The organism is Isoptericola hypogeus, assembly GCF_039531145.1.
Taxonomy (GTDB): Bacteria; Actinomycetota; Actinomycetes; order Actinomycetales; family Cellulomonadaceae; genus Isoptericola; species Isoptericola hypogeus.
Genome location: NZ_BAAAPM010000003.1, coordinates 1,159,135 through 1,209,805, shown reverse-complemented (window position 1 = coordinate 1,209,805; position 50,671 = coordinate 1,159,135). Strand labels below are relative to the sequence as shown.

47 protein-coding genes are annotated in these 50,671 nt (G+C 73.7%); 19 read left to right on the top strand and 28 right to left on the bottom strand.

The features are described from left to right. Positions 1-698, bottom strand: a 698-nt coding sequence (locus tag ABD254_RS07715) for an IclR family transcriptional regulator (RefSeq protein WP_344247236.1), incomplete at its 3' end; no start/stop codon positions are given. Positions 699-856: 158 nt separating this feature from the next. Here ABD254_RS07715 and ABD254_RS07710 point away from each other — a divergent pair. The 3 genes from ABD254_RS07710 to ABD254_RS07700 all read left to right on the top strand — a co-directional run bounded on the left by ABD254_RS07710 (position 857) and on the right by ABD254_RS07700 (position 4,063). Next, entirely contained in the window at positions 857-2,758 is a 1,902-nt protein-coding gene (locus ABD254_RS07710; RefSeq protein WP_344247234.1) for an FAD-dependent monooxygenase, read from the top strand. A 27-nt stretch (positions 2,759-2,785) separates the two neighbouring features. Continuing rightward, complete coding sequence (locus ABD254_RS07705) at positions 2,786-3,385, top strand: gamma carbonic anhydrase family protein (protein WP_344247232.1); 600 nt, start codon at positions 2,786-2,788, stop codon at positions 3,383-3,385. An 87-nt stretch (positions 3,386-3,472) separates the two neighbouring features. Beyond that, a complete protein-coding gene (locus tag ABD254_RS07700) occupies positions 3,473-4,063 on the top strand; it encodes a dihydrofolate reductase family protein (protein WP_344247230.1) in 591 nt (196 codons plus the stop codon). 47 nt (positions 4,064-4,110) lie between these two features. On the opposite strand, the gene ABD254_RS07695 is transcribed toward ABD254_RS07700, so the two are convergent. The 6 genes from ABD254_RS07695 to ABD254_RS07670 form a co-directional block, all read right to left on the bottom strand. Continuing rightward, a complete protein-coding gene (locus ABD254_RS07695; RefSeq protein WP_344247228.1) occupies positions 4,111-4,827 on the bottom strand; it encodes a PAS and ANTAR domain-containing protein in 717 nt (238 codons plus the stop codon). Positions 4,828-4,975: 148 nt separating this feature from the next. Continuing rightward, a complete protein-coding gene (locus tag ABD254_RS07690) occupies positions 4,976-6,886 on the bottom strand; it encodes a DUF222 domain-containing protein (protein ID WP_344247226.1) in 1,911 nt (636 codons plus the stop codon). Positions 6,887-7,231: 345 nt separating this feature from the next. After that, the gene (locus tag ABD254_RS07685; protein WP_344247224.1) at positions 7,232-7,459 is read right to left on the bottom strand and encodes an SRPBCC family protein; all 228 of its coding nucleotides are present in this window, start codon (positions 7,457-7,459) and stop codon (positions 7,232-7,234) included. 58 nt (positions 7,460-7,517) lie between these two features. Further along, the gene (locus ABD254_RS07680; protein WP_344247222.1) at positions 7,518-9,182 is read right to left on the bottom strand and encodes a thiamine pyrophosphate-binding protein; all 1,665 of its coding nucleotides are present in this window, start codon (positions 9,180-9,182) and stop codon (positions 7,518-7,520) included. A gap of 198 nt (positions 9,183-9,380) precedes the next feature. Next, positions 9,381-9,605 (bottom strand): hypothetical protein, encoded by a 225-nt coding sequence (locus ABD254_RS07675; protein WP_344247220.1) that lies wholly within the window; start codon positions 9,603-9,605, stop codon positions 9,381-9,383. Positions 9,606-9,681: 76 nt separating this feature from the next. Beyond that, the gene (locus tag ABD254_RS07670) at positions 9,682-11,295 is read right to left on the bottom strand and encodes an amidohydrolase (protein WP_344247218.1); all 1,614 of its coding nucleotides are present in this window, start codon (positions 11,293-11,295) and stop codon (positions 9,682-9,684) included. Positions 11,296-11,470: 175 nt separating this feature from the next. Between ABD254_RS07670 and ABD254_RS07665 the strand changes: the two genes are divergently transcribed. The 4 genes from ABD254_RS07665 to ABD254_RS07650 all read left to right on the top strand — a co-directional run bounded on the left by ABD254_RS07665 (position 11,471) and on the right by ABD254_RS07650 (position 14,692). Next, positions 11,471-12,679, top strand: a complete 1,209-nt coding sequence (locus tag ABD254_RS07665) for an MFS transporter (RefSeq protein WP_344247216.1) — start codon at positions 11,471-11,473, stop codon at positions 12,677-12,679. A gap of 113 nt (positions 12,680-12,792) precedes the next feature. Then, the gene (locus tag ABD254_RS07660; RefSeq protein ID WP_344247214.1) at positions 12,793-13,539 is read left to right on the top strand and encodes a GntR family transcriptional regulator; all 747 of its coding nucleotides are present in this window, start codon (positions 12,793-12,795) and stop codon (positions 13,537-13,539) included. Then, on the top strand, positions 13,536-14,381 hold the full coding sequence (locus tag ABD254_RS07655) for a sulfite exporter TauE/SafE family protein (protein ID WP_344247212.1): 846 nt from the start codon (positions 13,536-13,538) through the stop codon (positions 14,379-14,381). The genes ABD254_RS07660 and ABD254_RS07655 overlap by 4 nt, the downstream gene beginning before the upstream one ends. Then, a complete protein-coding gene (locus tag ABD254_RS07650; RefSeq protein ID WP_344247210.1) occupies positions 14,378-14,692 on the top strand; it encodes a hypothetical protein in 315 nt (104 codons plus the stop codon). The genes ABD254_RS07655 and ABD254_RS07650 overlap by 4 nt, the downstream gene beginning before the upstream one ends. 37 nt (positions 14,693-14,729) lie before the next feature. Here the strand turns inward: ABD254_RS07650 and ABD254_RS07645 are convergent, their stop codons facing one another. The 7 genes from ABD254_RS07645 to ABD254_RS07615 all read right to left on the bottom strand — a co-directional run bounded on the left by ABD254_RS07645 (position 14,730) and on the right by ABD254_RS07615 (position 21,625). Then, a complete protein-coding gene (locus ABD254_RS07645; protein ID WP_344247208.1) occupies positions 14,730-15,137 on the bottom strand; it encodes a nuclear transport factor 2 family protein in 408 nt (135 codons plus the stop codon). Beyond that, positions 15,134-15,550 (bottom strand): VOC family protein, encoded by a 417-nt coding sequence (locus ABD254_RS07640; protein ID WP_344247206.1) that lies wholly within the window; start codon positions 15,548-15,550, stop codon positions 15,134-15,136. The genes ABD254_RS07645 and ABD254_RS07640 overlap by 4 nt, the downstream gene beginning before the upstream one ends. Next, on the bottom strand, positions 15,547-16,329 hold the full coding sequence (locus ABD254_RS07635; RefSeq protein WP_344247204.1) for a MerR family transcriptional regulator: 783 nt from the start codon (positions 16,327-16,329) through the stop codon (positions 15,547-15,549). Before ABD254_RS07635 ends, ABD254_RS07640 begins: the two co-directional genes overlap by 4 nt. A 23-nt stretch (positions 16,330-16,352) precedes the next feature. Then, entirely contained in the window at positions 16,353-18,053 is a 1,701-nt protein-coding gene (locus tag ABD254_RS07630; protein WP_344247202.1) for an amidohydrolase, read from the bottom strand. After that, a complete protein-coding gene (locus ABD254_RS07625) occupies positions 18,050-18,865 on the bottom strand; it encodes a MoaF C-terminal domain-containing protein (protein WP_344247200.1) in 816 nt (271 codons plus the stop codon). Before ABD254_RS07625 ends, ABD254_RS07630 begins: the two co-directional genes overlap by 4 nt. A 76-nt stretch (positions 18,866-18,941) precedes the next feature. Beyond that, on the bottom strand, positions 18,942-19,541 hold the full coding sequence (locus tag ABD254_RS07620) for a hypothetical protein (RefSeq protein WP_344247198.1): 600 nt from the start codon (positions 19,539-19,541) through the stop codon (positions 18,942-18,944). Beyond that, positions 19,538-21,625 carry a primary-amine oxidase gene (locus tag ABD254_RS07615; protein WP_344247196.1) on the bottom strand — a complete coding sequence of 696 codons (2,088 nt, stop codon included), beginning with the start codon at positions 21,623-21,625 and terminating at the stop codon, positions 19,538-19,540. The genes ABD254_RS07620 and ABD254_RS07615 overlap by 4 nt, the downstream gene beginning before the upstream one ends. Positions 21,626-21,847: 222 nt before the next feature. Between ABD254_RS07615 and ABD254_RS07610 the strand changes: the two genes are divergently transcribed. Both ABD254_RS07610 and ABD254_RS07605 read left to right on the top strand, forming a co-directional pair. Beyond that, positions 21,848-23,416 carry an APC family permease gene (locus tag ABD254_RS07610; protein ID WP_344247194.1) on the top strand — a complete coding sequence of 523 codons (1,569 nt, stop codon included), beginning with the start codon at positions 21,848-21,850 and terminating at the stop codon, positions 23,414-23,416. Continuing rightward, on the top strand, positions 23,413-24,570 hold the full coding sequence (locus tag ABD254_RS07605; RefSeq protein ID WP_344247192.1) for an MBL fold metallo-hydrolase: 1,158 nt from the start codon (positions 23,413-23,415) through the stop codon (positions 24,568-24,570). Before ABD254_RS07610 ends, ABD254_RS07605 begins: the two co-directional genes overlap by 4 nt. Positions 24,571-24,688: 118 nt before the next feature. Here the strand turns inward: ABD254_RS07605 and ABD254_RS07600 are convergent, their stop codons facing one another. Beyond that, positions 24,689-25,636, bottom strand: coding sequence for an AraC-like ligand-binding domain-containing protein (locus ABD254_RS07600; RefSeq protein ID WP_425553680.1), 948 nt, complete (start codon positions 25,634-25,636; stop codon positions 24,689-24,691). Between the two features lie 116 nt (positions 25,637-25,752). Beyond that, the gene (locus ABD254_RS07595; protein WP_344247188.1) at positions 25,753-27,084 is read right to left on the bottom strand and encodes an alpha-L-fucosidase; all 1,332 of its coding nucleotides are present in this window, start codon (positions 27,082-27,084) and stop codon (positions 25,753-25,755) included. A gap of 132 nt (positions 27,085-27,216) precedes the next feature. Between ABD254_RS07595 and ABD254_RS07590 the strand changes: the two genes are divergently transcribed. The 5 genes from ABD254_RS07590 (at position 27,217) to ABD254_RS07570 (ending at position 31,327) form a co-directional block, all read left to right on the top strand. Next, positions 27,217-28,113 (top strand): amidohydrolase family protein, encoded by an 897-nt coding sequence (locus ABD254_RS07590; RefSeq protein WP_344247186.1) that lies wholly within the window; start codon positions 27,217-27,219, stop codon positions 28,111-28,113. Then, positions 28,110-28,889, top strand: a complete 780-nt coding sequence (locus tag ABD254_RS07585; RefSeq protein WP_344247184.1) for an SDR family NAD(P)-dependent oxidoreductase — start codon at positions 28,110-28,112, stop codon at positions 28,887-28,889. The genes ABD254_RS07590 and ABD254_RS07585 overlap by 4 nt, the downstream gene beginning before the upstream one ends. Continuing rightward, positions 28,886-29,890, top strand: coding sequence for an aldo/keto reductase (locus tag ABD254_RS07580; RefSeq protein ID WP_425553679.1), 1,005 nt, complete (start codon positions 28,886-28,888; stop codon positions 29,888-29,890). The genes ABD254_RS07585 and ABD254_RS07580 overlap by 4 nt, the downstream gene beginning before the upstream one ends. Before the next feature lie 134 nt (positions 29,891-30,024). Beyond that, positions 30,025-30,876: a fumarylacetoacetate hydrolase family protein gene (locus ABD254_RS07575; RefSeq protein ID WP_344247182.1), complete on the top strand. Its 852-nt coding sequence runs from the start codon at positions 30,025-30,027 to the stop codon at positions 30,874-30,876. A 1-nt stretch (position 30,877) separates the two neighbouring features. Next, the gene (locus tag ABD254_RS07570; RefSeq protein ID WP_344247180.1) at positions 30,878-31,327 is read left to right on the top strand and encodes an RbsD/FucU family protein; all 450 of its coding nucleotides are present in this window, start codon (positions 30,878-30,880) and stop codon (positions 31,325-31,327) included. Positions 31,328-31,331: 4 nt separating this feature from the next. On the opposite strand, the gene ABD254_RS07565 is transcribed toward ABD254_RS07570, so the two are convergent. After that, a complete protein-coding gene (locus tag ABD254_RS07565; protein ID WP_344247178.1) occupies positions 31,332-32,042 on the bottom strand; it encodes a FadR/GntR family transcriptional regulator in 711 nt (236 codons plus the stop codon). Positions 32,043-32,134: 92 nt separating this feature from the next. Here ABD254_RS07565 and ABD254_RS07560 point away from each other — a divergent pair, with 92 nt between their 5' ends. Continuing rightward, positions 32,135-32,503, top strand: coding sequence for a nuclear transport factor 2 family protein (locus ABD254_RS07560; RefSeq protein WP_344247176.1), 369 nt, complete (start codon positions 32,135-32,137; stop codon positions 32,501-32,503). Here ABD254_RS07560 and ABD254_RS07555 read toward each other — a convergent pair. The 3 genes from ABD254_RS07555 to ABD254_RS07545 all read right to left on the bottom strand — a co-directional run bounded on the left by ABD254_RS07555 (position 32,493) and on the right by ABD254_RS07545 (position 38,618). Next, positions 32,493-33,857 (bottom strand): enolase C-terminal domain-like protein, encoded by a 1,365-nt coding sequence (locus ABD254_RS07555; protein WP_344247174.1) that lies wholly within the window; start codon positions 33,855-33,857, stop codon positions 32,493-32,495. The two genes, ABD254_RS07560 and ABD254_RS07555, sit on opposite strands and share 11 nt — an antisense overlap. Before the next feature lie 155 nt (positions 33,858-34,012). Further along, a complete protein-coding gene (locus tag ABD254_RS07550) occupies positions 34,013-34,684 on the bottom strand; it encodes a maleylpyruvate isomerase N-terminal domain-containing protein (RefSeq protein WP_344247172.1) in 672 nt (223 codons plus the stop codon). Between the two features lie 85 nt (positions 34,685-34,769). After that, positions 34,770-38,618: an Ig-like domain-containing protein gene (locus tag ABD254_RS07545; RefSeq protein WP_344247170.1), complete on the bottom strand. Its 3,849-nt coding sequence runs from the start codon at positions 38,616-38,618 to the stop codon at positions 34,770-34,772. Positions 38,619-38,786: 168 nt separating this feature from the next. Between ABD254_RS07545 and ABD254_RS07540 the strand changes: the two genes are divergently transcribed. Both ABD254_RS07540 and ABD254_RS07535 read left to right on the top strand, forming a co-directional pair. After that, positions 38,787-39,452 carry an SGNH/GDSL hydrolase family protein gene (locus ABD254_RS07540; RefSeq protein WP_344247168.1) on the top strand — a complete coding sequence of 222 codons (666 nt, stop codon included), beginning with the start codon at positions 38,787-38,789 and terminating at the stop codon, positions 39,450-39,452. Beyond that, entirely contained in the window at positions 39,449-40,126 is a 678-nt protein-coding gene (locus ABD254_RS07535; protein WP_344247166.1) for a GntR family transcriptional regulator, read from the top strand. Before ABD254_RS07540 ends, ABD254_RS07535 begins: the two co-directional genes overlap by 4 nt. Positions 40,127-40,148: 22 nt before the next feature. Here the strand turns inward: ABD254_RS07535 and ABD254_RS07530 are convergent, their stop codons facing one another. After that, entirely contained in the window at positions 40,149-41,261 is a 1,113-nt protein-coding gene (locus ABD254_RS07530; RefSeq protein ID WP_344247164.1) for a GNAT family N-acetyltransferase, read from the bottom strand. Positions 41,262-41,383: 122 nt separating this feature from the next. Between ABD254_RS07530 and ABD254_RS07525 the strand changes: the two genes are divergently transcribed. Then, positions 41,384-42,085 (top strand): helix-turn-helix transcriptional regulator, encoded by a 702-nt coding sequence (locus ABD254_RS07525; RefSeq protein ID WP_344247162.1) that lies wholly within the window; start codon positions 41,384-41,386, stop codon positions 42,083-42,085. A gap of 116 nt (positions 42,086-42,201) precedes the next feature. Beyond that, positions 42,202-42,606 (top strand): VOC family protein, encoded by a 405-nt coding sequence (locus tag ABD254_RS07520; RefSeq protein WP_344247160.1) that lies wholly within the window; start codon positions 42,202-42,204, stop codon positions 42,604-42,606. 20 nt (positions 42,607-42,626) lie between these two features. Here the strand turns inward: ABD254_RS07520 and ABD254_RS07515 are convergent, their stop codons facing one another. The 7 genes from ABD254_RS07515 to ABD254_RS07485 all read right to left on the bottom strand — a co-directional run. Further along, positions 42,627-43,508, bottom strand: a complete 882-nt coding sequence (locus tag ABD254_RS07515) for an amidohydrolase family protein (protein WP_344247158.1) — start codon at positions 43,506-43,508, stop codon at positions 42,627-42,629. A gap of 111 nt (positions 43,509-43,619) precedes the next feature. Next, positions 43,620-44,615 carry an aldo/keto reductase gene (locus ABD254_RS07510; RefSeq protein WP_344247156.1) on the bottom strand — a complete coding sequence of 332 codons (996 nt, stop codon included), beginning with the start codon at positions 44,613-44,615 and terminating at the stop codon, positions 43,620-43,622. Continuing rightward, the gene (locus ABD254_RS07505; RefSeq protein ID WP_344247154.1) at positions 44,585-45,433 is read right to left on the bottom strand and encodes an RraA family protein; all 849 of its coding nucleotides are present in this window, start codon (positions 45,431-45,433) and stop codon (positions 44,585-44,587) included. Before ABD254_RS07505 ends, ABD254_RS07510 begins: the two co-directional genes overlap by 31 nt. Next, positions 45,430-47,487, bottom strand: a complete 2,058-nt coding sequence (locus ABD254_RS07500; RefSeq protein ID WP_344247152.1) for a DUF8034 domain-containing protein — start codon at positions 47,485-47,487, stop codon at positions 45,430-45,432. The genes ABD254_RS07505 and ABD254_RS07500 overlap by 4 nt, the downstream gene beginning before the upstream one ends. Positions 47,488-47,492: 5 nt before the next feature. Continuing rightward, positions 47,493-48,461 (bottom strand): carbohydrate ABC transporter permease, encoded by a 969-nt coding sequence (locus tag ABD254_RS07495; protein WP_344247150.1) that lies wholly within the window; start codon positions 48,459-48,461, stop codon positions 47,493-47,495. Then, entirely contained in the window at positions 48,461-49,384 is a 924-nt protein-coding gene (locus ABD254_RS07490) for a carbohydrate ABC transporter permease (RefSeq protein WP_344247148.1), read from the bottom strand. The genes ABD254_RS07495 and ABD254_RS07490 overlap by 1 nt, the downstream gene beginning before the upstream one ends. Before the next feature lie 93 nt (positions 49,385-49,477). Next, positions 49,478-50,671, bottom strand: a 1,194-nt coding sequence (locus ABD254_RS07485) for an ABC transporter substrate-binding protein (RefSeq protein ID WP_344247146.1), incomplete at its 5' end; no start/stop codon positions are given.

The window sequence follows — 50,671 nt, the reverse complement described above, 5'->3', positions numbered from 1 at the left end:
GCGTCCCGGACGGCGCGCCCGGAGCGTGCGAGTCGCGCCGCGACCTGCTCTGGCTCGAGCGGGCTCGCGACGTGCACCACGGCGATGGCCGCGGGGCCGCGGCCGCGCAGGGCGAGCGGCACGGCGACGGACTCCAGGCTCGGGATGACCTCGTCGTGGCTCGTGGCGTAGCCCCGGCGCGCGGCGTCGGCCACGGCCGCGCGGAGCGCGTCTGGGGCGTCGGCGGGCCACTCGGCCTCCGGCAGCAGCGTGAGGATCGCCTTGCCCGGTGCGCCGGCGGTGACGGGGTGCCGGGCCCCAGGGCGCTGCGCGACCGGCGCGACCGCGTGCCGCGGCTCGACGCTGACGAGCGTCACGCACTCGTCGTGGTCGAGCACCGCGAGGAAGCAGGTCATGCCCAGCTCGTTCGCGACGGCGGTCAGCTCGGGGAGCGCCTCGGCCTGCAGGTCGTGGGCGACCCCGGCGGCGAGCGCCGCCATCCGCGCGCCGAGCACGACGCGGCCGTTCGGGTCCCGCACGACGAGGCCGTGGTGCTCGAGGGTGCGCAGGAGCCGGTACGCGATCGAGCGGTGGACGCCCAGGCGTGCGGCGACGTCGTCGATGGTGGGAGCCTCGCGGGCGTCGGCGAGGATCTCGAGGATCTGAATGCCGCGGCTGAGCGTCTGGGACGCGGCCGGTGCGCGAGCCGGTTCGGTCATCGTCGTCCTCCTGGCCCGAGCGTTGAGCGGCACGGTGTTCCCGGTTAGAGTGCATTCAATAGTAGAACGCTGCGTTCGAATATAGAACGCAGCGCCTGAAGTGGCAAGGCCTCGACGCGGGTGTCGAGGGAGCACATCGACGACGATGAGGAGAACCCGTGCAGTTCCACCACCACGGCTACGTGTCCGGCGACCCGCGGGTCCAGGCCGCCGCGGGCACCGGTCTGGACCGGCCCCACGAGCTGCCCGACGTCGTCGACGTGCTCGTCGTGGGCTCCGGCCCGGCGGGCATGCTGCTGGCCGCCCAGCTGTCGCAGTACCCGGACGTCACGACGCGCGTCGTCGAGCGTCGCGACGGGCGGCTCGTGCTCGGCCAGGCCGACGGCATCCAGCCGCGCAGCGTCGAGACGTTCCAGGCGTTCGGGTTCGCGGAGCGCATCACCGCCGAGGCGTACAACATCGGCTGGATGAACTTCTGGGGCCCGGACCCGGAGAACCCCAAGGACATCGTCCGCACCTCGCGCACCGAGGACTACGGCCTCAAGATCAGCGAGTTCCCGCACCTCATCGTGAACCAGGCGCGCGTGCTCGACTACTTCGCCGAGGCCGCGGCGCACGGGCCGGGCCGGGTCGTGCCCGACTACGGCGTCGAGTTCGTGGGGCTCACCGTGCACGACGGTGACGACGCCGGCGAGTATCCCGTCGAGGTGCGGGTCCGCCACGTTGCCGGCGACCTCGCGGGCACCGAACGCACCGTGCGGGCGAAGTACGTGGCCGGGTGCGACGGCGCCCGCAGCGCCGTGCGCGAGTCGATCGGGCGCAAGCACGTCGGCGAGTTCGCGGCGCACGCCTGGGGCGTGATGGACGTGCTCGTCAACACCGACTTCCCGGACTGGCGCACCAAGTGCGCGATCAACTCGGAGGCGGGGAACATCCTGCACATCCCGCGCGAGGGCGGGTACCTCAGCCGCATGTACGTCGACCTGGGCGAGGTCGCCGCCGACGACCACCACCAGGTGCGCCGGACGCCGATCGAGGAGATCGTCCGCCGCGCCAACGAGATCCTCACGCCCTACACGCTCGACGTGAAGGAGGTCGCCTGGCACAGCGTGTACGAGGTCGGCCACCGCGTGACCGACAAGTTCGACGACGTGCCCGACGGCGAGGAGCACCGCACCCCGCGCGTCTTCCTCACCGGCGACGCCTGCCACACCCACAGCGCCAAGGCGGGGCAGGGGATGAACGTGTCGATGCAGGACGGGTTCAACCTCGGCTGGAAGCTCGGGTCCGTCCTGAGCGGCATCGCCCCCGAGTCGCTCCTGGCCACCTACTCGGCCGAGCGGCAGCCCGTGGCGCAGCAGCTCATCGACTTCGACCGGGAGTGGTCGAGCCTCATGGCGCGCAAGCCCGAGGAGATCTCGGACCCGCAGGAGCTCGCCGACCACTACCTCGCGACGTCGGAGTTCCCCTCCGGGTTCATGACGCAGTACGGGCCGTCGTCGATCGTGGCGGGTTCCGCCCGCCAGGAGCTCGCGGCCGGCTTCCCCGTCGGCAAGCGGTTCAAGTCCGTCGAGGTGACGCGCGTGTGCGACGGCAACGCCGTGCACCTGGGGCACCACGCCAAGGCCGACGGCCGGTGGAGGGTCTACGCGTTCGCGGACGCGCCCGCACCGGGTGCGGACTCCGCGCTCGCCCGCTGGGCGGAGTGGCTCGGGTCGCCGGGATCGCCGGTGGCCCGGTTCACCCCGGCGGGGGCGGACGTCGACGCCGTGTTCGACGTGAAGGTCGTCTACCAGCAGTCGTTCCAGGACGTGGACCTGGGCGCCGTCCCGGGGGTGTTCCTCCCGAAGACGGGCCCCCTCGGGCTCACGGACTGGGAGAAGGTGTACGCGGCCGGGCCCACGGTGTGGACCGCCGCGGACATCTTCGCGGAGCGTGAGCTGTCGCGCGACGGCGTGGTCGTCGTCGTGCGCCCGGACCAGTACGTGGCGCACGTCCTGCCGCTCGGTGCCACCGACGAGCTCGCCGAGTTCTTCGCGGGGGTGTTCGTCGGCCACTGAGCGCTCCCGATTGGTACGGTCCGAGTCATGCTCGTCCGCCATCGAGGTGCCGCACCGACCGTCGACCCGTCCGCCTGGGTCGCGTCGACGGCGGTGCTCGTCGGCGACGTGCAGGTGGCAGCGGGGGCGCGGATCCTGCACGGTGCCGTCCTGACGGCGGAGGACGGCGCCGTCGTCGTCGGGCGGGACAGCGTGATCATGGAGCAGGCGCTCGTGCGCGGCCGCAGCGGACACGCCGCGCGGGTCGGCGCCGCCGTGATGGTGGGGCCGCACGCCCACGTCAACGGCAGCGTCATCGAGGACGAGGCGTTCGTCGCGACCGGTGCGGCGCTGTTTCCCGGGAGCCGCGTCGGGGCCGGCGCGGAGGCGCGCATCCACGGCGTGGTGCACGTCAACACCGTGGTCCCGCCCGGCGCGGTCGTGCCGATCGGGTGGGTCGCGGTGGGCGACCCGGCCCGGATCCTGCCGCCCGACCGCCACGACGAGATCTGGGCCCTGCAGCGCGAGCTCGACTTCCCCGGCACCGTCTACGGGGTGGAGCGGGGCACGCCCGCCCGCGAGACGATGCGACGCCAGTCGGAGTTCTACGGCTCCCACCGGGACGACGAGCAGGTTTACGGCGGTTGAGCCACCGCCGTGCACGTGGCGTCGCCCCCTGGGGATACTGAGGACGCGGAGGCGTCGTCGACGACGCCCACCTGGGAGGGACCCGCGATGGCTGACCTGATGATCGACTACATCACCTCGCTGGACGGATTCGGCTCCGCCGAGGGGTGGCCCGGGCTGTGGGGCATGGGCGGTCCGGACTACTTCGCGTTCCTCGCGGAGGACGGTCGGGAGGAGTACACGACCCTGCTGGGCGCCACCACCTACCGACTCTTCGCGGGCTTCGCCGAGACCGGCGAGGAAGAGATGGCCGAGGTCACGGCGCGGCCGAAGGTCGTGTTCTCGTCGACGCTCCGCGAGCCGTTGGCGTGGGCGAACACGACTCTGGTCGCAGGTGATGCCGTCGAGGCCGTGCGCGAGATGAAGCAGGGCGACGACACCCCGCTTCGCACGATCGGCAGCCCCAGCCTTGCTCGGGCGCTGCTCGTCGCGGGCCTCGTGGACCGGGTGCGCGTGGTCGTCTTCCCGGTCGTCAACGGCGCCACTGGCGGCGACCGTCTGTACGACGGCTGGCCCGACGTCCGGCTGGAGCTCCTCCACAGCCGAACCCTCGACGGGGCCCTGACCCTGCTCGAGTTCGCCCCGACCGTGCTCGACGGGCCGCCGGGGACGGCGGCAGGGTCCGTCGGCGGGGTCTGACGGCGGGGTCTGCCGGCACGGTCAGCCGGCACGGTCAGCCGGCAAGGTCAGCCGGCAAGGTCAGCCGGCCGCGGGGCCTCGGCGGCCGCCTCGTCGTCCGCTGGCGCCGGGGCGGGGGCGTCGAGGAACGCCGTCAGCTCTTCGGGGGACGGGAACATGGTCATGCCCGGGCGGGCGAACCACTCGACGAGCCACGTGGCGAGCTCGCGCACCGGCACGTTGGAGAGGTTCGACGCGACGCGCAGCCGGTCGAACGCGTCGTCCGGCTCGAGCGCAAGCCCGACCATGAGCACGCCCTTCGCCTGCTCGATCGCGGCACGGCGCTCCGCGGACGCCTGGATGGAGACGGTCGCCTCGCGCTGGGCGAGCTCTCGGTTGGCGTCGGTGACGTCGATGAAGTAGCCGAAGAGCTCGGTGACCTCGCCGGTCTCGGGGTCCTTGCGGCCCTGACCCGTGACGGCGAGGGTGCGGATCTCGCCGTGCCCGTCGACGATGCGGTGCACCGAGCTGAAGGGCTGACCCGTCGCCGCGGCCTGCTTGAGCACGCTGTCGACCCGTGCCCGGTCGTCGGGGTGCTTGTGGGAGAGCATCAGCTCGGTCGTGGGGACGATCTCGCCCGGTGCGAACCCGTGCATCGTGAAGATCTCGTCGGACCAGGCCCACTCACCGTTGGCCAGGTCGAGGCGGTACCGGCCGACGGGCGGCCGGCTGCCCGGCGCGAGAGCTGCCTCGAGAGCCTCTTCCGAGACCTGGGTCTTGTCCACTTGGGCTCCCCTCGTCAACACCGCGTGGCCCTACTGTGCACCCGCGCGCCGGGCGCGCGCCAGGGCAGGACCGGCACGGGAGGGGGTGGGCGAGCCGCAGCTGCACGGCCCCGGCGCTGGTTCGACCACGGGCCGGTCGCCCCAGGCGTCAGAACGGTGGTGCACCGGCGTCGTTCGCGTCGTTCGCGCCGTCCGCGATCGGCGTCGGCTCCGGGCCGGCGTCTGCGGGCTTCGCCGCAGGTTCGGAGGGTCGGGTCGCCGCAGGTGGGCCGGGTCGGGTCGCGGGTTCGGCGGGTCGGGTCGCGGGCTCGAACGCGGACGCGTTCCCCCGGGTCTCGGCGGCGGCCTTCGCGGCCGTCGTGGCGCTCGGATTCTCGGAGGCCGGCTCGCTGATCAAGGACCGTGCCTCGGCGGTCCATTCGTCGAGGAGTCCGAGGGTGTGGACGGCGCTGCCGGGGGTGGTGAGGTAGGTACGCCCGCGGGGTGAGGTCCAGGCCAGGACGCCGTGGTCGAGCTGTTCGACCGCCCACCGGGACTCGTGCTTCAGGGTGTGATGTCTGCGGCACAGGTGGGCCAGGTTCTGCGCGTCGGTGGGGCCGCCGTCGACCCAGGCGAGGGTGTGGTCGACGTCGCAGCTGCGTGCGGGGATGCGGCAGCCGGGGAAGCGGCAGGTGACGTCGCGCTGGGTGAGGAAGGCGCGCAGGTCGGCGGGCACGACGTAGCTACGCCGGTCCACGGTGAGCATGGCCCCGGTGACGGGGTCGGTGAGGATGCGCCGCAGCGTCGGGGCGTGGGCGGCGAGCTGTCTGGCGGTCTCCGGGTCGAGGGGGATGGCGCCGTCCAGGATCGCGGAGTCCTCGCTGGTGCCGGTCAGGGTGGTGATCGGCACGGTCACGTGCACGACGGGGCGCACGCTGCGCGCGAGCGTGGCCAGCGGGTCCGGTGGCGCGCACGAGGGCGTGTTGTCCGGCAGCCCGGAGGTCAGCGCGTCCTTCGAGGAGTCGGGGATCGGCGACGCGGTCGGTGCGGTGTTCTCGCCGGATTGCATCCCGCCCGGTGACGGCGTTTGCGCCGCGCCCGGCGGCGACGGTGGTGTCGCGCCCGCCGTACCCAGGGGTTCCGTGCCGGGTGGCGCCCCGGATGCTGCGCCTGGTGAGGTGTCCGGTGAGCTGCCCGCCGTCGACTGTGCCTCCACGCGAGCGGCATTGGCCGCCGCGGCGCCTGCAGAGTCGTCGTCGGCGCACTCGCCGATGTCGGCGCGCTCGAATGTGTCGGCGGCGTGTTGCGAAGCACTTGCCTCGGTGCTGCCGGTGCTGCCGCCTGTGTCGTCGAGCAGGAGCGCGGTCAGGGTGGCGGCGCGTAGCTGCCCGATGCCGCGGGGGTCGCCGCCGGTCTTGGCGCGGGTGGCGGTGCGGGTGAGGCGGTCGTGCACGGCGTGCGCGACGGGTGCGGGCAGGTGCGCGGTGAGCCAGGACATGCCGTCCTTGCCGTCGTCGACCCACACGTCGGCCTTCAGCTTGGCGGCCTCGTGCCGGACCTCGGCGGGCACGGGGTGCAGCAGGTCGCGGGCCGCGCGGGCCAGGGCGCCGAACTTCGCCGCGGTCACCTCCGGGGCGCGGTGCAGCACGACCGCTTCGATCTCGGCCACGGCGTGGGCGGGCAGGTCGGCCACGGCCTCGACCAGGACGGCCGCGTGCCGGTAGCTGATCCGCCCGGTGCACAACGCGTCGAGGGTGGCCCTGGCGCGCCGGGTCAGGACCTGCGCGTCGGACAGCAGGGTGGAGGCCGAGGCCTCGCCGATCCCCAGCGCGCACGCGACCTCTGCCGCCAACGCCCGGTGAGCGACGGACGAACGCCGTATCGCCGGCGCGGTCGCGACCCGCGGGACCTCCAGGTCGAGCATCGTCTCCGGGGCGGTCTCGGTCGCGGCGAGCACCTCGGCCAGCGCCACGGTGCGGCGTCCCAGGGCGGCGTTCGCGGCCGTCTGCTCGTCCGCTGCCCGGCCCAGCGCAGCATCCAGCACCAGTTGTGCTGCTGCGGTGCCCGGCGTCCGTGCCATGCGACAAGTCAACCAGGAGCCACCGACAAAAACTCGAACAGGTGTGCGAAGAATGGCGTGCCTTGTGGACGGCCGCCGCGGGCGACCCGGCTGATCGAATCGGCCTCCGCAACAGAGCCGCGGCGACGCTCGAGGGGCACGCGCCGTACCCGCGTCGGTCGAGGTCAGCGAATCTTCGGGGCCGAGCTCGGCGAGGCGCCGGAGGACGGTGTCGCGCCACCTCGGGCCCATCCGCTCGCATGCATCGCGCGGACGTGTGTCGTCGAGGTCGAATCCGGAGTGCTCGAGCAGGAGCCGGGCCCGTGGCCCTCGGCGACCAGTCTCCAGGTCAGGGTCCAGTCGCCGTCAAACGTGTACGCGAACCGGTCGTGCGGGAGGACTCCGCCACCCTGCACGGATCGAGCCGAAGCCGGGCATCTCCAGGTGGAACCCGTGGCCGAGGTCTTCGGCGACATCGCTCTCCGCCCACCACTGCGCGTGCAGCTCGGGCTCGGTGAGGGCGCGCCAGACCGTGGCGGGCGGGGCGTCGAGGACCTGGTCGACGGTGACGGCGCCGGTGCGGCAGCAGGTCATGAAGGGTCTTCCCCGTGCTCGAGGACGTCGCGCGGAGGTCGTTGCTGGTCGAGCGCACCTACCGGCTGAGGTTCACCCGCAGGATCTCCTCCTGGTAGGGGGCGACGACGGTGGGCGAGACGCGGCAGTCGAGCATGAGGAACCGGCGCTGGTCGACGGGCTCGGAGGTCCACGACGCGAGGCGGTCGAGGTCCGCGAGCGAGCGCACGACGACGCCCTCCGCGCCGACGGCGGCGGCGAGCGCCGCGAAGTCCGTCTCGGGGATGCGCATCGGCTCCTCGGCCAGTCCCTGCCGCCCGTACACGTGCACCTCGGCGCCGTAGACGGCGTCGTTCCACACGACCGCGACGCCGCGGCCGCCGGCGGTGCGCACGGCGGTCTCGAGGTCGGCGAGCGCCATGAGCCCGCCCCCGTCGCCGGTGGTGAGCACGACGGCGTCCTCGGGTCGCGCGGCCGCGGCGCCGGCGACGCTGGGGAAGCCGAGCCCGATGGACTGGTAGGCCGTGCCGACCATCATCATCCGGTCGGGCGACGCGACGGGCCAGTACATGTTGGCCCAGCCGATGAAGTGGCCGCCGTCGGAGACGACGACCCGGTCGTCGGGCAGCAGCGCCCCGAGGCGGTGCGCCACCGTGCGGGGGTCCAGACGTCCGTCGCTCGCGAGCCCGTCCGCGGGGCCGGTCTCGTAGGCGCGGGCGGCGGCGACGTCCACCGACTCGCGCCAGCCGGACGGCGCCGCTCCGAGGCCGCGCAGCTCCTCCAGGAGCGCGCGCGCCACGAGAGCGGCGTCGCCGCGGACGAACCCGCCGACGTGCCGGTGCGTCGCGGCAGGGGCGACGTCGACCTGGACGACGCGGGTGCCGGGGGAGAACAGGTCGCCGAAGCGCATCGTGAACTGGTTGAGCGACGCGCCCAGCACGACGGCCACGTTCGCCTCGCGCACCAGCGCCATCGCGCCCTCGGCGCCGAAGCCGCCCGCGACGCCGAGGTCGTACCGGCCGTCGGGGAAGACGCCGCGGCCGAGCGCGGTCGTGGCGGTCAGCGCCCCGGTCGCGGCGGCGAGCTCGCCGAGCGTCTCGCCCGCGCCGGCAAGCCAGGCCCCGCGCCCCGCGAGCAGCAACGGGCGCTGGGCGCCGGCGAGTGCACGGGCGAGGTCGCTGATCGCGGCCGCGTCGAACGGCCCCGCGGGGGCCAGCGGCCCGGGCAGCGCCGGCTCGGGGGCATCGGGGACCGGGCCGGCCTCGAGGGCGGCGACGTCGTAGGGGATCGCGAGCACCACCGGCACGCGGTAGGTCAGCGAGTGCTCGATCGCGATGACGGTGGTCGCGGCGGCGTCCGCGCGGCCGACGGTATACGTGCGGGCGCCCACGGCGGCGGCCAGCGCGATCTGGTCCACGTCCCAAGGCCGCGGGCCCGACGTCGGCTCGTCGCCGGCCAGCAGCACCAGCGGCACGCGCGCCTGGGCGGCCTCCGCGAGAGCGGTCAGCGTGTTGGTGAAACCGGCGCCGTAGGTGACGGTGGCGGCGGCGATGCGGCCGGACGCGCGGTAGTAGGCGTCGGCGGCCACCACGCCGCCCGCCTCGTGCCGGACGGCGGTGAAGTGCGTCGACGTGGAGCGCTCGACGTCGTCGAGGAACCAGGCGTTGCCGTTGCCCATGACGCCGAAGACGTGGTCGACGTGCTGGGCGAGGGTGCGGGCGACGTGCGCGGACACGGTGGGCACGGGGGCCTCCAGGGGAACAGTGACGGATGAGTGGTGCGGTCCGTATGTGTCCCGTGCGGGCCGGGTGGTGGTGGCGATGAGCCAGGTCCGCCGCGCGCCCCTTTTTCGAGCGCAGGCGGCACGTGTCCGCCTCGACGTTCGGGAGTATAGCCACGGCCGGGCGCGTGGGGAGGCCCCGCCCGACGACGCCGGCCGAGGTCAGCGCAGCAGCGCCATCGTGCACATGTCGAGCCCGGCGGCCATGGCGGGGCCGGTACGGTCGCGGCCGACCTGCGTCATGGGTCCGGTCACCGGCGTCGTGCGGGGCTCCGCCGCCGCGGCGGGGAGCAGCAGCGTGCCCGCGGCGCCCGCCCCGAGGAGGGTCAGGACGGCACGGCGCGACATCGTGTCGTGCGAAGGCATCGTCTCCGGACGGTGCTCCATCGGGTCCTCCGTCGCTCGGGGCTGCGACCTCCACGCTAGGCAGGTGCCACCCGGACCGCATCCGGTCCGTCCGCCGTCACGACGCCTCGTGCACCGTCACCCCCCGCTTGAACGTCCGCAGCACCTCGATCTGCCGGATCTCGTCGACGGGGACCTCCAGGGGGTTCGCGCTGAGCACGGCGAGGTCGGCCAGCTTGCCGACCTCGATCGAGCCGCGGTCGTGCTCGAGCCCGTACTGGTAGGCGGCGTCGACCGTCAGGGCGCGCAGACCCTGGAGGGGCGTCACGCGCTCGTCGGCGCCGAGCACCACGCCGTCCGCCGTGGTGCGGGACACCGAGCTCCACAGGAGCAGCAGCGGGTTGATCGGGGTGACCGGGTAGTCCGAGTGGTTGGACGGGCGCAGCCCCGCGTCGATCGCCGACCTCATCGGGGAGATGCCGGACGCCCGCTCCAGGCCCAGGTTGCGCAGGTGGGTGTCGCCGAACATCAGGGTGTGCACGGTGAACATCGACGGCTCGAACCCGGCCTGCGCGTAGCCGTCGAGCTGGTCGCGGCGCATCACCTGCGAGTGGATCGGGACGGTGCGGCGGTGCGGGCGGGCGCCCGCTGCCACGGCGGCGTGGTGGGCGGCGAGCAGCTGGTCCACGGCGGCGTCGCCGTTGACGTGCGCGTAGACCTGGACCCGGTTCCGGTAGGCGAGCTCGACGAGCCGGTTCGTCGTGGCCGGGGTCATGGTGGCGAGACCGCGCCAGTCCTCCTCGCCGTTGGGCCCGCCCGTGAGGTACGGCTCGGTGAGGAACGCGGTCTTGCCCTGCGGGGAGCCGTCGAGGATGAGCTTCACGCCCTGCAGGGTGTGGCCGCCGACCGTCGTGTCGACGAGGCCGGAGGCGATGGCCACCTCGAGCTCGTCGAACAGCACGAGGGAGCGCACGTCCACCGGCAGCGGCGACGCCGCCGCGTGGGCGCGCATCTGCTGCACCTCCTCCCACGACGCGGCGCCGTCCTGCACCGTCGTCGTGCCCCACCGGGCGTACTCCGCGAGCATCGCGTCGAACTCGTCCGGCCGGAAGGCCAGCAGGTCGAACACCAGCGGCGTCCACGCCTGCTCCCACAGCACGCCGTTGGGGACGTCGGTGCCGGGATAGCGCCCGATGGTCCCGCCCTCCGGGTCGGGGACGCCCGGCAGGTAGCCGAGGTCCTCGAGGATCCGCGTGCACGCCACGCCCCCGTGCCCCGACACGTGCGCCACCATCGCCCGATGGTCGGGGAACTCGCGGTCCAGGACGTCGGCCGTCAGCTGACCGCCGTCGTCCATGTCGTCCGGGAACCAGCCCCAGGCGACCAGCCGCTCTCCCGGTGCGGGATCGTTCGCCGCCAGGTTCTCGTGCATCGCCGCGAGGAGGTCCGCGACCGTCCGCACGTCCCCCGCCGGCGGCGCGTGCACCGCGGCGTGCCGGAACAGGGAGCCGCCGGTTCCCGAGTGGCTGTGGCCGTCCACGAACCCGGGCACGAGCGTGGTGCCGCGGAGGTCCACGACGGCCGTCCCCGGGTCGGGCCGCGCCGCCAGGTCGGTCGACGAGCCGACGGCGGCGATGACGCCGTCGCGCACGATGACGGTGTCGGCGACGGTGTCGGCGGCGTCGAGGGTGAGGACCGTCGCGTTGGTCAGGATCAGGTCGGGCCGGGGCATCGGGCGCTCCTCTTCTCGGGGCGGTGGCTGGACCCAGGCTGGCACCGGCTCGCTCTTGCCGCGACGGGACGGGCCGAGGGGTCGTCCCTCCGGGTCAAGCAGCGTGCGTCGTGGGTCAAGCCGCCGCACGCGGCCGTCGTCGAGGCTGAGACGCAGCCCACCCCGAGGAGACGACGTGACGACGCCAAGCGCACCCCCGACCACGGAGTTCGCCGCGGGCGACCCGCTGCACGAGCTCAGCGGGCGGATCTACCTGTTCATCGGCGTCTTCTCCGCCGTGCTGTACACCGTGCTGCTCGTGGCCCCCGTCATCGCCGGTCCGCTGATCGACAAGTACCAGATCGATCCCGCCCAGACGGGGCTGCTGTTCTCGGCGGAGCTCGGCGCGTTCAGCCTCGCGACCGTCCCGGCGTTCCTGTGGCTCACGCGCGTGCGGCTCACGGTGTCCGTCACCGTGTGCACGGTGGTCGCCGCGGCCGGGCAGCTCGTCTCGGGCTTCGTCGACGACTTCGGGGTGCTGCTCGCGGTGCGCGTCGTGACGTCGCTGGCGGCGGGATCGATCACCGTGGTGCTGCTGTCGCTGAGCCCGCGGACCCGCAACCCGGGCCGGGCGTTCGGCATCTTCGTGGTCGCGCAGCTCGCCATGGGCGCGCTCATCCTGGCGCTCTTCCCCGTCCTGTACGCGGGCGCCGACGTCGCGGCGATCTACTGGACGCTCGCCGCCCTCACCGCGCTCTGCCTCGTCTTCGTGCCGCTGCTGCGCGGCGTGTCGCTGCGCCCGGCGCCGGGACGGACGGCGGAGGTGGCGCGCGTCGCCACGGGCACCGCCGGCCGCTTCGCCGCCGGGCTCGTGGCGATCCTGCTCTTCTACCTGGCCCTCAGCGGGGTGTGGTCGTTCATGGGCCAGATCTCGGCCGCCGCGGGGAACGCCGAGGGGCCGACGAGCGTCGTGCTGTCGGTCGCGACCGCGGCCGGCATCGTCTCCGCGCTCGTCGCGACCGCGCTGGGCGAGAGCCGGTACCGGGCGCTGTTCCAGGTGCTCGGCCTCGCCGGCATGGCGGTGTCCGTGCTCCTGCTGCTGGGCGCGCCCGCGCTGCTGCGTTTCGCGGTCGCGGCGGTCCTGTTCAAGTTCGCCTGGACGTTCGTGCTGCCGTACCTGTTGTCGAGCGTCTCGAAGCTCGGCGGCCCGCAGGCGATGAACACGACCAACCTCATGATCGGCGGTGGCTTCGCGCTCGGACCGATCCTCGGCGGCTGGATGACCCAGGCGACCGGCGGCTTCGGGCTGATGCTCGTCGTCTCCGTCGGGTGCCTGCTCGCGGCGCTCGTCTGCGCCCTCGTGCTCAACGGCGGGCGTCTCGTGGAGCACGCTCCCGGAACCTGACCGTACGGCGCGCCGTCCTCTGCCCCCGGGGGGCGCCTCGTCGCCCCGTTGCGGCACGAGGGCGATCGACGCCCCGGGTCGATTGTTATAACGACATGATCTATGGTCGGTCGATGGTTCCCGCACCCGGCACTCCGCTCTACGCGCAGGTCGAGAACGCCCTGGTCGACCGCATCGGTGTCGACCTGCACCCGGGCGACCGGTTGCCCACGGAGGACGAGCTGATCGAGCAGTTCGGGGTCAGCCGGATCACGGTGCGCCGGGCGATCCAGAACCTCGCCTCGCGACGGCTGGTCGTGACGAAGCAGGGTCGGGGAACCTACGTCGCGACACCGAGGATCAGCCAGCCCCTCACAGAGCTGACCGGCTTCGTCGAGGACATGGAGCGTCAAGGACTCCACGCCCGGGCGCGGGTCCTCGTCGTCGAGGAAAGTCCGGCGTCGCGCGAGGTGCGGGAGGCGTTGAGCCTCCCCCTCGGCGCCACGGTGACCCACATCGACCGGGTCCGCCTGGCGGCCGGTGTCCCGGTCTCCTTCGACCGTACCTACCTCCCCCCGGATCTCGGGCGGCTGGTCGCGCAGGACGATCTCGAGAACGAGCCGATCTTCTCGCTGCTGGAGCACCGGCACGACACCCCGCTGGTCGAGGCGTCCTACGCGCTGCAGGCGAGCACCGCGGACCCAGCCGTCGCCCGCGCCCTCGACGTCCCCGAGGGCAGCGCCGTGCTCAGGATCGAGCGCACGTCGTACACGACCGGCGGACGGCCGGTGGACTACGAGATCCTGCACTATCGCGGTGACCCGATCACCTTCACCACGCGGCTCCCACGTGCCGCTGCCGAGCCCGGGAGCGAGAGGTGACGCTCGATCAGTTCGCGGTCCTGTGTGCGGGCGCTCTCGCGGCGGGTGCGCTGGGCAGCGCCCTGGGGATGGCCGGGGGCATCTTCGTGGTGCCGCTGCTGACCCTGTACGCGCACGTGCCCTTCCCGGCCGCCGTCGCAGTCGGCCTGGTGTCGGTGATCGCGTGCTCCTGCGCCAGCGCCCCGCGGTTCCTCACGGCAGGACTGACCAACCTCCGGCTCGCGGTCGTGCTGGAAGCGGCCACGGCCCTCGGTGCCGTGGTCGGAGTCCTCATGATCGGGACGGTCCCGGAAGGCTTTCTGTACGGGACCTTCGCGGTCGTCCTGCTGGTGTCGGCGGTCCAGATGATCACGGGCCGACGCCACCGGTCGTCGCCGTCGGTCGGCCGCTCGAGCAGCAACCTCGCCCTGGGTGGCTCCTATGCCGACTCCCATGGATCGACCGTGGTCTACGAGGTGTCGCGCCTACCGCTCGGGATGACGTTCATGTTCGGTGCCGGCACGCTCTCCGCGCTCCTGGGCATCGGGAGCGGAGTTCTCAAGATCCCCGCGATGGATGCGGCCATGCGGCTACCGATCAAGGTGTCGTCCGCGACCGCCAACCTCATGATCGGTGTCACCGCCTGTGGTGCCGCGGCTGCGTACCTCGTCTCCGGCACGCTCGACCTCGTGCTCGCCGCGCCCGTCGTCCTGGGCTCCGTGGCCGGCTCGATCCTGGGTGCGCGCATCCTCGTGCGAGCTGCGGGACCAGGGCTTCGCGTCGTGTTCGCCGTGGTGCTGCTCGCCCTGGCCGTGCCCATGACGATGAACGCCTTCGGAACGACCTGGACGGTGTCCTCATGAACGACCGTGCGACCCGGAGCCCGGGTCGGGACGAGGCCCTCGCCCGCCGGATCGCAGTCCTCATGCGAGTGGGGACGGCCACGGGGACGGGGCTCCTCGTCGCCGGCGTCGCCTGCCTCGGGGCCGGCGCGCACCGACCGTCCGCCGTCTCGCTCGTCGCGGGGTGCAGCGTCCTCGTCCTGCTCCCTCTCGTCCGCCTGGTGATGATGCTCGACGACTTCGCCCGGCGGGCAGACACACGCTTCGTCGTGCTCACCGCGGTCGTGATCGGCCTCGTCGTCGCCGGAGCGGCGGTCGGCGTCGCCGCGTAGCGGGCCGTGTCAACCGCTGACGGACGTCGTGCGGGAGTCAGGGCGAGGCCACCGGTGTGATGTGGCTCAGCACGCACAGCCAGCGGCCGTCGCGTCGCACGAACATGCTCGTCGTCCATTCGTCGGCGTCGAACCGGCGACCCTCGTAGTGGGCGGTGTTGGTCGCCCGCGTCGTGAGGACGGCGACGTCGCCGTAGACCCGGACCCGGGGCTCGCCGACGCGGTCCATCGCCGAATGGGTGAGCCCGCCGGACGCGACGTAGGTCAGGAACTGCTCCTTGGTGGCGATGCCCGACTCCGAGACGATCACCCAGTCGTCCGCCATGAAGCTGCCGATCTGCCCGGCATCGTTCGAGACGATCGCGCGGGTCCATTCTTGGTCGACCGCGACCAGTTCGGCGTGGACCGGATCTCGGGAGCCGGTCGTCGTGGCGGCGTCGCTCATCGAACTCTCCTCGCTCGCGCTGGGTCGGCACCCTCCTGAGCACCGATGAACCACCGGTGGCCGAACGGATCGCGAAAGACGGCGACCCGGCCCGCGTGCACATCGTCCTCCGGACCGCGGTCGAGACGCACGCCGGCGGCGGTCACCCGTGTCGCGACCTCGTCGACGTCGTCCACGGTCAGGTGCAGCGACACCGCGGCACCACGGTCGGTGCCGGGCGGCTCCACGCCGATCTCGGGGAACGGGTCGGCCATCATCCAGCGGGCCCCGGCCACCTCGAGCTCGACGTGCCCGACCCTGCCGTCGGGCATCACGATCGGCTCGTGGACGACCTCGGCCCCCAGCGCCTCGCGGTACCACTCGACCGCCCGGCGTGCGTCGCCGACGCACAGGTGCGGTGTCAGCTCGCTCATCGGTCCACTCCGTCCGTCTCCAGCGGTTCCATGAACGACCACAGCCCGCCCTCGCCGTCGCGGGCCGCGTACTCACGCACGCCGTAGGGCATCTCGGTCGGTCCGTAGGCGATCTCGCCGCCGGCCGCTCGCACCCGGCGACAGTGGGCCTCCACGTCGTCGACGTGCACCGCCATGCAGTGGGTGGTGCGGCCGACCGTGGCCGGCGAGGCGAGCCTGAAGCGGTCGCTCTCACGATGAAGCCAGATCAGCCCGTCGCCCGCGTACACCTCGCCGTGCACGACGGTGCCGTCGTCGTCCCGCGTCAGCTCTCCCGGCGCGAAGCCGAAGACCTCCACCAGATGGCGCTGGGCGGCCGCAATGTCGCGATAGATCAGGAGCGTGAGGCGACGGGTGACCGCCGCCTCGGCGTCGCCGAGTCCGGACAGGACGCCGACCAGCTCGACGTCGGTCGGCTCCCCACCGCCCATCAGCCGCTCCTCCACGGTGCGGACCCGCTCGCGCTGCCTGGTCAGGTCGGCGAGCCGGCGATCGATGTCGGCGAGGTGCCTGGTGGTCAGCGTGAGCAGGTCGGCGCTGTCGGGGTCGAGCTCGGCCACCGGCGTTCCGAGCTCGCGCAGCACCCGGATCCGGTAGAGCCGGTCGACGTGCGCGGCGTCGTAGCGGCGTCGCCCGCCCGCGTCGCGGCGCGGGGCCAGCAGCCCGAGCTCCTCGTAGTAGCGCAGCGTCCGCTCGGTGAGCCCAGTACGGGAGGCCACCTCGCCGATCGTCCTGTCCATGTGGATCACGCTAGGACCTCACGTCACGTGAGGTGCAAGGGGTCGACCGGGAGCGTGCCGCGGTCGAAGACCTGGCGCCCGGCGAACCAGGTCTCGACGACCGTGGTCCGCACGACGTCCTCCACACCGACGGCGAACGGGTCCTGGTCGAGGAGGACGAAGTCGGCGGACTTGCCGGCGCGCAGCGACCCGGTCTCGTCGCCGATGCCCATGGCCTCCGCACCGGCGACGGTGAACGCCGCCATCGCCTCGTCGAGGCTCAGCGCCTGCTCCGGCCAGAGGGTTCCGGGGAAGCGTCCGTACGGGTCCGACCGAGTCACCAGCCCCTGGATGCCCTCCCAGGCGTTCGGCGACTCGGAGACCGGCCAGTCCGACCCGCCGGCCACGAGCGCGCCGGTGTCGAGCAGGGCCCGGTTCGGCTGCATGCGCCCGGCCCGGTCGGCGGGCAGCACCGTGGAGATCGCGTCGGGGATGACCCCCGGGAACCACAGGAACGGCGAGATGTCGGCAGACACGCCCAGCTTGGCGAAGCGCGCCAGGTCGTCGGGGTCCACGAACTGACCGTGGGCGATCTGGAAGCGCGGGGAGGTGAAGCCCTCGCCGCGCAGCCGCTCGACCGTGTCGAGGACGAGCCGGACCGACGCGTCCCCCGAGCAGTGGATCTTGGCCGACAGGCCGTGCTCCGAGGTGCGGCGCAGCCACCCGTACAGCTCGTCGGCGTCGAGCGCGGTGGCGCCGCAGTGGTCGGCGCCGTGCTCGCCGTCCGGCAGGTACGGCTCCAGGAAGGCGCCGGTGCGCGCCGGCGGGACGCCGTCGAGGAAGATCTTCACGAAGTCAGGCCGATGGTGCCGGGTGCGGTACGGCTCGCCGCCCCACACGAGCGCGTCGCCGACGGCGTCGAACCCGAAGATCGGGTCGTTGACCGTCAGGGACGAGACCACCCAGGCGTCCAGCTCGCCGGCCTCGTCGAGCGAGCGCAGCGCGGCGACGATCTCGTGGGACGCCGCGGCGTCCTGGAACGCCGTCACGCCGTAGCTGCTGAGGATCTCGATGCCGCGCCGCGACGCCCGCCGGTGCTCGGCGGGGCCGAGCGGGTTGCTGCGGGCCTGCGCCGCCTCGGCAGCGAGCCCGGCCGACTCCAGCAGCACGCCCGTGGGAGCACCGCTGACAGGATCGAGCTCGATGACGCCGCCCGGGCCGGGGTCGCTGTCGGCGGTGATGCCCGCGAGCTCGAGGGCCCGGGTGCTCGCCCACCGGTTGTGCCGGGAGTCCTCCATGAGCAGCACCGGCCGACCGCCGGCGGCCTGGTCGAGCTTCAGCCGCACCGACTCCGACGAGATCTCCGTGCGCCGGTTGCTGCCCCAGGCCCCGCCCACGACCCACGCGTCCTCCGGCAGGCCGGCGGCGTGGGCGGCGACGGCGTCCAGGATCTCCGGGACGCTCGCCCCCGCGGGCAGCGTGAGCTCGAACAGGTCGGTGCGGCCCGCGAACGCGTGGTGGTTGTGGACGTCGACCAGGCCCGGCATGACGAACGCCCCGCCCGCGTCGTGGATCTCGGTGCCGTCGCCGGCACACGCGCGGGCCTCGGCCGCGCTGCCGACGGCGAGCAGCCGCCCGTCCCGCACCGCGAACGCCTCCGCCCAGGGGGCGGACGGCTCGGCGGTCCAGACCCGGGCGTTCTCGACGACGAGGTCCGCGGGACGGGGGTCGCGGTCGCCCGTCACGCCCGCACCTGCGCGCCGGCGTCCGCGTGGTCGGTCGTGTTGAGGATCTCCGCCCGCGCGCCCACCGGGAAGTTGACGAAGGACGTGGTGTCGAAACCGTCGTTGCCGAAGATCTTGCCGTCGGTCTTCATCCGCTCCAGGTCGACGAGGATCAGCCCGAGCGTCGGCACGATCTTCTCCCGCCACACGAAGAGCGTGAGGCGGTCCCGCAGGCCGACGTGGTGGCAGCGGTCGGTGTCCGCCAGCCCCTTCTCCACCCCCTGCAGGCAGTGCCAGGTGTACAGGTCCGGGGTGAGGTAGACGTGCTCGTAGGCCTCGTTCGGCGAGTACGTGTACCTGGTGCGGAGCCCGACCAGCTCGGTGGTCGGCGCGTGCAGCGGCGCCGTCGACCCCGCGACGCGGCCGTGCCGGACGCGTGCCGTGACGCCGGTCGGCTCCTCGCCGCGCTGCACCCGCGCGTAGGCGGACTCGGCGCGCACGGCGTCGGACGGCAGCGCGCCCTCGACCACGGTCACGAGCCCGGCGTCCGTGTCGAGCACGGCCGTCGTCGACGTCGTGACCCCGGCCGCCTCGACGACGCCGTCGATCAGGTAGACACCGCTGCGGACGGACGTCACGCGCGCGGGGATCCCGGGCGTCTCGACGGCACCCGAGAACCGGGCGACGCCGTCCGCGAGGCTCAGCGTGGTGCGCGCGCCGTCGAGCTCGAGGTCGAACGACGAGCCGTCGAGGTCACGGGTGGGCTCGAGGATGTTCGCGTCGGCCGCGAAGCCGTCGCCGAGCGCGCCGACGGAGATGAACGATTCGGACATGGGTCCTCGATTCCTGGTCTGGGTCTGGTCGGACTGGTTCGGGGTCGAGAGCGGGTCACCGGGCCGGCCGGCGGGGTCAGAGCAACGCCGCCCCGGCCATCGCGGCCACCGCGCCGGCCCCGGCGAGGGCCTCGACGCGGTCGACGCGGCGTCGGCGAGGGGTCAGCGTGACGCCGCACCCGGCGGCGACGTGGACGGCGGCCGCGACCACCGCGACGGCGGTGAGCGCGCCGCCGTGGTGGTGCGCCCCGGCGCCCACCGCGGGCATCGCGCCCGGCGTCGTGGCGTGCTGCGCCATCGCCGCCGTCAGCGCCGCCATCACCGGCAGGCACGTGACGTGCAGCAGGTGCAGCGGCGCCGGGTCGGCCCCGCCGTCGCCGGCGGCTCCCTCGGCCGAGGCGCGCGGGCCTTCGGGGGCGTCGCGCCGGCCGGCCCACGCCGCCGCGATCCCGGCCGCCAGGAGGGCGCCGGTCCACGCCAGGGGCGTCCACGCGCGGATCGTGCCGGTCGCCATGCCGGCCGCCATGTCGGACATCGCCGCGAGCATGACGACCCCCGTCAGCCCGGCCACTACCCGCGCCCTCCCGCGCAGCCGGCGCAGGCTGCACACCACGGCGGCGGCCCCGAGCGCGAGGGCGGCCCAGTGGAGAGCCGGCGAGGACGCGAGCACGGTCACGACCCGCAGCCGCACCCGCAGCCCGTGCCCGCGGCTCCGCCCGCGGCTCCGCCCGCGCCCGCGTCGCCGGCAGATGCTCCGCCGGCGCCCACGGCCCCGTCGGCGGAGGTCTCGCAGTGGCCCACCCCGCCGTCGGGCAGGTCCAGGGCGGGGTTGCGGTCGCAGAAGCCGTACGGCTTGAGAGTGAAGCCCGAGTAGTCGACGGGCATGATCGGCCAGTCCTCGGGGCGGGGCACGTGCGTCGGGCCGAACACGTGCCAGAGCACGAGGTCGGTGCCGTCGAGGTCGCGGTCGGCGGCGGTCCAGGCGGGCAGCCCGGCGCCGCCGGCGTGCGCGTTCGGGTAGGGGCCGGCGGGGAAGCGCTCGTCGGGGTCGAACGTCGTCGCCCACAGGTGCTTCGTCGCGAACGTCGCCCGGGCGTGCACGGTCGAGTCCGGCTGCGCCATCAGCACCGGGCCGCCCTGCGGCACCAGGTGGTAGGCGGTGGGCTTGCCGACGTGGTTGCGCCGGTGCGCGCTGGCGATCTCCCACACGCGCCCGGACGCGGGGGAGGCGAGGCGGGCCGCCTCGGTCTCCCGGGCGAGCTGCCGGCTGCGCCACGTGAACGCGTTGCCGTACGGGTTGTCCTCGCCGGTGGGGATACCGACCACGTCGACCTCGTGCAGCGTGTTGTCCTCGCCGTCGACGGCCATGTCGAGCCGGGCGCAGAACAGGTGCTGGTGCACGGGGGTGAAGACTCCGGGCGCGATCTCGGGGGCGTGCGGGTTCTCGGTTCCCGGGACGCCGGCGCCGGCGAAGACGATGCCGGTGGCCTTGGCCTCGACCTGGATCGTGCCGTCGAGGTACAGGTACCAGAAGAACCCGTAGTCGTAGTTGCCGATGGTGGCGAAGTAGCTGATGACCAGGCGCCGGCTGCGCCGGACCTCCGCCTTCCCGGCGAGGTCGGTGTGCTTCCACAGGACGCCGTAGTCCTCCTCGTGCATGCACACGACCTGGGGGATCTTCACGGGGTGGCCCTGGTCGTCGGCGACGAAGCCGTCGAAGTAGTGGATGACGCCGAGACAGTCGCAGCCGAGCGCGAGCGAGTTGGCGTTCTTGCCGAGCAGGTACTCGCCGGCGTCGAAGTAGCTGATCCAGAAGCGCGTCGACGTCGTGTCGCCGTAGGGCACCACCATCTCGGGCACGCTGCCGCGGTACAGCACCGGACGCTCCTCGGCGTCCTCGCCCTGTCCGTCGCGGAACGTCACGGTGTTCAGCACCAGGCCCTCGCGAGCGTTAAAGCCCACGCGGAAGCGCCAGTTCTCCCACGTCACCTCCGACCCGTCGACGGCGAAGCTCGGCCCGTCGGGCTGAGTGATCTCGATGGGCTTGAGCGACGTGCGGGCCGGCCCCTGCGCGGCGAGCGAGTAGTCGCCGGACGCCATAGGCACGGGCACGTCGCCGTCGTCCTCGACCCGGATCACGCGGCACTCGGTCAGGTCGATGTGCACGACGAGGCCCTCGACGGGATGCGCCCACGGGCTGTCGTCCGGGTGCGTGCGCAGGAAGGTGAGCGACCGGATGACGCGGCGGCCCACCTCGTCCTCGCGGCCGAAGAACCCGGGCGCGAGCGGTGCGCAGAACGCGTCCTCGACGTACGCCTCGAGCCCGCGGCGGCGCATCGCCGCCCGCCACCCGGGCGACGCCTTCGCGATCTCGGCCGCGGCGTCGTACTCCTCGAAGAGGTACTGGGGCTGCCCGAACGGGGTCACGTCGTTCCCGAGCTCGGCGTGGCTCTCGACGCGCCGGTCGGTGACCGACACGACCGCCTCGCTCGCCCGGCCGGTGGCCCGGTCCAGGAGCGTGACGGCGACCCGGCGGTGCGGGGCGGTGCCGGGCCGCCACGCGGCGACCTCGTCCTTCGACGGCTCGACCGGGAGCAGCTGCGGCACGCGGACGTCGCCGACGAGCAGCCCCGCGGCGACGAGCACCTCGCGCGCGACGGCGATCTCGTCGCTCGTCAGCGGGTCGAGGGGGTGGACGGCGTCGACGGGCGTCGTCACACGGGCGCCGTGCGTGTGCGTGGTGTCGGGGAGGTGCGTCATCGGGATCCTCTGTCGAGCGGTCGGTCCGGCCAGTATCGGCGGCCGCCACCGCCGCGGTCATGACCGTGGGCGCTCGGCGGTTGACCGAGGACGAAGAGGTGCACCAGGTGTGCCCCCGTGGTCAACCGGCGTGCGCGCTCGGGACAGAGACGGGCGACGAGAGCCCCCAGAATCGGGCTCGTCCGCTGCGACGGCCGCCGCCGTCCGTCCGAAGGAGGAACGTTGACCACCACCCAGAAGGTCGCGACCAGACCAATGCCCGACGAACCCGCGCAGGCCGCGGGGCCGCGCGGCGAGCGACGCCTCGGCGTGATCGCCGTCGCGTTCATGATCGTCGCCGCGTCCGCGCCGCTGACCGTGGTCGCCGGCGGCGTGACGTCGACGTTCTCGGTCACGCACGTGGTCGGCGTCCCGGTGGCGTACGTGCTGCTCGCGGTCGCGCTGGCCGTCTTCGCCGTCGGGTACGCGGCCATGAGCCGGCACATCACCAACGCGGGCGCGTTCTACGCGTACGTCGCGCAGGGCATCGGACGGTCGGTCGGCGTCGGCGCCTCGCTGGTCGCCCTGGTCGCCTACAACATGATGCAGATCGGCATCTGGGGCATGTTCGGCTTCCAGGTGTCGACGTTGATCGCGGAGAAGACCGGGGCGTCCGTGCCGTGGTGGGCGGGCGTGCTGGTCGGGATCGCGGTCGTCGGCTGGATGGGCGTGCACCGTGTCGACCTGTCGGCGACCGTGCTCGGGGTGCTCGTCGCCCTCGAGTTCCTCGTCGTGATCGTGTTCGACGTCGTCGCGTTCGCCCACCCCGCCGAGGGGTTCTCGACGGCGCCGGTCGAGCCCGCGAGCCTCTTCGTCCCGGGGATCGGCGCCGTCTTCGCGTTCGGCATCGCCGCCTTCATGGGGTTCGAGTCCGCCGCGATCTACGGCGAGGAGTCGAAGGACCCGCGGCGCACCATCCCGCGGGCCACGTTCCTCGCCGTCGGCGTGATCGGCGTCTTCTACGCGATCTCCGCGTGGGCGCTCGCACTCGCCGTGGGCGTCGACAAGATCCTCGACCCGGCCGGCATCGCGCCCGAGGAGGCCGGGCCGCCCCTCTTCTTCGGCTTCGTCGCCGAGCACCTGGGCACCCTGTGGGTGGACCTCATGTCCGTCCTGTTCATCACCAGCCTCTTCGCGGCCCTCGTCAGCTTCCACAACGCCGTCGCCCGCTACCTGTTCTCGCTCGGCCGCGAAGGGGTGCTGCCCGGCCGGCTCGCCGGCGTGCGCGCCGGGCACGGCGCCCCGTGGGTCGGGTCCGTCACGCAGACGGTCCTCGCGCTGGTGGTCGTCGGGGCCTTCGCCGTCGGCGAGTCGGGGTGGGACCCCGCCCGCGGGCCGTACCCGGTGATCACGCTCTTCACGTGGCTGACGAACGCCGGGGCGCTCGGGCTCGTGCTGCTCATGGCGGTCGTGTCCCTGGCCGTCGTGGGCTACTTCCGCCGGGACGCGCGCGGCGTCGGGCTCGGCGCCCGCGTCGTCGCGCCGGTGCTGGCCGCACTCGCGCTCGTGGCCGTGCTCGTCATGATCCTGGCGAACTTCACCGTCCTGCTCGGCCAGGAGAGCGCCGACGCGACGACGTACGTCCTGCCCGCCCTGCTCCTGCTGCCCGGGCTCGCCGGCATCGCCTGGGGGCTGCGCACCCGCCGGGCGCGGCCGGCGGTCTACGCCGGCATCGGGCACGGTGGCGAAGAGGCCCCGCCGGCGGGCGCCACCCCTGAGCACACCGACACGACGACCGGAGGCACACGATGAACCAGCACCTGACCGACGGCCCCGACGACACGACCGCCGCGGGCGTGTCGCGGCGCCACCTCCTGAAGGCCGGGACGATCGGGACGGTGGGCGCCGCCGTCTGGGGGAGCGCCGCGGCGCCCGCGGCGGCGTCGACCGCGAGCGTGGTCGGTCGGCGCCCCGGGTCGCGCGGCGTGGAGCTCGTCGCGCTCGGGACGGCGGCGGGACCGCCGCTCGAGTCCGGCCACGCGGGCATCTCGACCGTGCTGCGGGTGCACGGGCGCAACTACGTCGTCGACTGCGGGCGCAGCGCGCTGACGCAGTACAGCCGCGCGGGGCTGCTGCTGCCCGACCTCGCGGGCATCTTCGTCACGCACCTGCACGCCGACCACGTGGCCGACCTCTACAACTTCTTCCTGCTCGGCGGGTGGGGCGAGGGCGACGGCGAGCACGACGCCGGGATCACGCAGCGGGTGCCCGTGCACGGGCCGGGCCCCGCGGGCGCGCTGCCGCCGGCGTTCGGCGGGGGCGACGTGCCCACGGTCGCGCCCGAGAACCCGACGCCGGGCCTCGCCGACCTCACCCGGCTGAGCCTGGCGGCGCACGCGTACTCCACCAACGTCTTCCTGCGCGACTCCGGCATCCCGGACCCGCGGGAGCTGATGGACGTCCGCGAGATCGAGGTCCCCGACGTCGGGGCGGACCCGCTGGGCGACACCGCCCCGCCGATGGAGCCGTTCCTCGTCGCCGAGGACGACCGGGTGCGGGTGACCGCCGTGCTGGTGCCGCACGGCCCGGTGTTCCCGTCGTTCGCGTTCCGCTTCGACACCGACGCGGGGTCCGTGGTGTTCTCCGGCGACACGGCCCGCAGCGACAACGTCGTCAGCCTCGCCCGCGGGGCGGACGTGCTCGTGCACGAGGCGATCGACCTCGACCACTACCGCAGCGTCGGCACCCCCGAGGTGGTGCTCAGCCACCTCGAGCAGTCGCACACCACGACCGAGGACGTGGGCCGGGTCGCGCAGGCTGCGGGGGTGGGCACCCTGGTGCTGAGCCACCTCGCGCCCGGCGCCGAGGACACCGTCCCGGACCACCGCTGGGTGTCGCGGGCGCGGCGGCACTTCGACGGCCGCGTGGTCCGGGCGCGCGAGCTGATGCGCGTGCCGGTCGGCTGAGCGGAGGTGCAGCGGAGGGTGGGGGCCGAGGAACGAGGCACCCGCCCGAAGCGGAACCGCAGACTCGGCCGACATCGGCCCGGCTGAGCGGCCGGCCGAGCGCCGGCCGGCCCGGGGATCAGCGCGTCGCCCGGTACTCCCGCGGGGAGGCGCCGTACTCCGCCTTGAACGCCCGGCTGAAGTGCGCGGCGTCGACGAAGCCCCAGCGGGCGGCGATGGCGGAGACCGGCGCGTCGGCGAGGCGGGCCGACGTCAGGTCCCGGCGGCAGTGCTCGAGCCGCCGCCGGCGGATCCAGGTCGAGACGGTCGACCCGGTGTCGTGGAACAGGGCGTGCAGGTGCCGGGTGGAGATGAAGTGCGCGGCAGCGATGGACGCGGGCGTGAGGTCGGGGGAGCCCAGGCGCTCCTCGATGTGCGTGCGGATGCGCTCGAGCAGCTCGTCGTGCGGGTCGCGGCGGGCCGACCGGCCGAGCTCGGCGGAGAACAGCGTCGAGACGAGGTCGAGAGTGCTGTGGGCGAGTCGGGTGCCCGACGCCTGCTCCAGCTGCTCGATGTGGTCGCACAGGTGGGTGAGGAACGGCGTCACGATCGCCCCCACGCCGGCGTTCCCGCCGAGCCGCACCGCGGTGAGCTGCTCCACCATGCCGGCCGGCAGCTCCAGGCGGCTCTGCGGGAACATCACGACGAGCGAGCGGAACTCCTGGCCGAACTCGAGCGTGTACGGGCGGCGCGTGTCGTAGACGGCGAGGTCGCCCGGTCGCAGCACCGTCTCCCGGCCGTCCTGGACCAGCAGGCCCGTGCCGGCGAGCATGAGGCTCACCTTGAACGAGGGGTGGTCGTCGTGCGCCGCCTGTTGCGGGGTCCGTTCGACGACGTGCCGGCCGCCCTGCAGGTCGCTGACGTGGACGTCGTCGACGGTCACCGCGCGCAGCACGCCGCGGAACGACTCCGGGGAGCTGCTCGAGAGGCGCAGCGGCAGGAACGCGTCCGCGACCGCGGCCCGGTAGGCCTCGAAGGTCGGCGTCACGTGCGTGGCGAGCCTGCTGGGCATCGGCGTCCCCCTCATCGTCCTCGGAGCGACAACGGCGTCGGCGTCCCGTGCGGGCGTCGACGTCCGCGCGGCCGAGGCTAGTTCGCCCCCGGGAGGGTTTCAAGGCGCCCGGCGCACCCCGCCGCCCGTCGTCAGCGGGCGGGGTCGAGGAACAGCTCGACGACGGGGACGGCAACGGCGGGCCGGGTGGTGGGCAGGTGCAGCGTGAGCGTGCCGGGCGGCTGCCCGCCCGGGTTGGTGTTCCACGCCTGCTGGTCCGGGTCGATGCGCGTGGAGCGCAGCTCGGAGCCGTCGTGCAGGAGCTGCGCGTACCGCACCCGGTCGGCGACGCCGCGCAGGTGCACGTGCCCGAAGGGCCACGCGAACAGGTGCAGGTACAGCCGGTCGGCCCGCTGGGTGACGACGACGCCGGGCGGCAGCCCGGGCGCGAGCGCCGTGGCGAGGTCGGCGTCCGCCGCCCCGGCACCCACGACCGACCGCCGGTGCAGCCGCATCCACTCGCCGACGGCGGCGAGCGTCGCGACGTCGGGCGGGGTGACCGCGCCGCGCCCGTCGGGGCCGATGTTGAGCAGCAGGTTGCCGTCCTTGGACACCGTGTCGACGAGCATCCGCACCAGCAGGTCGGGGCTCTTGAAGTCGGTGTTGTCCCGGTCGTAGCCCCAGCTGCCGTTGAGGGTCTGGCACGCCTCCCACACGACCGGCTCGCCGTCCGGGCCGCGCATGGGCGCGTCGGGCTGGTACTGCTCGGGGGTGACGAGGTCCCCGGGGATGCCGAGGCGGTCGTTGACGACGATGCCCGGCTGCAGCTCGCGGACCGTGGCGAGCAGCTGCTCGGCGTCCCAGTCCTCCGGGTGCTTCCCGCGCCAGCCGTCGCGGTCCCGGCTGTCGGTGAAGTCGAAGAACAGGTAGTCCACCCGCCCGTAGCCGGTGAGCAGCTCGCGCACCTGGGCGTGCAGGTGCTCGCGGTAGCGGGCCATGTCGCGCCCGGCGTTCAGGGCATGGGCGTCGGGGTCGTCGCGGCGCGGGTGGTTGGCGTCGACCGTGTAGTCCGGGTGGTGCCAGTCGAGGAGCGAGTGGTAGAGCCCGAGTCGCAGCCCCTCCGCGCGCACCGCCTCGGCGAGCTCGGCGACCAGGTCGCGGCCGCGGGTGCGGGCGATCGTCCAGTCGCTGACGGCGGAGTCCCAGAGCGCGAAGCCGTCGTGGTGCTTGGAGGTCAGGACGACGTACCCCATCCCGGCCTCCTTGGCGGCACGGGCGATCGCGCGGGCGTCGAAGAGGTCCGGGTCGAAGACCTCGGCGTAGCGCTCGTACTGCTCGGTCGTCAGGCGCTCGCGGCTCATCACCCACTCGTGGCGCGCCGCCGTGGAGTAGAGCCCGAAGTGCACGAAGAGGCCGAAGCGGCTCTCGGTGAACCACGACGCCGGCCCGGCGGGCGGCAGGGGGGCGGATTCGGTCCGGGACACGGGCGTTCACTCCTCGTCGAGCTGGTGGCCTGGGCAAGAGGTCCGACGTATCCGGGGCGAACTTCCGCGAGCGGCTGGACTGGTCGGACGGTGCTTGCTATAGATTAGATGAATTGCGCGAAGGAGCACAGCATGCCCGCCGTCGTCGTCGACGCTCATCATCATCTGTGGGTGCGAGACTGCACGCCGCAGGCCTGGATCGATCCTGCCACCATGGCGGCGATCGACGCTGACTTCACGCCCGCCGACCTGCCCGCGACCCGGCACGGAGTCGGCGCGACCGTCGTCGTGCAGACCGTCAGTCGCTGGGACGAGACCGTCGACCTGCTCGCCACCGCGGCGTCGCCCGAAGGGCGGGGCGCCGGGATCGCGGGCGTCGTGGGCTGGGCCGACCTGTTCGCCCCCGACCTCGGCGACCGGCTCGCGGCCCTGCGCGCGGGCCCGGGCGGCGATCGGCTGGCCGGTGTCCGCACGATGGTGCAGGGCGAGGCCGACCCCCGATACCTCGACCGGTCCGACGTGCGCGCCGGCATCGCCGCCGTCGGCGCGGCCGGGCTGCCGTTCGACCTCGTCGTGCGCGACCGCCAGCTCGCGTCCTGCGCCCGCCTGGCCGGCGCGCTCCCCGACCAGACCTTCGTCCTCGACCACCTCGGCAAGCCGCCGCTCGCGGCGGGCGCGCTCGACGACTGGCGCCGCGACCTCGCCGCGCTCGCCGCGCGGCCCAACGTCGTCGCCAAGCTGTCCGGCCTGGTCACCGAGGCGGACTGGGGCTCGTGGTCGACGGCCGGCCTGCGGCCCGTCGTCGACCACGCCCTCGACGTGTTCGGCCCGGACCGGCTGATGTTCGGCTCCGACTGGCCCGTCTGCCTGCTCGCCACCGGGTACGGGCGCTGGCTCGACGCCGTGCGCGAGCTCCTCGCCGCGCTCGCCCCCGGCGAGCTCGACGCCGTCCTGGGCGGCACCGCGTGCCGCACCTACCGACTCACTGTTCCCACCCCCGTTCCCACCAGCCAGGAGGACCACTCGTGACCACCACCACTGCACACCCGCCCGAGCTCGCCGGTGTCCGCGCGATCGTCACGGGCGGCGCGTCGGGGATCGGGGCGGCCGTCGTGACCGCGATGCTGGCGCGTGGTGCGCAGGTGGTGTCGCTGGACCGCACGACCGAGGGCGTGCCGGCCGGCGCGGGGAGCGAGGTCGCGGACGTGACGGACGACGCCGCGGTGCGGCGCGCGGTCGACGCGGCGGCGGCGGCGATGGGCGGCATCGACGTCGTCGTCAACAACGCGGGCATCGGGGCGCAGGGCACGGTCGCCGACAACGACGACGCGGAGTGGCTGCGGGTGCTGGACGTGAACGTGCTCGGCGTGGTGCGGGTGACGCGGGCGGCGCTGGGGCACCTGCGGGCGTCCGAGCACGCCGCCGTCGTGAACATGGCGTCGATCGCGTCGTGGTCGGGGCTGCCGTCGCGGGCGCTGTACTCGGCGAGCAAGGGCGCGGTGCAGGCCTTGACCCTCGCGATGGCGGCGGACCACGTGCGCGAGGGGATCCGGGTGACGTGCGTGAACCCGGGCACGGTGGACACGCCGTGGGTGGGGCGCCTGCTGGACGCCGCCGACGACCCCGCCGCGGAGCGGGCCGCGCTGGAGGCGCGCCAGCCCACGGGGAGGCTCGTCAGCCCCGAGGCCGTGGCGCACGCCGTCTGCTACCTCGCGAGCCCGCTGGCGACGGCGACAACCGGGACCGCGCTCGCGGTCGACGGCGGGATGCACGAGCTGCGGGTGCGCCCGGCGGGGCAGGCGTGAGCGCGCTGCCCTCCCGGGAGGTGCGCACCACCGGGGTGCGGCTGACCGGCCTGGGGTACGGGGCGGCGCAGGCGGGGAACCTGTACCGGGCCACCTCGGACGCCGAGACGCACGCGGCGCTGGACGCGGCGTGGGCGGCCGGGGTGCGGTACGTGGACACGGCGCCGCACTACGGGCTCGGGCTGTCGGAGCGGCGGGTCGGGGCGTGGGCCGCCACCCGTCCGCGCGAGGAGCTGGTGGTCTCGACCAAGGTGGGCCGGCTGCTCGTGCCCTCGCCCGAGACGGCGCACCTGCGCGACGAGGGGATGTTCGACGTGCCCGCGGCGACGCGGCGGGTGTGGGACTTCTCCCGCGACGGCGTGCTGCGCTCGCTCGAGGCCAGCCTCGAGCGCACCGGCCTGGACCGGATCGACGTCGTCTACCTGCACGACCCGGACGACCACGAGGAGCAGGCGTTCGCCGAGGCGCTGCCGGCGCTGGTCGAGCTGCGCGACCAGGGCGTCGTGGGCGCGGTCGGGGCGGGGATGAACCAGTCGGCCATGCTGTCGCGGTTCGTGACCGAGGCGGACGTGGACGTCGTGATGTGCGCGGGCCGGTTCACGCTCCTGGAGCAGCCCGCCCTCGCGGACCTGCTGCCGGCCGCGGCCGCGCGGGGCGTGGGCGTCGTGGTCGCCGGGGTGTACAACTCGGGGCTGCTGGCGCGCGACGTGGTGCCCGAGGACGCGACGTACGACTACGCGCAGGCACCCCCCGCCGTGCTGGCCCGCACCCGCCGGATCGCCGCGGTCTGCGGGGAGCACGGGGTCACCCTGCCCGAGGCGGCGCTCGCCTACGTCCGCACGCACCCGGCGGTGGCGAGCACGGTCGTCGGGCTGCGCACCGCGGACCAGGTGCGCCAGGCCGTCGAGCGGCACACCGCCGTCGTGCCGGCCGCGCTGTGGACGGCGCTCGTCGACGAGGGCCTGCTCGCCCCCGACGGGCACCCCGACGCGTTCGCCTGACGCTTCCGTCCCACCCAGCCACCCACCCACCGTCCTGCCGAACACGGGGCTGCGATCGCATTCCGGACGGAAAGCGATCGCAACCCCGTGTTCGGCGCATGATGCGAGTTCGCCGACGAAGACGAGGACACCCGATGCAGCTGCTCCGCCTGGGCCCCTTCGGCCAGGAGACCCCCGCCGCCCGAGCCGACGGCGTCACCTACGACCTGCGGCCGCTCACGGCCGACATCGACGGCGCGTTCCTCGCGGCCGACGGCGTGGCCCGGGTGCGGGCCGCGCTGGCCGCGGGCGAGCTGCCCGTGCTCGACGGCGCGGACGCCCTGCGCCGCGGCGCGCCGATCGCGCGGCCCGCCGCGGTCGTGTGCGTGGGCCAGAACTACGCCGCGCACGCCCGCGAGTCGGGGGCCGAGCCGCCGCGCCTGCCGATCATCTTCTTCAAGCACCCCAACACCGTCGTGGGCCCGGACGACACCGTGCCGATCCCGCCCGGTGCGTCGACGGTCGACTGGGAGGTGGAGCTCGCCATCGTGATCGGCCGGCGCGCCGGCTACCTGCCGTCCGTGGAGGCAGCCCGCGAGCACGTCGCCGGCTACACCGTCGTCGACGACGTGAGCGAGCGCACCTGGCAGCTCGAGGACTCCCTGGGCCAGTGGTCCAAGGGCAAGTGCGGCCCGGGGTTCCTGCCGACCGGCCCGGCGCTCGTGCCGGCCGACGAGGTCGACCCGGGCGGCCTGCGGCTGCGCTCGCGGGTCAACGGCGAGCCCCGCCAGGACTCGTCCACGGCCGACATGATCTTCGACGTGGCCGCGATCGTGCACCACCTGTCGCAGTACATGACCCTCGAGCCCGGCGACCTGGTCTGCACCGGCACGCCCGAGGGGGTCGCCCTGTCCGGCCGCTTCCCGTACCTGGCCGACGGCGACGTCGTCGAGGTCGAGATCGAGGGCCTGGGCGCGCAGCGGCACGCGTTCGCCGCGGGCGTCTGACGTGCTGCGCTACGAGCTGCTGCACCCGGGGATGATCGGCGCGCTCGCCGCGGCCGGGCACGGGTCGCGGGTGCTGCTCGCCGACGCCAACTACCCGCACTCGACGGGCGCGCCCCGGGGCGCGGCGCGCGTGCACCTCAACCTGCGGCCCGGCCTGCTGAACGTCGACCAGGTCCTCGAGGTGCTCCTCGACGCGGTCCCGGTGGAGCAGGCCGCGGTCATGGTGCCGGGCGGCGTCGCCGGCGACGTCGTCGCCGCGGGCGAGGAGATCCCCGCCCACGCCGGGTATCGCGCGATGCTCGGGCCCGACGCCGGCTGGCAGGAGCTGGACCGGTTCGCGTTCTACGACGCCGCCCGGTCCGACGACGTCGCGCTGGTGGTCGCCACCGGCGACCAGCGGGTCTACGCGAACCTGCTGCTCACGATCGGCGTCCGCACCCCGCCGGGGTAGCGCGCTACGTCTCGGGGTCGGGCTCCACCTGGTCGGGGGAGGGGAGCGACTCCTCCACGTCGAGGAGGTGGGCGGCCATGCGCACGCGCGCGCCCTCGGCGTCCCCGGCGGACAGGGCGCGCCAGACCGCCTCGTGGTCGCGCTGGGTGCGCTCCTCGGCGCCCGCCTCGTGCCGGCCGCGCCAGAGGCGCTCGCGGAACGTGCGCCCGGCGATCCCCTCGACGAGCGCGGAGATCACCGGGTTGCCGCCCTGGTCGGCGACGATCCGGTGGAACATGGTGTCCGCCTCGATGAAAGCGGCGTGGTCCACCGGATCCTCGGCGAGGGTGCGGGCCGCCCGCTCGAGGACGGCCTTCGCCTCGTCGAGCGCCTCCGGGGTGATCCGGCGTGCGGCGAGGCCGGCGGCCTCCGTCTCCAGGAGGCGCCGCACGGCGTGGAACGAGCGGGCGGAGGTCTCGCCGTGGAGGTCGACGGCGAGCTGCAGCGACGACATGAGGTTCGCGGGGTCGAGGTTCGTGACGTACGTGCCGTCGCCCTGGCGGGTGTCGAGGATGCCGAGCACGGTCAGCGCCCGCACGCCCTCGCGCAGCGACCCGCGCGAGACGCCGAGCCGCTCGGCCAGGTCCTTCTCGACGGGGAGCCGGTCTCCGGGACCGAGCTCGCCGCCCGTGATCATGCGGCGGACGCCGTCGACGACCTCATCGGTGCGGGACATGCACGCAGTATCCCGCAGCCGGACGCCGCCGGGGCATATTCCTCCGATGAATCGCCGTCGTCCTCCGCGCGGGTTCGCCCTACGCTGACGGGATGGCCACGCTGACGCCGGACCGCCTGCTGTCGCTGGAGCACGACGGCTGGGCCTCCCTCTGCGAGGGGCGCGGGGGGCGCTTCTACGGCGGGCTCATGACGCCGGACGGGCTCATGGTGCTGGTCGACGGGTCGGTGCTGGACCGCGCGACGATCGCCGCGACCCTCGACGCCGCGCCGCCGTGGGACTCGTACGAGATCCGCGAGCCGCGCCGCGTCGACCTCGGCGAGGGCGCGGCGGCGCTCGTCTACCGCGCCCGTGCGGTCCGCGGCGACCAGGGGTTCGTCGCCTGGATGTCCTCCACCTACCGCCTGCTCGACGGCGAGCCCCGCCTGGCGCTCTACCAGCAGACGACCGTCACGCACTGACCGCGGCGTCGCCGTCCGCGGCCTCGAGGCGGGCGGCGCTCCAGTACTCGCCGTCGGGGAAGCGGAACCGCGCGACGGACTCCGGATGCATCTGGGTGGAGTAGCCCGGCTCCGACGGGACGACGTACCCGACGCCCTCGCCGGCGTCCTTCACGACGCACGGGTCGGTGAAGTGCTCGTGCAGGTGGTCCACGAACTCGGTGACGCGGCCGTCCAGCGACCCGGAGACGGCGACGTAGTCGAGCACGGACACGTGCTGCACCATCTCGCACAGCCCGACGCCTCCCGCGTGCGGGCACACGGGCACGCCGAACTTCGCCGCCAGCAGCAGCACCGCGACGATCTCGTTGACGCTCGCGAGCCGCCCGGTGTCGAGCTGGCAGTAGTCGATCGCCCCGGCCTGCAGGAGCTGCTTGAACATCACGCGGTTGTGGCAGTGCTCGCCGGTGGCGACCCGCACGGGGGCGACGGCCTCGCGGACGGCGGCGTGCCCCAGCACGTCGTCGGGCGAGGTGGGCTCCTCGATCCACAGCAGGTCGAACCCGGACAGCGCGCGCACCCACTCGATCGCCTGCGGCACGTCCCACACCTGGTTGGCGTCGATCATCAGCGTGATGTCGGGGCCGATCGCCTCCCGCGCGATGCCGAGGCGCCGCACGTCGTCCTCGAGGTTCGCGCCCACCTTGAGCTTGACGTGCCGGTACCCCGCCTCGACGGCCTCGCGGCTCAGGCGGGCCAGCTTGGCGTCGTCGTAGCCGAGCCAGCCGGCCGACGTCGTGTACGCGGGGTAGCCGCGCCGCTCGAGGTGCGCGAGCCGCTCCGCCTTGCCCGGCGCGGCGGCGCGCAGGATCGCCAGCGCCTCGTCGCGGGTGAGGGCGTCGGAGAGGTAGCGCAGGTCGGCGACGTCCACCAGCTGCTCCGGAGTCAGGTCGGCCAGCAGGCGCCACAGCGGCTTGGCGGCGCGGCGGGCCGCGAGGTCCCAGGCCGCGTTGAGCACCGCGGCGAGCGACAGGTGCACCACGCCCTTCTCCGGGCCGAGCCAGCGCAGCTGGCTGTCGGCGGTCAGGTCACGGTAGACGCCGCCCATGTCGGCGGCGAGCTCGTCGAGGTCGCGCCCCACGAGCAGGTCGGCCTGGTACCTGGCGGCGAGCGCCACGACGTCCGTGCCCCGGCCGATGGTGAACGTCAGGCCGTGCCCGGCCAGGGGTGCGCCGTCCGGCGCCGTGCCGTCCGTGTGCAGCACCACGTAGACGGCGGAGTAGTCGGCGTCGGCGTTCATCGCGTCGGAGCCGTCCGCCTGGAGGGACGTGGGGAAGCGGACGTCGGTGATCTCGACGCCGGTGATCGTGGGCATGCGCACCTCTTCGTGGCGATTCAGCGTAAACATCGGATGACTAGAGCCCCAACGTAGCCACGATCGCATCAAGATCGCAAGAAGCGCGCGCTCGAGGTGCCGAGAGATTGGAGGATTTGCGACCCGGCCCGTTCGCGAAAAGGGGCGCGGGCCGCTCACAGCACGCGCAACGCCCCGACCTCGTCGCGCTCGCGGCGGGTGAGCGCCCGCAGCACGGCGAGCGAGCCGTGCCGCGCGGCACCGGCGCCGACGAGCAGGTCGATCGCGACCGCCGTCGCCGCCTCGGGGGCGCGCGCGTCCGCCCCGACGCTCAGCGCCAGGTCGTCGGTGTGCACGGCCAGCTCGACGCAACGGGTGCGGAGGTACTCGTCGAGGAGCATCTCCTCGCCCGGCCGGTGCAGGATCGCCACGCGGCGGTCCGCCGGCTCCCGCAGCAGGCGGTCCCGGACGCGGTCGAGGGCGGCGGCCGTGTCGCCCGCCACGGCCACGGGGCCGGCGGCCGCCGACTCCTCGCTGCGCGCCCGCACGCCGCGGTTGAGGTCCGAGCCCGGGTCCGCCGCGTCGGTGATGCGGGCGTAGTAGGTCACCCCGGAGGTGGCCTCGAGGGTGTCGTCGAGCGGTCCGTCGAGGAACCATTCCACCTGGAGCACGCTGCGCGCGACGTGGCCGGCGAGCGCGCCGACCGTCATCCCGGCGAGCACGGACCCGTCGGCCCAGGCGCTGGCGACGCGCGGGTCGGCCAGCAGGACGGCGGCTCGCGCCGCGGCCTCCAGGTAGGCGGGCCGGACGGCGTCCGGGCTGGTCACGGGGTGCTCGGCGAGGCTCACGGCGCCGAGCCTGGCACGACGAGGGGTGGGCGGGAAGACCCGTCCACCCCTCGCCGCGGACACCGGCAGCGACCGCTGCCAGCCGTCAGGCCGCCGGCGCCACGCTCATCTCCCCGGCCGCGCCCTGGCGATAGACGTGGAAGTACCCGTCGGTCGCCAGGGGGTTGTCGGCCCCGCGGTCGAGGTAGCTCCACACGGGCTCGCCGTCGACGCGCAGCACGATCCGGGTGCCGCCGTCGACGTCGAGGGCCCCGAAGGTGATCTCGTGGGTCGAGCCCGGATCGATGACGTCGTTCGGGAAGATGTCGATCATGAAGACGCCGGGCTTCCAGCTCTGCATCTCGATCTGGTCCTCCTTGATCACCACGAGGTAGCCCGAGTTGGAGTTCTCCCACACCCCCGCGCCCGCCTGCTTCGAGCGCACCGAGAAGCCGAACCACCCGCCGTTGAACTGCCCGAACGACGCGTCGAACCGGAGCAGCTCGTCACCGAACGTCGTCGGCGCGAAGCCGTACTCCTCGCTGGGGGCGAAGTGCGCGCGCCCGTCCGCGACGGTGACCTTGTCGGCCGGCGACCAGCTCGCCTCCTCCAGCAGCCCGGCGCCGAGGTCGGTCACCGGGTGATCGGCGGCCTGCACGGTGATCGTCGACGATGCCGTGATCTCCGGGTGGGCCACCGACGTCGCGGTGATCGTCGCGGAGCCGGCCGCCACGGCACGGACCGTGCCGTCGTCGGCCACGGTGGCCACGGCGGGGTCGCTCGAGACCCACTCGAGCTGGGTGCCCGTCGCGTCGGACGGCGTGAACGTCGGGTCGAGCGCGCGGCGCTCGCCCGGCTCGAGGGTCGCGGCCGACGGCGAGAGCGCGAGACCCGTGAGGTCCACGCCCACCAGGGAGAACCGCACGTCGTCGAAGTCCAGGTGCGCGAACCCCTGGACGTAGAACCCGACCTTCCCGGCCGCGTCGGGGGCCGGGTTGGCGCCCTCGACCACGAGCTCGCCGTCCAGGAGCACGCGGACCGTCTGTGCGGTGACCACGACGCGCACGTCGTAGGCGGTGCCGGGCTCCAGGCCCTGGCCGGCGGGGAGCGTCACCTCCTGAACCGTCCCCCACGCGGCGTCGTGCACCGTCCAGGTCGAGCCGCCCGCGGCGTGCCGGTACCGGACGAACCCGCCCGGCGTCGCGCCCGCCCGGTCGTAGACGATCATCTCGGCGCCCTCCGGCACCTCGGCGGGCGTCGTGACCGTGTAGTCGAGCACGTACTCGGAGAACGACCGGTCGAGCTGCCCGTTCGCCCCGCCGACGACGCGGTAGACCCGGTTGCCCGTCCCGTCGTCGGCGATCGCGCGGTTCGGGTCGGTGGGCCAGCCGCCCGCCCCCGACTCGAAGTCGGTGAAGTGCAGCACGCCGTCGCCCGCGGCCACCGACACAGTGGCCTCGTCGCGGATCGTCGGGTCGCCCGTCGCCTCCACCGACACGACGGCCTCGCCCGGCGCGACGGCCGTCAGCACGCCGCCGGCGTCGACCGTGAGCACCTCCGGGTCGCTCGACGCGTACGTCACGGCCTGGTCCGTCGCGTCCCACGGCAGGGCCGACGCCCGGAAGGCGATCTCGTCGCCCAGGGTCACCGCGAGCTGGTCGGCGGGGAGCTGCAGGGACTCCAGCGCGACCTCGCCGGGCGACTGCGAGTGCCCCACGTGGCCGTCGGTGCCGATCTCGGCGAACGGGATCGCCTCGAAGCCGGGGATCTCGTCGAAGACGGCGGCGTCGTCGGTGAACGTGTAGTCGCCGCCCGCCGCGTCGACGAAGCCGGGGTCGGCGTCCGTCACCCAGTTGTCGCCGTAGTTCAGCAGCGCGTTCCGGTCGAGCGCGCCCTCGGCGTTGACGTCGGCGTTGCGCGGCCGGGTCGGGTTCCAGACCACGTTGCGGTCGAAGGAGCTGTGGTCCGGGTAGTAGTGGTTGTCCTCGAAGAAGTGCGCCAGCTCGGGGTACTTCTCCAGGTACGGCGTGCCGACGAAGTCGTCGTTGTCGGCGAAGACCTTGCGCCACGTCGGCATGTACACCCGGTCGACGGTGTTGTTCTCGCCGTCGCCCATCCACTGCGTGTAGTTGTCGTACGGGACGGTCGTGTCGACGAACACGTTGTTGGTGGCGTCGATGTAGTCGGCCGAGCCGGACTTGATGGCGTCGTTGCCCATGTTCACGAAGACGTTCTGGCTGATCTCCAGGTCCCACGTGAAGTTGTCGGCGTAGATGCCCTCGACGCCGTGCTTGTCCAGGCCGACGTCGTGGAAGTAGTTCTGCCGGAACACGTGCCCGCGCTGCTGCGGGGTCGCGCCCGCGTTCATGTAGATCGCGCCGAGGTCCTGGAACGTCTTGCAGACGTCGTAGACCTCGTTCTGCTCGAACAGGTGGTCGTTGCCGTGCACGATGATCCCCGGGTGGGGGGCGTCGTTGATCTCGTTGCCGCGCGCCACGTTGCCGACCCCGTCGAACATCACGCCCGGGTTGTACGCCTTGTGGTAGTAGGCGAAGTCGTGGATGTGCGAGTTCTCCACGCGGTTGCGACCGGGTTCGAGCGTGGTCTTGTTCCCGCCGGTCAGGGCGACGCCGAGGCCGCCCACGTGCCGGATCTCGCTGGAGACGACGGCGTGGTCGCGTCCGCCGCGGTTCACCGGGATCCCGTCGTAGGTGTAGCGGCCGGGGGAGTTGATGGAGACCCCGCCGTCGGAGAAGTTCTGGACGTCGCTGTTCGAGATGGTCACGTGGCTGCCGCCGAGGATCACGGCGCCCATGGCCCGCCCGTACTCCAGGACCAGGTCGTCGAACGTCACGTGGGAGGCGCCGTCGGTGCGGATCATCGGCTCGTCGAGCGTCGTGACGACGGGCGCGCCGCGCTCGGCGAGGAACGACGCGTTCGGCACCAGGTAGAGCGTGCCGGCATCACGGTCGATGTAGTACTCGCCCGGCGCGTCGAGCTCCTCCAGGAGGTTCTGCGCGAAGTGGAAGTCGGGGTACCAGGTCTTCATCAGGCCCGACATCTCGCCGTAGCGCAGCGTGATCGTCCGCGCGTCCGTGTCGATGGACTCGATCTTGTTGTACGACCACTCCCAGCTCTGGCCGAAGATGCCGTCCAGCCAGATGTCGTCGGCCTGCCCCCAGTACCCGGGCCGGTCGTAGGAGTAGCTGAACACCCCGCCGCGGTCCTGCAGGTCGGCGTCGCCCTCGACGGGGCCCGGGTCGAGGATCTCGTCCATCTGCACGGTGTCCGTCACCGCGCCGGCGTTGGGCCAGCGGGCGAGGGTCATGTCCTCGCCGTCGACGTAGAGCTCCATCGGGGGCGTCGTGCTGACGTCGTTGGCCTTCCAGTACCCGTGGCGGCTCATCTGGCCGTAGTCGTCGATGCCGAGCCCGGCCAGGTCGATCTGCAGGACGTCGTCGTGCGCGGACGTCTCGACGATCCGGTCGAGGACGGCTGCGTCGGTGACGGGGGAGAAGCCGTCGTAGGGCAGCTCGGTGCCGCCAGAGAGGGTGGCCGTCTCGCCGGGGTAGGACCGGTAGGTGACCGGGGCGTCCGCGGTGCCGGAGTCCTCCTCGCCGAGGGTGAACGACGCGTCGCGCTGGTACGTTCCCCCGCGCAGGTAGACGGTGACGGCGCGGTCGCGCAGCCCGGGGCGCTGCTTGAGCTCGCGGATGGTGTCGCGGGCGCCCTCCAGCGTGCGCAGGGGGTTCTTCTGCGAGCCCTTGGCGTCGTCGTCCCCGTCGGGGGCGACGAACAGGGTGATCTCCTTGGGGGGCTTCGCGGGGTTCTTCTCGACGTGCGCCCGGTCGTGGGCGGGGTGCGTGGCCGCGTGCGCCGCGGCGGCAGGGACGCCTGTGCCGACGAGACTGCCGACGACGCAGGCGGCGAGCAGGGCTGACAGATGTCGCTTCATTGCGAGTGCTCCGACCTCTTCGGTGATGGTCATGGACGTGTCGGGTCGGCCTCGACCCACGACTGGCAGCGTGGGGGACGTTACATTAATCGATAATCGGTGACAAGATGTCGGTGGGGCGCCCGACCCGCTACCGTCGGAGCCGCCGCATCGGATCGAAGGAGAGCCATGACCAGCAGCCCAGCCGCACCACGCCTCGTCTTCGTCGGGGACTCGATCACCGACGCCGGTCGGGACCGCGCCGACCGGGCCTCGCTCGGCGACGGCTACGTGAGCCTCGTCGCGCGCGACCTCCCCGACGTCGACGTGGTCAACGTGGGGATCGGGGGCGACCGCGCCGTCGACCTGGAGCGCCGCTGGGAGCGCGACGTCGCGCCGACCGCGCCCGACGTGCTCACCGTCTACGTCGGCGTCAACGACACCTGGCGGCGCTTCGACAGCGACGACGAGACGACGGCCGCGTCGTTCGAGGCCACGTACCGACGCCTCCTGGCTCGGGTGCTCGGCGGCCCGCGGCTGATCCTCGTCGAGCCCTTCCTCCTGCCGGTGCGTGACGAGCAGCGCGGCTGGCTCGCCGACCTCGACGGCAAGCGCGGCGTGGTCCGGCGCCTCGCGGCCGAGGTCGGCGCCGCCGTCGTGCCGCTGCACGCGCTGCTGTCCCGCGCCGCCCAGGACGTGGGCGCCGCGGCCCTCGCGCCCGACGGCGTCCACCCCCTGCCTGCCGCCTCGCGGCTGATCGCCGACGCGTGGCTCGAGGCCTACCGCGCCGGCGCCGTCGAGGACGACGCTGCGGCGCCCTCGACGGTCGACGACGGCGCGACGGTGCGGCCATGAGCGACGCACTGAGCTCGATCACGGGGCTGCAGCGCGGGCTCCTGTCCGACCAGATCTACGACCTCATCAAGTCGATGATCAAGACGTCGGCCCTGGCGCCAGGGGAGCAGCTCGTGGAGTCGCAGCTCGCCCGCAGGCTGCAGGTGAGCCAGGCCCCCGTGCGCGACGCCCTCAAGCGGCTCGCCCACGAGGGCCTCGTGACCCACGTGCGCCACCAGGGCAACTTCGTCGCGCAGTACTCCGACGAGGAGGCGCAGCAGGCCAAGCAGGCGCGCGTGGCGCTGGAGGCGCTCGCCGGCCGGCTCGCCTGCGGGCGGCTCGCCACCGAGGCGCGCTCCAGCCTGGAGAAGGTGATCGACGAGATGCACCGGGCCGTCGACGCCCAGGACCTGCCGGCGTTCCGCGAGCTCGACTTCGGCTTCCACCGCGCCGTCATCGAGGCCAGCGGCAACACCTACCTGCCGCGCATGTGGGACATCATCGAGCCGAGCCTCCGCTCCATGCACCTGCTGGGCGACCCCGAGTTCACCGGCGACTGGCACCAGGTCGCCGACTGGCACCGCAGCCTCCTCGACGTCCTCGACGCCGGGGACGCCGCCGCCGCGTCCGAGCTCTTCGAGGCGCACGCGGCGGGGACGCTGCTGGACGACGGCGGGACCGGGCCGACGGCCTGAGCGCGACGGCGCCGGGAGCGACCTACGCCTGCCAGCCGGTCGCGGCCGCCCATGCCTCCGCACGGTCGGTGATCTGGGCGATCAGCCCGCCCTTGGCGTCGGCGTAGTCGTTCATGCTCGGCCACTCGCGGGCGGCGAGCTCGCGCTTGAGCGCCGCGTACGCGGCGCGGTCGCCGGCGTCGTGCCGGAGCCGGTCGCGGAAGAGCAGGTGCTGTCGCTCCCAGTCGCTGCCCGCCGAGCAGACGTGCACGTGCACGTCGCGCGCGGGAGTGCGGACCAGCCGGTGGCCGGGCTCGCGCACCCGCAGCTCGTACCCCGCGTCGAGGAGGGCGGGGAGGTAGGCGTCCTCGTCCTCGACGTCCGGCACGCTGACGTCGATGTCGACGATCGGCTTCGCCGCGAGCCCCGGCACCGCCGTGGACCCGACGTGGTCGACCCGCGTCGCCCGCGGCCCCAGGGCCGCGAGGATGCGCTCGCGCTCCTGCTCGAACCGCGCCGACCACCGGGGGTCGGGGTCGACGAGCACGATCTCGCGTCGCTCGACCCCGCCGACCAGCTCCACCCCCGTGACCTGGCCCGGGGGCACGGGCTGGGACTGCCACTCCGGCGCCAGGACCGACCAGACCTCGATGTCCTGCCGCACCCCGCGGTACTCGTGGTGCTCGCGCAGCACGCCGTCGCGCCGCATCCCCAGCCGGCGGGCGACGGCGATGCTCGGTGCGTTGCCCGACGCGACCCACCACTCGACGCGGTGGATGCCGCGCTCGCGGATCGCCCAGTCGATGATGACGCGCGCCGCGCGGGTCACGAGACCGCGCCCCGCGGCCGCCGGCTCCAGCCAGCAGCCTGCCTCGGCACTGCCCACCTCCACGCTCATGGTGCGGAACAGGACGCCACCCACCAGCGTGCCGTCCGTCCAGATGCCGTAGAGGCGCCCGGTGTCGGTGGCTGCCTTCTGGGCGTACGCGGCGAGGAACGACCGGCTGGAGTCCAGGTCGGTGATCCGGTCGGGCAGGCCGACGAACCGACCGATGAACTCGCGGCCGCGGTCGATCGTCGCCAGCAGCTCCTCGGCGTGCCACGGCTCCAGCGGGCGTAACTCGGCGCCGTCGTCCCCGAGGGACCTCGCGAACATCGTTCCTCCGGTGGGTCGACGGCCGGTACTGGCGACCGGCGCTGTCGGGGATCCTCCCATGTGAGAGGGACGGGCGGCCGGCGCGGGCGCGGGGCCGCCGGTGGTCCACATAGGGTCGTCGCGTGAACCGGACCGACCGGATGTACGCGATCGTCGAGGAGCTGCGGGCCGTCGCCCCGCGCCCGCGGAGCGCGTCGTGGTTGGCCGGTCGGTTCGAGGTGAGCCGACGGACCGTGGAGCGGGACATCAGCGCGCTGCAGCACGCCGGCGTGCCGGTCTGGGCCGAGCCGGGCCGCACGGGGGGCTACTGCCTCGACCGCGCCAGGACGCTGCCCCCGGTGAACTTCAGCCCCGACGAGGCGGTGGCCGTCGCCGTCGCCCTGGGCGGCCTGGCCGGGACGCCGTTCGCGGGCGGCGGCTCGACGGCGCTGCGCAAGATCCTCGCGGCCATGCGCGACGACGACGCGGCCGCCGCGCACGACCTCGCCGCCCGCGTCCACCTGCTCGGCGCGCCCCTCGACGGGCCCGCGATCCCCGCCGTCCTCGCCGACGCCATCTCCGCACGCCGCGTCCTGCGGCTGCGGTACACCGACCGGGATGGCACCGGGACCGCTCGCGACGTCGAGCCGCTCGGGTTCGTCGGGTCCTCCACCGGGTGGTACCTGCTGGCCTGGTGCCGGCTGCGCGAGGGGATCCGTGCCTTCCGCCTCGACCGGGTCGACAAGGTCACCGCGACCAGCGAGCAGGCTCCCCGGCGGACCGTGCGGCCCGAGGACATCCAGGTGCCGGAGGGGGACCTGCGGACCCTCACCCTCCTGGGCTGATCCCGGGCCGAACGGTCGGGGAATCGTCGAAACACCGACACAGGGGTGTCGCGGAGCGGCGAGACGCTGGTCGGGAGTCGCGGGGAACGCCCGTGGCCGCGACCGGGAGGACCACCATGAACGACCGCACGACCCTCGCCTCCGTGCGCCTCATCACCGACGACGTCGATCGGCTGACCGCCTTCTACGAGCGGCTCACCGGCGTCACGGCGGACCGTCCGTCGCCCCTGTTCGCCGAGGTGCGCACGGAGCGGGGCACCCTCGCCATCGGCAGCATCCGTACCGTCCCGCTGTTCGGCCCCGGGTCAGCGGAGCCCGCGCACAACCGCACCGCCATCGTCGAGTTCCGCGTCGACGACGTGGACGGGCTGTTCGCCCGCCTCGACGACACGGTCGAGGTGGTCACCCCGCCGACCACCATGCCGTGGGGCAACCGGTCGCTGCTCGTCCGGGACCCGGACGGGACGCTGGTGAACTGCTTCTCCCCTGGGAGTCCCGAGGCACGGGCCAGGTTCGCCTAGCAAGCGGCTCCGGTCGAGAGTCACCCCGGGCTGGTGAAGGGCACGGCGCCGCCGTAGAGGCGGTCGGCGGTTCTGGACCACATCGCCGTCGTGCCCGCGTCGTCGAGCGCGGGGAGCGCGCGGGCGGTGCGGTCGACGATCTCGGCGTACGGCGCTACGCGCGCCGACATCGGCCAGTCGCTGCCGAACAGCAGCCGCTCCGCGCCGAACGCATCGACGGCGGCGCGGACGGCCGCGGCGACGCGGGCGGCCTCGTCGGCCACCGCGGGGTCCGAGGCGGCCCGGTGCAGGCCGGAGAGTTTGGCGTGCACACGCGGGCGGGCCGCCAGGCCGGCGAGGGCGTCGCGCCATGCGCGGTCGGGCTCGCCGGCGCCGAGACCCAGGTGGCAGACGACGACGTCGAGCGCCGGGTGCCGTGACGCGAGCGCCGCGACGCCGGGCAGCTGGCTCGGTCGTACCAGCGTCTCGAGCACGCGGCCCGTGGCGGCCAGGCCCTCGCACAGACGGTCGAGCCCCGCGACGTCGGACAGGTCCGCGGCGCCGCCGGGGACGGCGAGCCGGAGGCCCGCGACGGGCACGCCGTCGTCGATCACGGGCTGCGCCATGCCCGCCCAGGCATCGGGGACGTCGGGGCGGGCGTCGTACTGCAGCACGACCGGCCCCGGCAGCGGGCCGTGCGCGCCGGCCTGGCGCGCGAGCCAGCGCGCCTCGGTCTCCGTGTCCGCGGCCTGGACGGCGACGGCGGCGCGGACGGTCACCGGCGCCGTCGCGACCGCGGCGGCGAGGTCGTCGGGGGCGACGCGGCGGGGGAGACCCAGGTCGTCGCGGAACCACGAGATCCGCATCGCGGCCGTGTCCCACAGGTGCACGTGCGCGTCCACCAGCTGGTCAACCGCCGGCATCCGGTCGCCGACCATGCCCTTACGCGCCGCCGACCATGTCGTTGGTCCGGGTTTCGGGCCGTGAATCCCGGAGAAACCGCATGTTCGGCAGGGAGGGTTCGGCGGGAGAGGTCATCGGGCGACGGCGTCGAGGGTCGTCCACAGGTGGTCGGGGATCGCGGCGTCGGCGGCGTCCGCGAACGCGTCGACCTCCGCCGGCGTGCGCGCGCCGACGACGACGGCCTCGACGCCGTCGACCCGCAGCGGCCAGCGGGCGGCAGCGGCGGGCAGCGGGACGCCCGCCGCGTGGCACGCGGCCGCCATCCGCAGCGCCCGGTCCACCTGCTCCGGCGACGCCGGGTGGTAGTCGAAGAACGGGGCGCCGACGGGGTCGGCGAGGACGCCGGAGTTGTACACCCCGGCGGCGACCACTCCGACGCCGCGCTCGCGGGCCGCGGGCAGCAGGTCGACCAGGGCCGTGCGGTCCAGCAGCGTGACCCGGCCGGCGGGCATGACGACGTCCAGCGCGCCGGCGGCCTCGCGCACCAGGCGGGCGACCGGCGCGTTCCGCCCCATCCCCACGCCCACCGCCCGCACGACGCCCTGGTCGCGCAGCTCCAGCAGCGCCGGCAGCGCACCCCGTCCCGGGTGCAGCGCGGCGTCGACGTCGGCCGGGTCGTGCAGGTAGAGCAGGTCCACGCGGTCGGTGCCGAGCCGCGCGAGGCTGCCCTCGAGGCTGCGCAGGACGCCGTCGCGGCTGAGGTCGCCCGCCGTGGCGGAGCCGGTGCCCCCGGTCGGCACGGGGACGCCGTCGGCGTCCACGATCACCCGGCCCACCTTGGTGGCGATCACGACGGAGTCGCGGGCGACACCCGAGAGCGCGGCCCCCAGCCGGCGCTCGCTGACGCCCTCGCCGTAGTGCGGCGCGGTGTCGAAGAACCGGACGCCACGCTCCAGGGCGCGGCCCACCGTCGCCTCGGCGTCCGCCTCGGCCACCGGCGTGAAGAGGTTGCCGATCGGCGCGCAGCCCAGGCCGAACGACGACGCGACCGTCGTGGTCGTCGCGACCCCGCCGGGGCCGCCGCTGCCCGCCGCGCTCAGCGGGCGGAGCTCTGCGCGGAACGCCATGCCTCGAACTCCCCTCGCGTGTCGGGGGTGAGCGGGTAGTAGTCGCTGAGCCGCGCGCCCTCGTCGAGGCGCAGGCGGCTGAAGCCCTCCCACTCCTCGTGGTCCTGCGCGGACGCGACGACCTCCTCGGCCATCGCCTGCGGCACGATGACGGGGCCGTCGTCGTCGGCGACGACGAGGTCGCCGGGCAGGCACAGCACGCCGCCCACGGCGACGGGCACGTCGTACGCCCACGGGAACAGCTCGGACTGCGAGGCGTAGTGCGGGGTGACGCCTGTGGACCACACCGGCAGCCCGAGGTCGCGGATCTTCCCGGAGTCGCGGATGCGGCCGTCCACGACGATCCCGGCCCCGCCCCGGCGCTGGAAGTAGCGGGCGAGGATGTCGCCCACGCACCCCGAGAACCGGCTGCCGTACGCCTGGATCACCAGCACGTCGCCGGGCCGGGCCGCCTCGAGCACGTGCCACAGCGCGGTGTGCCGCTCGACGTACTCCTGCTCGTCGCCGGCGGCGAGGTCCTCCCGCTGCGGCATGAACTGCAGCGTCAGCGCCGAGCCCACCACCCGGTACCCGGGCGCCAGCGGCCGCGGCCCCTCGACGAACGAGTGCCGGAGGCCCAGGCCGTGCAGCTTCGCGCACGCGGTGGCCGAGGAGACCTGCCCCAGCCGCGCCACCGTGCCCGCGTCGGGCCGCCGGTAGGCGCCACCGCGCACGGGCAGCGTGACGTCGGGCCGCACGAGCGGGGCGTCGGTGCCCGCGGGCGCCGGGTGTCCGTTCGACGCGCGGGGGTGGCCGTCGGGCGTGCTGGGAAGGGTCATCGCAGGGTTCCTCCGGCGTGCGGGTGGTGGTGCCGCGGCGTCGCGACGTGCTGGTGGTGCGGCCGCGCCCCAGAGGGCGCGGTGCGCAGCACGAGGTCGGCGCGGTGCGACGGCGGGAGCTCGACGAGCAGGTCGTCGGCGTCGAGGGGGAGCGTCACGGAGGTCGCCGACCCCGGCGTCGCGGCCGACGCCGTGGACGGGCCTGGGTACGCGCCGCCGGTCTCGCCGCGGACGACGACTCCGACGAGCCGCTGCTCGCCGAACCGCGACGGGCGTACACGCACCCGACGCGTGCGCGTGGTGGACAGGTTGACCAGCGTGAGCTCGACGCGCCCGGTGTCGTCGCCGAGATCGACGTAGCCGTCGCCAGGTCGACCCTCGGTACCTCGATCTCGCGCCGGATACCTCGATCTCGCGTCGAGGGACGTGACCAGCGCGGCGACGTCGGGCGGCAGGCCCGGCCGGCCGCGGTCGGCGTCCGTGTACGCGACGGCGGCGAACGGCAGGCCGCCGTTGTAGAGCGTCTGCGGCGTGCCGGTGACGAGCTGCCCCAGCACCTCGGTGACCACGGGGTTGGCGCGCTGCCAGAAGTGCAGGTGCACGGTCTGGGGGTCCACCGGCTCGGCGTCCATCAGCGCGACGCGGCGCGCGAGCTGCCCGAGCGCCATCGAGAGCGCCCGCTCCGGGTAGTCGGGCAGCCGCCCGTCGAGGAACGCGAGCCACGGCCCCTCGTGCCCGGCCTCGACCTTGTCGCGGAACGGGCGCACCTCGGCCGAGCCCGGCGTCCCCTCCAGCACGCGGTCGAGCCGCTTGCGGTCGCCGTCGTCGCGCGTCCACCACCACAGCCAGGTGGGGAGGTCGAGCTGGAGCGGGCCGAGGTCGAACCAGCCGTCGGCGCCGTACCGGTACGGGACCAGCAGGGCGGGCTCGGCGGCGTGCGGCCCCAGGCGCTCCAGCCAGCTGCCCCGGAGGCTGAACGGGGTCTCGGTGACGGGGGCGGTGACCGCGTGCTCCAGCACCGTGTCGAGCATGGTGCGCACCAGGTCCAGCGGCCCGTCGTCGCGCGTGCCCGTGCCCGCGCCGGAGACGAACGACGCGTTGACCGCGCCGATCAGCGTGCTCATGCCCACGGAGTGCAGGCCGTGCGGCCAGGTCCAGCCGTAGTGCCCGCCGTACCAGGCGCCGTCGTGCAGGCCGCCGACCGTCCCGTCGGGCGCGACGTTGTCGGGCATGAGCCCGCCCGGGGCGCTCCCGGCGGCCGCCCGCTCGCGCCACCCGTCGACGTACCGGGTGACCCACGCGGCCGACGCGGCGTCGCCGTCGTACAGCCACCGGTTGACGACGAGCGACGTCGCCGCGAGGTTGACCGCCGTGTCCCCGGCCGCGCGACGCTGCAGCTCGTCGCCCATGAGCTGCGCCCTCGCCGGGTCCTCGAGGTCCTCCCAGCGCGAGATGCCCGGCAGTCCGTGCAGCGGCAGGCCGTAGGGCCGCATGTAGTCGAGCGACGCCGGGTACGTCAGCCACTCGGTGCCCAGCCCGGGCAGCGGACCGCGCGCCCCGTTGTGCGGTGCGGTGACCATGTTGCGCGCGGGGTCGTAGTTGCCGTGCGCCGGGTCGGTGTAGAGCGCGGCGAACCGGCGGGCGCGCTCGGCGAACCGCTCGTCGCCGGGGTCGGCCGCGCACAGGCCGTAGAAGAACAGCAGCGACTCGCCCTGGTGGAACCAGTCGTAGCCGTTCTCGTACTCGCCGGTGAGCATGCCGGCCTCGGTGAGCTGCGTCGTCACGCCCTCGAAGTGGTGCTTGGCCGCGTCGAGGACGTCGTCGCTGCCGCCGAGCGCGTAGAACGCGGGCCAGTTGAAGAACGGCTCGTAGAGGTCGTCCACGCCGTCGCGGTGCTCGAACCCGCCCGCGTGCAGTATGCGGCCGTCGGGCCCGCAGTACCGCTCGGCGAAGAGGCGCCAGGCCTCCTCGGTCGCGTCGAACAGGCGCCGCTCGAGCACCGCCCACGCGGGGACCTCGCGCAGGGGGGTCGTGGGGATCTTCGGCTCCGGCACCGGCGTCAGCCCTTCGTCGCGCCGGCGACGAGGCCGCCGATGATGTGCCGCTGCATGAGGACGAAGAACAGCACCGCCGGCGCCACGGCGAGCAGGAGCGTCGGGAAGACCGTCGTGTAGTCGGTGGAGAACTCGCCCACCGCCGCGTACACGCCGGTCGTGACGGTGTAGATGCCGGAGCTCGGCCCGAGGATGATCTGCGGGCTGACGAAGTCGTTCCACACGCTGATGGAGTTCAGCACGACGATCGTCGCCACGACGGGCCGCATGATCGGGAAGAGGCACGACCAGAACGCACGGATCTTGCCGGCACCGTCCAGCGACGCGGCCTCGTCGATGTCGCGCGGCACGGTGCGCAGGTAGGCGGCGAACAGGAAGATCGTCACCGGCAGGGTGGCCGCCGTCTCGAACAGGATGAAGCCCGGGACGGTGTTGATCAGCCCCAGCACCCGCAGGACGAAGACCACCGGGATGAGCGTGACCTGGCCGGGGATGAACAGCCCGGACACGAAGAGCAGCAGCAGCCCCAGGTGCCACTTCGAGCGGCCGCGGGCGATGACGTACGCGACGGGGGCCGCGAGGGCGATCCCGAAGACGTTCACGAGCGCGACGAACAGCAGCGTGATGCCGTAGGCGTTCACGACGTTGAACTTCTCGCTGGTGAGCGCGGCCTGCAGGTACTCGAGGCTGAACGTGTCCGGCGAGATCGCGAGCGGGGAGGCGATGATCTCCTCCTGCGGCTTGAACGCGTTGATCACCATCGTGTACAGCGGCACGAGCATGACCACCGCGACCAGCCCGAGCACCGTCCACTTCACGACGCGGGCGGACAACGGGGTGCGGGCCCCCCGGGCCCGCGGCGCGCGGCGCGGCCGTGGCCGGCCGCCCGCACGCGTCGCCGTCGCGCCCTGGTCGCCGGGCGCCGTCGGCCCGGGCTGCGTCGCACCGGGGTGCTGGGGTGCTGCCGTGGTCATCACTCCGCCACCTTCTTCTCCGCGCCGCGACGGGCGAACGTCACCGCCAGGCCGAGCACGGCCGTCACGACGAGCAGGATCACGGACTGCGCGGCGCCGAAGCCGAGCTCCGACTGCCCGAACGAGTTCTTGAGGATCTGGTAGACGATCGTCTGCGTCGACCCGGCGGGGCCGCCGTCCGTCAGCGCGAGCACGACGTCGTACACCTTGAGCAGGCCCACCAGCGTGAGCACGAGGTTCACCGTGAAGACGGGCGCGATGAGCGGCATCGTCACGCTGCGGAACTGCTGCCACCGGGAGGCCCCGTCGATCGTCGCGGCCTCGTAGTACTCGAGGGGCACGGACTTCATGCCGGCGAGGAACAGGATCATGTTGAAGCCGAACGACGACCACACGATCGTGAGGATCACGCTCGCCTTGGCGAAGCCGACCTCGGTGAGGAACGGGACCGCCGGGATGCCGACGTGCGCGAGCACGCCGTTGACCGCACCCTCGGGCGCGAGCATCGCGGACCAGAGGAACCCGATGATCAGCGAGCTGATGATGTACGGGTAGAAGAAGATCGTGCGCATCAGCGTGTTCGCGCGCCCGCTCCCCGAGATGAGCGCGGCCAGCGCGAGTCCGACGCCGTTGCACAGGATCGTGCCGAAGAAGGCCACGACCGCGGTGAAGACGGCCGCGTCGACCGTGCGGGGGTTGCGGAACGCCTCGGCGTAGTTGTCGAGGCCGATGAACGTGAAGCTCAGGCTGAAGCCGTTCCAGTCGGTCAGGCTCAGCACGAAGGCGAGGATCATCGGCACGATGAACATCGCCAGGAACACGAGGACGGCCGGGCCGCCCATGACGATGCCGGGGAGCCGCTCGCGCCACACGCGCGCCGCGGGGCGGCGGCGTGCGGGCGCTACGGCGAGGGTGGAGGCCATGCCTCAGACCATCCTTTCTGTCGGCCGAGTCTGCGGTTCCGCTCCGGGCGAGTGCCTCGTTCCTCGGCCCTCACCCTTCGCTTCACCTCCGCCTCAGCCGAGGCTCGAGGCGAACCAGTCGTCCATCGCCGAGAGCACGTCCGCGGCGGGGGTGCCGCCGATGAGGGCCTGGGTCTGGGCGTTGATCTCGTCGGAGTAGCCGGTGGGGAGCGTGCGCTCGCCGTAGCCCTGCCCGGTCGGGGTGTAGGCCTCTGCGGGCGTGTCGGCGACGATCTGCTGCAGCTCGGTGCCGAGGTCCGTCATCTCGTACTCGTAGCCGTCGCGGAAGTTGCCGTCGACCTCCAGCTGGTCGGCGACGGCCGTCTGGTCGGTCACGAGGAACTCGACGAGCTTCGCCGCAGCGTCCTGGTCCTCGGACGACTTGAGGATCGAGTACGGGCTGGCGATGTTCGCGCCCATGGCCGGGCCGTCGGTCCCCTCGAACGCGGGCGCGCGGAAGACGCCGATGTCGGCGGGGTCGGTGGCCTTCGCCTCGGTGCCCGCGAACCAGCTGCCCATGGGGTAGATCGCGCTCTTGCCGGACAGGAACGCCTGCTCGGCGTCCGGGTACTTGATGCCCAGCGCGTCCTTGGGGACGTAGCCCTCGGCCACCCACTCGGCGTAAGTCTCGACGGCGGGGCCGTAGGTCCCGGAGAACGTGTCCTCGCCCGCGCTCATCCGCGCGAACCAGTCGGGGTCCTCGGCGATGATCGTCGGCAGGCCGAGGGCCTGCAGCGAGTGGCTGGTCATCCAGTCGCCGCCGGTCTGGACCGGGGTCCAGCCTGCGTCGGCGAGCTTGCCGAGCGCGTCGGTGAGCTCCTCGACGGTGGTGGGCACGGCGGTGATGCCGGCCTCCTCGAACGCCGTCTTGTTGTAGAACCACAGGCTCTGGAGCTGGACGCCGATGCCGGCCATGTAGGTCTTGCCCTCGATCGAGTACTGCTCCGCGAGCGGGGCGGACGTGGCCCAGTCGTACCCCGAGAGGTCGACGAGCTCGGGTGCCATCTCGACCGTGGGCGGCAGCGACTGCACGACGTCGGGCGCGTCGCCGGCCGTGAGCAGGCGCGGCAGCGCGGCGGCCACGCCCTCGGCGCCCGGGTTCTGGACGACGACGTCGATGCCGGCGTTCGCGTCCTCGAACGGCTTCACCAGCTCGTTCCAGAACTCCTCGGTGAGGTTCGGGGTGACGTTGACGAGCATGGTCAGCTCGGTGGTGCCGCCGTCGTCGCCGCCGTCCTCGGACGACGC

Coding starts and splice junctions, on each gene's coding strand:
- ABD254_RS07670 (WP_344247218.1), bottom strand. CDS start 11,295: ATGCCCCGGCCCGACCTGATCCTGACCAACGCGACGGTCCTCACCCTC.
- ABD254_RS07555 (WP_344247174.1), bottom strand. CDS start 33,857: ATGCCCACGATCACCGGCGTCGAGATCACCGACGTCCGCTTCCCCACG.
- ABD254_RS07515 (WP_344247158.1), bottom strand. CDS start 43,508: ATGCCGGCGGTTGACCAGCTGGTGGACGCGCACGTGCACCTGTGGGAC.
- ABD254_RS07635 (WP_344247204.1), bottom strand. CDS start 16,329: ATGGACAGGACGATCGGCGAGGTGGCCTCCCGTACTGGGCTCACCGAG.
- ABD254_RS07540 (WP_344247168.1), top strand. CDS start 38,787: ATGACCAGCAGCCCAGCCGCACCACGCCTCGTCTTCGTCGGGGACTCG.
- ABD254_RS07575 (WP_344247182.1), top strand. CDS start 30,025: ATGCAGCTGCTCCGCCTGGGCCCCTTCGGCCAGGAGACCCCCGCCGCC.
- ABD254_RS07600 (WP_425553680.1), bottom strand. CDS start 25,636: ATGAGGGGGACGCCGATGCCCAGCAGGCTCGCCACGCACGTGACGCCG.
- ABD254_RS07625 (WP_344247200.1), bottom strand. CDS start 18,865: ATGTCCGAATCGTTCATCTCCGTCGGCGCGCTCGGCGACGGCTTCGCG.
- ABD254_RS07660 (WP_344247214.1), top strand. CDS start 12,793: ATGGTTCCCGCACCCGGCACTCCGCTCTACGCGCAGGTCGAGAACGCC.
- ABD254_RS07535 (WP_344247166.1), top strand. CDS start 39,449: ATGAGCGACGCACTGAGCTCGATCACGGGGCTGCAGCGCGGGCTCCTG.
- ABD254_RS07615 (WP_344247196.1), bottom strand. CDS start 21,625: ATGACGCACCTCCCCGACACCACGCACACGCACGGCGCCCGTGTGACG.
- ABD254_RS07685 (WP_344247224.1), bottom strand. CDS start 7,459: ATGACCTGCTGCCGCACCGGCGCCGTCACCGTCGACCAGGTCCTCGAC.
- ABD254_RS07675 (WP_344247220.1), bottom strand. CDS start 9,605: ATGGAGCACCGTCCGGAGACGATGCCTTCGCACGACACGATGTCGCGC.
- ABD254_RS07490 (WP_344247148.1), bottom strand. CDS start 49,384: ATGGCCTCCACCCTCGCCGTAGCGCCCGCACGCCGCCGCCCCGCGGCG.
- ABD254_RS07645 (WP_344247208.1), bottom strand. CDS start 15,137: ATGAGCGACGCCGCCACGACGACCGGCTCCCGAGATCCGGTCCACGCC.
- ABD254_RS07505 (WP_344247154.1), bottom strand. CDS start 45,433: ATGACCCTTCCCAGCACGCCCGACGGCCACCCCCGCGCGTCGAACGGA.
- ABD254_RS07510 (WP_344247156.1), bottom strand. CDS start 44,615: ATGGCGTTCCGCGCAGAGCTCCGCCCGCTGAGCGCGGCGGGCAGCGGC.
- ABD254_RS07545 (WP_344247170.1), bottom strand. CDS start 38,618: ATGAAGCGACATCTGTCAGCCCTGCTCGCCGCCTGCGTCGTCGGCAGT.
- ABD254_RS07520 (WP_344247160.1), top strand. CDS start 42,202: ATGAACGACCGCACGACCCTCGCCTCCGTGCGCCTCATCACCGACGAC.
- ABD254_RS07495 (WP_344247150.1), bottom strand. CDS start 48,461: ATGACCACGGCAGCACCCCAGCACCCCGGTGCGACGCAGCCCGGGCCG.
- ABD254_RS07565 (WP_344247178.1), bottom strand. CDS start 32,042: ATGTCCCGCACCGATGAGGTCGTCGACGGCGTCCGCCGCATGATCACG.
- ABD254_RS07700 (WP_344247230.1), top strand. CDS start 3,473: ATGGCTGACCTGATGATCGACTACATCACCTCGCTGGACGGATTCGGC.
- ABD254_RS07590 (WP_344247186.1), top strand. CDS start 27,217: ATGCCCGCCGTCGTCGTCGACGCTCATCATCATCTGTGGGTGCGAGAC.
- ABD254_RS07640 (WP_344247206.1), bottom strand. CDS start 15,550: ATGAGCGAGCTGACACCGCACCTGTGCGTCGGCGACGCACGCCGGGCG.
- ABD254_RS07530 (WP_344247164.1), bottom strand. CDS start 41,261: ATGTTCGCGAGGTCCCTCGGGGACGACGGCGCCGAGTTACGCCCGCTG.
- ABD254_RS07705 (WP_344247232.1), top strand. CDS start 2,786: ATGCTCGTCCGCCATCGAGGTGCCGCACCGACCGTCGACCCGTCCGCC.
- ABD254_RS07605 (WP_344247192.1), top strand. CDS start 23,413: ATGAACCAGCACCTGACCGACGGCCCCGACGACACGACCGCCGCGGGC.
- ABD254_RS07560 (WP_344247176.1), top strand. CDS start 32,135: ATGGCCACGCTGACGCCGGACCGCCTGCTGTCGCTGGAGCACGACGGC.
- ABD254_RS07690 (WP_344247226.1), bottom strand. CDS start 6,886: ATGGCACGGACGCCGGGCACCGCAGCAGCACAACTGGTGCTGGATGCT.
- ABD254_RS07650 (WP_344247210.1), top strand. CDS start 14,378: ATGAACGACCGTGCGACCCGGAGCCCGGGTCGGGACGAGGCCCTCGCC.